35 protein-coding genes and 3 pseudogenes are annotated in these 40,552 nt (G+C 49.4%); 35 read left to right on the forward strand and 3 right to left on the reverse strand.

Going from position 1 to position 40,552, the window contains the following annotated elements; all coding sequences use genetic code 11:
- The 23 genes and pseudogenes from ETC05_RS17725 to ETC05_RS15900 all read left to right on the forward strand — a co-directional run.
- Positions 1 to 201, forward strand: a 201-nt coding sequence (locus tag ETC05_RS17725; protein ID WP_216366530.1) for a hypothetical protein, incomplete at its 5' end; no start/stop codon positions are given.
- 7 nt (positions 202 to 208) lie between these two features.
- Positions 209 to 1,513, forward strand: coding sequence for an extracellular solute-binding protein (locus ETC05_RS15800; protein WP_031409249.1), 1,305 nt, complete (start codon positions 209 to 211; stop codon positions 1,511 to 1,513).
- Between the two features lie 132 nt (positions 1,514 to 1,645).
- Positions 1,646 to 2,596 carry a carbohydrate ABC transporter permease gene (locus ETC05_RS15805; RefSeq protein ID WP_031409251.1) on the forward strand — a complete coding sequence of 317 codons (951 nt, stop codon included), beginning with the start codon at positions 1,646 to 1,648 and terminating at the stop codon, positions 2,594 to 2,596.
- Positions 2,597 to 3,424 (forward strand): carbohydrate ABC transporter permease, encoded by an 828-nt coding sequence (locus ETC05_RS15810; RefSeq protein ID WP_031409253.1) that lies wholly within the window; start codon positions 2,597 to 2,599, stop codon positions 3,422 to 3,424.
- Between the two features lie 103 nt (positions 3,425 to 3,527).
- Entirely contained in the window at positions 3,528 to 4,181 is a 654-nt protein-coding gene (locus ETC05_RS18245; RefSeq protein ID WP_202807096.1) for a glycoside hydrolase family 3 protein, read from the forward strand.
- Complete coding sequence (locus ETC05_RS17935) at positions 4,138 to 4,254, forward strand: glycoside hydrolase family 3 C-terminal domain-containing protein (protein ID WP_237746950.1); 117 nt, start codon at positions 4,138 to 4,140, stop codon at positions 4,252 to 4,254. The genes ETC05_RS18245 and ETC05_RS17935 overlap by 44 nt, the downstream gene beginning before the upstream one ends.
- A gap of 222 nt (positions 4,255 to 4,476) precedes the next feature.
- The gene (locus ETC05_RS15820; RefSeq protein WP_171661404.1) at positions 4,477 to 6,678 is read left to right on the forward strand and encodes a dihydroxy-acid dehydratase domain-containing protein; all 2,202 of its coding nucleotides are present in this window, start codon (positions 4,477 to 4,479) and stop codon (positions 6,676 to 6,678) included.
- A gap of 246 nt (positions 6,679 to 6,924) precedes the next feature.
- Positions 6,925 to 7,827: a fumarylacetoacetate hydrolase family protein gene (locus tag ETC05_RS15825; RefSeq protein ID WP_031409258.1), complete on the forward strand. Its 903-nt coding sequence runs from the start codon at positions 6,925 to 6,927 to the stop codon at positions 7,825 to 7,827.
- A gap of 22 nt (positions 7,828 to 7,849) precedes the next feature.
- A complete protein-coding gene (gene gucD / locus ETC05_RS15830; protein WP_031409260.1) occupies positions 7,850 to 9,316 on the forward strand; it encodes an alpha-ketoglutaric semialdehyde dehydrogenase GucD in 1,467 nt (488 codons plus the stop codon).
- 146 nt (positions 9,317 to 9,462) lie between these two features.
- A complete protein-coding gene (locus tag ETC05_RS15835; RefSeq protein ID WP_031409262.1) occupies positions 9,463 to 11,070 on the forward strand; it encodes a glycoside hydrolase family 43 protein in 1,608 nt (535 codons plus the stop codon).
- A 108-nt stretch (positions 11,071 to 11,178) separates the two neighbouring features.
- Positions 11,179 to 12,516: a xylose isomerase gene (gene xylA / locus ETC05_RS15840; RefSeq protein WP_031409263.1), complete on the forward strand. Its 1,338-nt coding sequence runs from the start codon at positions 11,179 to 11,181 to the stop codon at positions 12,514 to 12,516.
- A gap of 13 nt (positions 12,517 to 12,529) precedes the next feature.
- A complete protein-coding gene (gene xylB / locus ETC05_RS15845) occupies positions 12,530 to 14,029 on the forward strand; it encodes a xylulokinase (RefSeq protein ID WP_031409265.1) in 1,500 nt (499 codons plus the stop codon).
- Positions 14,030 to 14,429: 400 nt separating this feature from the next.
- A pseudogene (locus tag ETC05_RS15850) lies at positions 14,430 to 14,735 on the forward strand (nitronate monooxygenase); the annotation flags it as partial.
- An 83-nt stretch (positions 14,736 to 14,818) separates the two neighbouring features.
- Positions 14,819 to 15,437 (forward strand): annotated as a pseudogene (locus ETC05_RS15855) (IS607 family transposase).
- Positions 15,421 to 16,605, forward strand: a complete 1,185-nt coding sequence (locus tag ETC05_RS15860; protein WP_171661405.1) for an RNA-guided endonuclease InsQ/TnpB family protein — start codon at positions 15,421 to 15,423, stop codon at positions 16,603 to 16,605. The pseudogene ETC05_RS15855 and the gene ETC05_RS15860 overlap by 17 nt, the downstream one beginning before the upstream one ends.
- A 100-nt stretch (positions 16,606 to 16,705) precedes the next feature.
- The gene (locus ETC05_RS15865; protein WP_256371131.1) at positions 16,706 to 17,518 is read left to right on the forward strand and encodes an NAD(P)H-dependent flavin oxidoreductase; all 813 of its coding nucleotides are present in this window, start codon (positions 16,706 to 16,708) and stop codon (positions 17,516 to 17,518) included.
- Between the two features lie 107 nt (positions 17,519 to 17,625).
- Entirely contained in the window at positions 17,626 to 18,813 is a 1,188-nt protein-coding gene (locus tag ETC05_RS15870; protein ID WP_171661406.1) for an iron-containing alcohol dehydrogenase, read from the forward strand.
- 245 nt (positions 18,814 to 19,058) lie between these two features.
- Positions 19,059 to 19,460 carry an acyl-CoA thioesterase gene (locus ETC05_RS15875; RefSeq protein WP_031409276.1) on the forward strand — a complete coding sequence of 134 codons (402 nt, stop codon included), beginning with the start codon at positions 19,059 to 19,061 and terminating at the stop codon, positions 19,458 to 19,460.
- 443 nt (positions 19,461 to 19,903) lie between these two features.
- Positions 19,904 to 20,311 (forward strand): DnaA N-terminal domain-containing protein, encoded by a 408-nt coding sequence (locus ETC05_RS15880; protein WP_031409278.1) that lies wholly within the window; start codon positions 19,904 to 19,906, stop codon positions 20,309 to 20,311.
- 364 nt (positions 20,312 to 20,675) lie between these two features.
- Complete coding sequence (gene nirB, locus ETC05_RS15885; RefSeq protein WP_031409279.1) at positions 20,676 to 23,102, forward strand: nitrite reductase large subunit NirB; 2,427 nt, start codon at positions 20,676 to 20,678, stop codon at positions 23,100 to 23,102.
- A gap of 146 nt (positions 23,103 to 23,248) precedes the next feature.
- Entirely contained in the window at positions 23,249 to 23,569 is a 321-nt protein-coding gene (gene nirD / locus ETC05_RS15890; RefSeq protein ID WP_031409281.1) for a nitrite reductase small subunit NirD, read from the forward strand.
- Positions 23,566 to 25,713: an assimilatory nitrate reductase catalytic subunit NasC gene (nasC, locus tag ETC05_RS15895; protein WP_031409283.1), complete on the forward strand. Its 2,148-nt coding sequence runs from the start codon at positions 23,566 to 23,568 to the stop codon at positions 25,711 to 25,713. Before nirD ends, nasC begins: the two co-directional genes overlap by 4 nt.
- 258 nt (positions 25,714 to 25,971) lie before the next feature.
- Positions 25,972 to 27,183, forward strand: coding sequence for a nitrate/nitrite transporter (locus ETC05_RS15900; RefSeq protein ID WP_031409286.1), 1,212 nt, complete (start codon positions 25,972 to 25,974; stop codon positions 27,181 to 27,183).
- A 461-nt stretch (positions 27,184 to 27,644) separates the two neighbouring features.
- Here the strand turns inward: ETC05_RS15900 and ETC05_RS15905 are convergent, their stop codons facing one another.
- Positions 27,645 to 27,782: a hypothetical protein gene (locus tag ETC05_RS15905; protein ID WP_165570902.1), complete on the reverse strand. Its 138-nt coding sequence runs from the start codon at positions 27,780 to 27,782 to the stop codon at positions 27,645 to 27,647.
- Complete coding sequence (locus ETC05_RS15910; RefSeq protein ID WP_071880186.1) at positions 27,742 to 27,957, reverse strand: Fur-regulated basic protein FbpA; 216 nt, start codon at positions 27,955 to 27,957, stop codon at positions 27,742 to 27,744. Before ETC05_RS15910 ends, ETC05_RS15905 begins: the two co-directional genes overlap by 41 nt.
- A 180-nt stretch (positions 27,958 to 28,137) precedes the next feature.
- Here ETC05_RS15910 and ETC05_RS15915 point away from each other — a divergent pair, with 180 nt between their 5' ends.
- From ETC05_RS15915 to ETC05_RS15960, 10 genes are all read left to right on the forward strand, one after another.
- Positions 28,138 to 28,443 carry a MerR family transcriptional regulator gene (locus tag ETC05_RS15915; RefSeq protein WP_171661407.1) on the forward strand — a complete coding sequence of 102 codons (306 nt, stop codon included), beginning with the start codon at positions 28,138 to 28,140 and terminating at the stop codon, positions 28,441 to 28,443.
- A gap of 298 nt (positions 28,444 to 28,741) precedes the next feature.
- Complete coding sequence (locus ETC05_RS15920; RefSeq protein WP_171661408.1) at positions 28,742 to 29,053, forward strand: PTS sugar transporter subunit IIB; 312 nt, start codon at positions 28,742 to 28,744, stop codon at positions 29,051 to 29,053.
- A 3-nt stretch (positions 29,054 to 29,056) separates the two neighbouring features.
- Positions 29,057 to 29,389 (forward strand): PTS sugar transporter subunit IIA, encoded by a 333-nt coding sequence (locus ETC05_RS15925; protein WP_171661409.1) that lies wholly within the window; start codon positions 29,057 to 29,059, stop codon positions 29,387 to 29,389.
- Between the two features lie 15 nt (positions 29,390 to 29,404).
- Positions 29,405 to 30,724 carry a PTS cellobiose transporter subunit IIC gene (celB, locus tag ETC05_RS15930; protein ID WP_171661410.1) on the forward strand — a complete coding sequence of 440 codons (1,320 nt, stop codon included), beginning with the start codon at positions 29,405 to 29,407 and terminating at the stop codon, positions 30,722 to 30,724.
- Positions 30,725 to 30,750: 26 nt separating this feature from the next.
- A complete protein-coding gene (locus tag ETC05_RS15935; protein ID WP_171661411.1) occupies positions 30,751 to 32,163 on the forward strand; it encodes a glycoside hydrolase family 1 protein in 1,413 nt (470 codons plus the stop codon).
- 158 nt (positions 32,164 to 32,321) lie between these two features.
- Positions 32,322 to 33,035: a GntR family transcriptional regulator gene (locus tag ETC05_RS15940; RefSeq protein WP_011231345.1), complete on the forward strand. Its 714-nt coding sequence runs from the start codon at positions 32,322 to 32,324 to the stop codon at positions 33,033 to 33,035.
- A 717-nt stretch (positions 33,036 to 33,752) separates the two neighbouring features.
- A complete protein-coding gene (locus tag ETC05_RS15945; RefSeq protein ID WP_031409298.1) occupies positions 33,753 to 34,328 on the forward strand; it encodes a YkoP family protein in 576 nt (191 codons plus the stop codon).
- A gap of 60 nt (positions 34,329 to 34,388) precedes the next feature.
- Entirely contained in the window at positions 34,389 to 35,240 is an 852-nt protein-coding gene (locus ETC05_RS15950; RefSeq protein ID WP_031409301.1) for a metallophosphoesterase, read from the forward strand.
- A 170-nt stretch (positions 35,241 to 35,410) separates the two neighbouring features.
- Positions 35,411 to 36,916 (forward strand): Na+/H+ antiporter NhaC family protein, encoded by a 1,506-nt coding sequence (locus tag ETC05_RS15955; protein WP_171661412.1) that lies wholly within the window; start codon positions 35,411 to 35,413, stop codon positions 36,914 to 36,916.
- A gap of 67 nt (positions 36,917 to 36,983) precedes the next feature.
- Positions 36,984 to 37,931 (forward strand): endonuclease I family protein, encoded by a 948-nt coding sequence (locus ETC05_RS15960; RefSeq protein WP_171661413.1) that lies wholly within the window; start codon positions 36,984 to 36,986, stop codon positions 37,929 to 37,931.
- 115 nt (positions 37,932 to 38,046) lie between these two features.
- On the opposite strand, the gene ETC05_RS15965 is transcribed toward ETC05_RS15960, so the two are convergent.
- Positions 38,047 to 39,006 carry a bile acid:sodium symporter family protein gene (locus tag ETC05_RS15965; RefSeq protein ID WP_031409307.1) on the reverse strand — a complete coding sequence of 320 codons (960 nt, stop codon included), beginning with the start codon at positions 39,004 to 39,006 and terminating at the stop codon, positions 38,047 to 38,049.
- Between the two features lie 226 nt (positions 39,007 to 39,232).
- Between ETC05_RS15965 and ETC05_RS15970 the strand changes: the two genes are divergently transcribed.
- Complete coding sequence (locus tag ETC05_RS15970) at positions 39,233 to 39,454, forward strand: FeoA family protein (protein ID WP_031409308.1); 222 nt, start codon at positions 39,233 to 39,235, stop codon at positions 39,452 to 39,454.
- Positions 39,454 to 40,324: pseudogene (locus ETC05_RS15975) on the forward strand (FeoB small GTPase domain-containing protein); the annotation flags it as partial. The gene ETC05_RS15970 and the pseudogene ETC05_RS15975, both read left to right, overlap by 1 nt.
- Positions 40,325 to 40,552: the final 228 nt, after the last annotated feature.

Below are 40,552 nucleotides of genomic sequence, written 5' to 3' on the forward strand. Positions count from 1 at the left end.
CCCATGTCCCATTCCGAAATAATTCACAAAAAATTTAGCACATTCTTTCGGAAAGGGGGAGAGGGATATTCCGAAGGAATGTGCAAAAAAGAGTCTTTTTTGTGCGGAAATAAAGTGATAATTTACAGATGGCTTCAGGAAAATCACTTACAGGCTGACCTTAATCGAGAAATCCTTAGAAAAATTAATGAAAGGGGATGAGGGGGAAATGTTTAAGTTTTTCAAAAAGAGTATGCCGATTCTCTCAATCTTATTAGTTGTTCTTTTGGTGGCCTGCCAACCAAAAGCTCCTTCAACAAGTATAAGTGGTTCAGATAAATCAAATTCTGGAAAGAAAACATTAACTGTTTGGCATATCGAGACAGGTGCAGCAGAAACTGCCCTTAAGAATGCTGCCAAGAGGTTTGAGGAGAAACATCCCGGTGTAACTGTAAAGTTAGTAAGGTATGAAAACGACCCGTATAAGACAAAATTAAGTGTTGCCATGGGTGCCGGAAACCCTCCTGATGTTTTCCATTCTTGGGGAGGGGGATGGTTAAAAAACTTTGTTGATGCTGGTCAGGTAGTGGACATTACAAATAAAATCGACAAAGACAATTATTTAGAAGCAGCGATTACCCCCGCCACTTATGACGGTAAGATTTACGGTGTACCGGTTGGAATGGACATTGTTCCTGTTTGGTATAACAAGGAAATTTTTTCAAAATATAATCTTAAAGAACCGCAAACATATGATGAATTTTTGGAGATTGTAAAAACATTAAAATCAAAGGGGATCATTCCTTTAGCATTGGCTAATAAAACGAAGTGGACGGGTTCTTTCTACATGATGTACCTGGCAGAAAGAATCGGTGGCAAAGATTTGTTTAAAGAAGCTTTTGAACGCACCGGTAGAGGATTTGATGATGAAGCATATGTCCAAGCGGCAAAGGAAATTCAGAAGTTAGTGAAAATGGGGGCGTTCCCAGAAGGAGTAAATGGTTTGAATTATGATACAGGTCAGTCGAGACAATTGATGTACACAGGGAAAGCTGCAATGACGATCGACGGAACCTGGTTTTTGGGTACGATTAGAAGAGAGATGCCGGAGTTTGAGAAAAAATTGGGATTCTTTATGTTCCCAGTAATTGAAGGTGGAAAAGGTACTAATAAAGATATCGTAGGTGGAGTTAGCCCGGTGTATTCAGTTTCTGCAAAAAGTCCAAATAAAGACCTAGCAGTTGAACTCATAAAGGAGCTTGCAAGTAAGGAAACGGCACAAGAAATGGCAAATAATGACGGGGTTATCTCAGCTATAAAAGGCGTTAAATATGAGGATGATTATATCAAAAAAATTAATGATGTTTTGAGAAATGCAGAGTTTATGCAGACCTATTATGACCAAACTCTTCCAACGGAAGTTGCGACTGAACACTTAGATACAACCCAAGCACTTTTTGGATTATCAATAACCCCTGAGGAAGCAGTGAAAAGAGTTGAGCAAAAGGCCAAAGAGGTTATAGAGAAAAAATAAATATAAAGAGGATGGCGTATAGGATTCCGGTCTTGCAATGTATCCATTTACTATGTCAAACAAGAGTTAAAAAAGGATATTGTAAGGATCGAGCTATATGCCGTCCTCTTTTAAAAAGAGGAGGGAGAGAGTGTGAAGACGACCATTAGGCAATTGCCGACCGCATCTGTTCCGGTGTCGGTAGTTAGCAAGAAAAAAATGACTTCGAAGATTAAACAAGGCCTAGTGATCGGAGGTTTTTTGGCCCCTGCACTGCTCGTTTACGGTATTTTTGTTTTATATTCCATTGTGATGACATTTTATTATAGCCTCTTCGACTGGTCGGGGATTGATAACAGCTTTGAATTTATTGGGTTACAGAATTACATAGAGCTTTTGCATGATGAATTATTTTGGGCTTCCCTAAAAAACAATTTATTGCTGGTTTTCTCTTCCTTGTTGACCCAATTGCCACTTGGTTTAATAATGGCTCTATTATTGTTTAGTCCTATAAAAGGAATGCGTTTTTTCAGATCGGTTTACTTTATGCCCTTTTTAATGTCTACGGTGGCTATAGGTATCTTATTTACTTTCATGTACGATGGGAATTTTGGGATAGTAAACCGTATTTTGGGGTTACTTGGTTTGGAATCACTGCAAAGAGCATGGTTAGGGAATGAAGATACCGCCATTTGGGCAGTTATTGCTACTATTTGCTGGCAGTATGCTCCATTCTATATGGTTTTATTTAGGGCGGCGATTGTAGGTATTCCGGAAGAACTCTATGAGGCTGCCATGATTGATGGTGCCAACTCCAGACAGCGTTTTTTTAAGATCACATTGCCACTATTAATGCCGACAATTGTTACCTCAAGTATTTTATCAATCATTGGTTCGTTAAAGTATTTTGATTTAATTTATGTAATGACTGGCGGGGGACCTAATAATTCGACAGAACTGATGGCGACGTATATGTACGAGGAAACGTTTACGAACTTCAATATGGGTTATGGTAGCAGCATATCTTTCTCTATGTTTTTGATTGCACTCGTAATCACTGTTATCATCGTCTTTTCTGAACAAAAAAGAAAAGGGGGAAGTTAAATGGCTTTTATAAAAAAAATAAGTAACATGCCGCTTTATCTATTGGCTATTATCCTACTAATATTTACTGGTCTCCCTTATTTTCTTATGGTTAGCTCATCTTTTAAAAGTCAGCTAGAATTTATGACTTCACCTTGGTCTCTTCCTAAAGATTTCACTTTAGAGAGTTATTCCGTGGTACTTTCATCAAATTTTCTTCGCTATTTCGGCAATAGTTTGATAGTTTCAGCGGTTTCAGTAGTTATAGTAATTGTCATATCTGCGATGGCTAGTTATCCATTGGCAAGGATAAAATTTAAACTAAATAGACCTATTTTCATCCTTTTTCTGATCGGAATGATGATACCGATCCATACCACATTGATACCAATTTATTTGTTAACGATTAACATTGGGTTGTATGATACGATTTGGGGATTAATTGGTCCATATGTTGCATTTGCGATACCTGTGTCTGTTATTATTTTTACGCAATTCCTTCAGGATATCCCTGCTGAATTAGAGGAATCGGCCAAAATTGATGGCTGCGGTCAGTTTAGGTTGTTTTGGAAAATTTTGTTCCCGCTTTTAAAACCGGCTGTGGCAACGGTGGCCATTTATAACTTTATTCATATTTGGAATGAGTTTATTTTTGCATTAGTTTTAACAAATTCAAAAGAGAATGCAACTTTACCGTTAGGGCTGAGGGAATTCTATGGTGAATTTTCTGTCAATGTACCAGGAATAATGGCGGCATTGACATTAGGAAGCCTACCTTTACTATTAGTATACTTTGTGGCTCAGGAGAAAATTGTAAAAGGGATCGCGGCGGGATCTGTAAAGGGTTAAGAAGATGAGGAGAAAAGGGTTCGTTGCAACAAAACAATAAAAAGATATAGGAGGACGAAGTTGTGAAAGTGAACAAACAATATCGCCCATCAATTTGGGAGCAATGGGATCGGCACTAGTTAAAGGAGTTCAAAGGGAAAACGTAATTGCTTGCGTCAAGCATTATGCTTTCAACAGTATGGAAAATGCAAGATTTAAAGTGAATGTTAAAGCGGATAAACGGACAGAACGTGAAGTGTATCTAGCTCATTTCAAAGACTGTATTGATGCAGGTGCTGCCTGTGTCATGAGCGCTTATAACTTGTACCAGGGGGTGCATTGTGGACATAGTGATTATCTCCTGAATCACGTTTTAAAGGATAAGTGGGATTTTGATGGGTTTGTAATCAGCGACTTTATTTGGGGAGTAAAAGATACAGTTGAAGCGGCCAATGGTGGAATGGATATTGAAATGTGCCATACGAAATACTTTGGCGAAAAACTTGTGGAAGTCGTCAAAAATGGCCAAGTAAGCGAAGAGACAATTAACAAGGCTGCATTGCGCATTGTCCGAACATTGCTCGCATTTACAGAGGCAGACAATAAAGAGTACAAGGGACCTAATTGGTTGCAAGGAACATATTGCCTTGGCTTTGGAAGCGGTAGAAAAGTCAATGACTCTTTTGAAAAACGATCAAAATGTTTTACCATTTTCAAAAGAGAAAACAAAACGCATCGCTGTTATTGGAAAACTTGGAAACCAGGGAAATATAGGTGATCATGGATCAAGCAGAGTATCTCCAAAGTATGTTGTAACACCTTTAGAAGGGATAAAAAATTGTAGCAAATAGCGAAGTGATGTTTTGTGATGGACAGGATTTGCTTAAGGCAAAAGAACTGGCAAAAACAGCCGATGCCGTTGTGTTTGTTGTAGGGTACAATCACGATGATGAAAATGACGATTCACAGACAATGGTTTTCATACAAATTATGATGCTCAAATTTTTAGAGAGTCTCTTCATCGTACAGAATAAATAGGGATTCTCTATGGTTTTCGAAGGGGGGCAACTATTATGTCAACTGTTAAGTACTCCCATATTGAATGTAAGGTTAACCCATACCGCGATAATGTTCAAGGGAAGGCCAATGAGCCGATATGTGTAGCCGGGTTGCTCGACCGTTCAAAACAAATTTTAGGTTCCGAGTTAAAAGGGGTACAGCCAGACTGGACGTTGGAGGAAATCTACGATCGGCTGCACCATAACGCCCCCCGGATTGCGATTATAGGGGGATCGCCGGATCATCCTGCGCATATCATGGATTTTCAAACGATTGCCCGGGCAGCCATTCGGATTTGGCAAAATGGGGGAGTGCCGTTTCAATTTTCGACACCGGTCATGTGCGACGGAACGGCGCAGAGCAACCAAGGAATGAGCTACTCGCTGCAAAGCCGCAATGCGGTGGCGCAAATGATCGTGAACCAGCTGGAAGCTCACAGCTACCACGGCGCTTTTGTCATTCAAGGATGCGACAAGCAGCCGCTCGGTGTGGTCAGCGCCTTGGCGCATCTTGACCGTGTCCGCCGGGAACGGGGAGAGGCACCTTTCTTCGCCACCTTTGCGCCGGCGCATGTATTAAAAGGAGGGACGATTCCGCCCGAGTTGTATGCCGAACTGGAGGAAGTCGCCCATCGGGCGGAATTAGCCGGGGAAGAAGACATCGCGTACGATTTGCGGGATGCACTGGCATATATTTTGCAATGTACCTCCAATACTGCTTTCCAAGGGGTGCTCGAGCGGGCAAGAGGAAAAGGAATCATTACAAAAGAGCAGCACGAAGACTATGAAAAACGATTGGCCGTAGCGACATGCGACAGCCAAGGCGGCGTTTGCGCCTTTAACGGAACCGGCAACAGCTCTCGGCATTTGATCGCTGGATTAGGCTTGATTCATCCTGCTTTGGAACTGTTGGCGGCTCCGCCGACACAAGAACAGATTAACGCGGCCTTCGACAGCTTGGCTCATTTAATGAATGACCCGGTGTATGGAGTGGCCAATCTTATGGCGGCCAACATTAAAAACGCGATTCGCATTCATAGCGCTACCGGCGGATCAACGAACATTATGATGCATATTGTCGCGGCCATGCTTTATGGGGGATACCGGTTCGATTTGTGGGAGTACGACCGCATTCACCACGAAGTGCCCGTTCCTGATTTATTTGACTACAGCTTAACCGAAGGAAGAGATATTTTCGCGTTGGCGGTCCAATGCTGCAGCGGGAAAATAAGGGGAATGGAAACGGTATTCTACGAATTAATGAGCAATGGGGTGCCGATGGATATCGATGCCCCAACCGTCACCGGGACGACTTGGCGGGAAAGACTGGCCGTCAATCAGGCTCAGCTACCAGCCGAGAATGTTCAAACCAACCCCATCATTTTGTCCAAACCGAGACGGCCGTTCAGCGGAGTCGATGTTCTATCGGGGAATTTCTTTGAAAGTGCGGTCGTGAAAATCAGCGGCATGTCGACAAAACAAATAGATGAATTTGATAAGAAAATTGCTTTTGTCCTATATTACGAAAATGAGGACGAGGCGAATGAGGGGCTGCTTGATGTTGACTTGCTTGAAAAGTTGAAACAGAGCCGCTGTTTCCATCATCAGAGCTTGATCGCTGCATTGAAACATAACGCCCCGCACTTGTTTGAGGAATGGAAAGAGCGCGAATATGATGACTTGTTTGATGCCATGGCGAAAGAAGGGGCGTTGAAAATCGCGGTGGTCATCGCTGGCCAAGGACCGGAGGCGTTCGGCATGCCGGAAATGTTCACCCCGATGCAGCATATTAATGCGAACCGACAGTTAAAACGGATCGCGACGCTAATCAGCGATGGACGTTATTCCGGTGTCACATACGGGGCAGCTATCGGGCATATGACTCCTGAAGCCATTCGCGGCGGAGGGATTTTGTACTTAAAGACAGGAGATCTTCTATATATTGGCCTTCGCGAACGGAAAATCGAATTTGTCAATGAAGGAGCGTTCCAACATGGGAAACTAGTCTTCGAGTTTGAAAGGGTAAAACAGGAGAGAGCGGAAATCGCCAACCAACGCATGGCCAACATGCGTCAACGTCAACGGCGCATTGCGGCAAGCAACCGGCTAATCGGGCATACCGACGCTGCCCATGGGGTTGTCCCGCTCCATATTGCCGAAGAGGCGGTATATGATTACAAAAGGGATATCATTCTTCCGACAGTGAAAAAATCGTAATGGGTGGACCGAAGTGATTTATGCTTTTCAGTCTCCCATACGGTCAAGTATACTCCGGTCTTCTGCTAAAGTGAATGATACCGTGCTAAACGAGGAAATTCACCTGCTGCAAAGGGCAGCGGAACAAATCTCGAAAGAAATGGGATACGTCCAACAAGGCCATTTGTCAGTGTAATACGGCCATTTCTTTCTGACAAAACGATAAAACAGAGTTTTTTAATATAAAACAAATAAGGGGAGAGGCTTATGAGAGTGATCCGCTATGCAGAAGATTCACGTGTTGTATTGGCTGCGGTGACGGATGACAATGTCGTGCATCCACTTCCGTTTACGGATTTCATGGATGTGGTCCGCGAGGCCAAACATCACCAAATGTCGACTTTTCGCTACATCCAAACATTCATTAGCGGGAAACAAGGAATTGAAAACGAGATGGCCGAGCTGAATCTGCTCGTTCCGATTGTCGCCCCTGAGGTATGGGCTTCGGGAGTCACCTATGAAAAAAGCCGTGAGGCAAGGAACTATGAAACATCAGAAAAAATAGCGGGCCAAGAAACGTGTTACGATCGGGTATATAACGCGGAAAGGCCGGAGATCTTTTTTAAATCCACCGCGGCCCGAACGGTCGGCCCGAACGCCCCCATTTATTTGCGGAGCGATTCGAACTGGCAAATTCCTGAGCCCGAGTTAGGGCTGGTGATTACGAAGGAAGGCGAAATTGTTGGTTATACGATTGGGAACGACATGAGCTGTCGGGACATCGAGGGGGAAAACCCGCTGTATTTGCCGCAAGCGAAAATATGGAAACATTCATGCGCCATTGGACCTGCCATCCGCCTTGCGGAGACGGTGGAAGATCCATATAACCTGCCAATCATTTGCCGCATCTATCGCAATGATCAACTCGTTGTGGAAGAGAGAGCCAATACTAAACAGTTGAAACGAAGATACGATGAGTTAGTGTCTTTCCTGATGCGTGACAATGAAGTGTTCGACGGTACAGTATTGTTGACGGGAACATGTATTGTCCCACCGGATCAGTTCACTCTTGAAGACGGGGATCGAATTGAAATTGAGATCCCTAGTATTGGGGTGTTGTCCAATCCGGTTAAATCGTTAACCCAACAAGCCGTTGCTAATAAAAGTTAAAAGCAGAAGGGAAGAAGAGAAGATGACGGTACAAACGGAAATCAAAACGTATTTGAACTACATTAACGGCAAGTGGGTCAGCTCAGTGAGCAATAACGTAGAACCGAGCATCAATCCGGCGAATCGACATGACATCGTCGGATACGTTCAACGTTCGACGCTAGAGGATTTAAATGAGGCAGTGGCTGCAGCGAGAGAGGCACAAACAGCATGGTGGAAACGATCTGGAGTCGAGCGAGGGGAGTATTTGTATAAAGCGGCTCAAATTTTAGAACAACGTCTTCAGGACATTGCCGAAACGATGACAAGGGAAATGGGAAAAACTCTGGCAGAAGCAAAAGCGGAGACGATGAGAGGCGTTCATATACTGCGTTACTATGCGGGGGAAGGGGTCCGAAAAATCGGTGATGTGATCCCGTCGAGCGACAGCGAGGGGCTCCTGTTTACGACCCGCGTTCCGCTCGGAGTCATTGGGGTCATTTCACCATGGAATTTTCCTGTGGCGATTCCAATCTGGAAAATGGCGCCGGCGCTTGTGTATGGAAATACGGTTGTGCTCAAACCTGCAAGCGAAACGGCGGTGACGGCGGCGAAGGTGATCGAATGCTTCCATGAGGCAGGTTTCCCAAAAGGGGTCGTCAATATGGTTTGCGGTTCCGGATCGGTCATTGGCCAAGGGATCGCGAATCACCCGGGAATTGATGGCGTCACGTTCACCGGTTCGAACACGGTTGGAAAGCAAGTGGGAAGAGCGGCGTTTGAGCGCGGGGCCAAATATCAGCTCGAGATGGGCGGAAAAAACCCGGTCATTGTGGCTAAAGATGCTGATTTGGAACTGGCGGTCGAAGGCACGATCAGCGGCGGTTTGCGTTCGACAGGACAAAAATGTACAGCGACGAGCCGTGTCTTTATTGAGCGGGAAGTGTATGAGGCGTTTAAAGAAAAACTTCTCGAACGGGTGAAGCAGCTGAAAATTGGAAACGGACTGGACGCTGAAACATGGATGGGGCCGTGCGCGAGCGAATCGCAATTCCATACGGTTTTGTCCTATATTGAAAAAGGAAAGGCAGAAGGAGCCAAGCTCATTTACGGTGGCAACCGATGCCTCGAAGGAGAACTGGCCAACGGCTTTTATGTCGAGCCAACGATTTTTGAAGACGTCGATATCCAAATGACGATTGCCCGCGAAGAAATCTTCGGCCCTGTACTGGCGTTGATTCAAGTGGACAGCATTGAAGAGGCCATTCAGCTTGCGAATGATACGGAGTACGGATTGAGCGCCTCGATTTATACGAAGAATATTGGGAATGTTTTGGAATTTATTAAAGACATTGAGGCAGGGCTGATCAAAGTCAACGCAGAAACGGCAGGAGTCGAGTTTCAAGCGCCGTTTGGCGGAATGAAGCAATCGAGCTCCCATTCACGGGAACAAGGGCAGGCGGCCATCGAGTTTTTCACATCGATTAAAACGGTATTTATTAAAGCTTAGGTAAGTAAGGTTTCATTGATTTTCACTTAGAAGCAGGGGGAGGCGATCCATGAGCAATGATGTTCATGACTAGTTGGCAGGCAATGCCTGCTCATGGACGCCTTTCTTCGAAAAGGTTAAATTTCATCTTTTTAGGAGGATTAGAAATGGCCAAAATCAAAAACCCTATTTTAACCGGCTTTCATCCCGACCCGTCCATTTGCCGGGTGGGAGATGATTATTACATTGCCGTTTCGACGTTCGAATGGTTCCCTGGGGTGAGAATTTACCATTCGAAAGATTTAAAAAATTGGCGTTTAGTAGCGCGCCCGTTAAACCGGTTAAGTCAATTGAATATGATAGGAAATCCGGATTCTGGAGGAATTTGGGCTCCGCACTTGTCGTATAGCGACGGGAAATTTTGGCTTATTTATACGGATGTGAAAGTCGTCGAAGGACAGTGGAAAGATGGCCATAACTATCTCGTGACGTGTGATACGATCGATGGCGAATGGTCGGATCCGATTTATTTGAATAGCTCTGGGTTTGACCCGTCTCTCTTTCACGATGAGGATGGAAAAAAATACTTGGTGAACATGTATTGGGATCATCGGGTCGGCCACCACCCGTTTTATGGTATTGTGCTACAAGAATACAGTGTGAAACAGAAAAAATTGGTTGGTGAGCCGAAGATCATTTTCAAAGGAACAGACCTGCGAATTACAGAAGGACCTCATTTGTATAAAATCAATGGGTATTATTATTTATTGACGGCGGAAGGGGGGACGCGGTACAACCATGCGGCAACGATTGCCCGGTCAACCTCGCTCTATGGGCCATATGAGATGCATCCGGACAATCCGTTGCTTACGTCTTGGCCTTATCCGCGCAACCCGCTGCAAAAGGCTGGTCATGCTTCGATTGTCCATACTCATACGGATGAGTGGTTTCTCGTGCACTTAACCGGCCGGCCGCTACCAAGGGAGGGCCAGCCGCTGCTCGAACATCGCGGTTATTGTCCGCTCGGACGTGAAACGGCGATTCAGCGGCTTGAATGGAAAAATGGATGGCCTTATGTGGTCGGGGGAAACGGTCCTTCGTTAGAAATTGACGGGCCGAACGTTAAAGAAGTTCCGTGGGAAAACGATTACGATGAAAAAGATGATTTTGATGGTGATACATTAAACCACCATTTTCAAACATTACGAATTCCTTTAGGGGAAGACATCGCTACCTTAAAGGCCCGTCCGGGACATTTGCGGCTGTACGGAAGAGAATCGCTCACTTCCCGGTTTACGCAGGCGTTTGTCGCCAGACGATGGCAGCATTTTACCTTTGTTGCGGAAACGAAAGTCGCGTTTCGTCCGACGACTATCCAACAATCGGCTGGGCTCGTGAACTACTATAATACGCAAAACTGGACAACGCTGCAATTGACATGGCATGAGGAAAAAGGACGGATTCTCGAGTTAATGGCGTGCGACCATCTTGTTGTTGACCAGCCGTTGCGCGGTCAAGAAATTGTCGTCCCTGATGATGTCGAGTATGTGTATTTACGGGTGAACGTACAAACGGCCACGTACAACTATGCGTACTCTTTCGATGGGGTGAATTGGAGAGAGATTCCCGTCACCTTTGAATCGTATAAACTGTCAGACGACTATATCAAAAGCCGCGCGGCGTTTACCGGGGCGTTTGTCGGCATGCATTGCCGGGACGGTTCAGGACAAAACAACTACGCCGATTTCGACTACTTTTTGTACAAAGAATTGTAGAATACTTTGTTTATATGATAGACAAACAAATGTGAAAGCGTTATAATAAAACCGAAGCAAGCCATTTTCGCTGATTGAACTTGATTCATGATGAAGGGGGACCTAGGCATGGCTTATTTTCCGAATATCGGCAAGATTGCGTATGAAGGGCCGGAGTCGCGCAATCCGTTGGCGTTTAAGTTTTATAATCCAGAAGAAAAAGTCGGCGACAAAACAATGGAGGAGCATTTGCGCTTTTCAGTGGCCTATTGGCATACGTTTACGGGGGATGGGTCGGATCCGTTTGGCGTCGGCAATATGATTCGTCCATGGAATAAGTACAGCGGCATGGATCTGGCGAAGGCGCGCGTCGAGGCGGCGTTTGAGCTGTTTGAAAAGCTGAACGTTCCGTTTTTCTGCTTCCATGACGTCGACATCGCTCCAGAAGGGGAAACGCTCAGCGAGACGTACAAAAATTTGGATGAAATTGTCGATATGATTGAAGAATACATGAAAACAAGCAAAACGAAGCTGCTTTGGAATACGGCGAACTTGTTCAGCCATCCGCGCTTCGTTCACGGGGCGGCGACGTCGTGTAACGCTGACGTGTTCGCCTATGCGGCGGCAAAAGTGAAAAAAGGGTTGGAGATCGCGAAGCGGCTCGGGGCGGAAAACTACGTGTTCTGGGGCGGACGGGAAGGTTATGAGACGCTGCTGAACACGGATATGAAACTGGAGCTTGACAATTTGGCCCGCTTCTTGCATATGGCGGTCGACTATGCGAAAGAAATCGGTTTTGACGGTCAGTTTTTGATCGAGCCGAAGCCGAAGGAGCCGACGAAGCATCAATACGATTTTGACGTGGCCACGGCGCTGGCGTTCTTGCAAACGTACGGGCTCAAGGATTACTTCAAATTCAACATCGAAGCGAACCATGCGACGTTGGCGGGCCATACGTTTGAACATGAGCTGCGCGTCGCCCGCATCCACGGCATGCTCGGTTCGGTCGATGCGAACCAAGGTGATACGCTGCTTGGCTGGGATACGGACGAATTCCCGACCGATTTGTATACGACGACGTTGGCGATGTATGAAATTTTGCAAAACGGCGGCCTTGGGCGCGGCGGCTTGAACTTTGACGCGAAAGTGCGGAGAGGCTCGTTCGAACCGGAAGATTTGTTCTACGCACATATCGCCGGGATGGACAGCTTTGCGATCGGTTTAAAAGTCGCCCATCGCTTGCTGGAAGACCGCGTGTTTGAACAATTCATCGAAGAGCGGTACAAAAGCTATACGGAAGGCATTGGCCGCGAGATCGTCGAAGAAACGGCGGACTTCCACAAGCTGGAGCAATACGCGTTGCAGCTTGGCGACATTCGCAATACGTCCGGACGTCTTGAGCGCTTGAAAACGTTGCTGAATCAATATTTGCTCGAAGTCAGCGCGCCGAGTGGATCTCGTTCGTGAAAGAGGGATGAGCGTGGAATATGTCATTGGCGTCGATTTAGGAACAAGTGCGGTGAAAGTGTTGCTTGTCGACCGCAATGGGCAAGTCAGAGGGGAATGGACCGAGTCCTATCCCCTCTACCAGCCGCATTCCGGCTATAGTGAGCAGCGCCCGGACGATTGGGTGGAGAAGACGATTACGGCGTTGCGCTGCGTTTGGGAAACGGCGGGCATTTCTCCGGAGTCGGTCGTGGGCTTGAGTTTTTCCGGGCAAATGCACGGGCTTGTGTTGCTTGATGGCGACGGGAACGTCGTGCGCAACGCGATTTTATGGAATGACACACGAACGACAGCCGAGTGCCGGGAAATTGAAGCGAAAGTCGGTCGAGAGACGCTGCTTGCGGCGGCGAAAAATGAGGCGCTCGAAGGGTTTACGCTGCCGAAACTGTTGTGGGTGAAAAACCATGAACCCGAGCTGTATGAACGGGCGCGGACGTTTTTATTGCCCAAAGACTATGTCCGTTTCCGTTTGACCGGGCAGATCGCGATGGATGTATCCGATGCGGCGGGGACGTTGTTGCTGGATATCGAAAAGAAAACATGGAGCGAGGAGATTGCCCGGGCGGTGGATGTCGACCTTTCGCTTTGCCCGCCGCTTGTTGAGGCGACGGCATGGGTCGGGACGCTGCGTCCGGAGGTGGCGGAACAGACCGGGCTGCCGGCGTCGGTGAACGTGTTCGCCGGCGGGGCGGACAACGCTTGCGGCGCGGTGGGCGCCGGCATTTTGGCGGAAGGGAAGATGATGTCAAGCATCGGCACATCCGGCGTCGTCTTGGCGTATGAGCAAAGCGGGGAAAAAGATTTCGCTGGACGAGTGCATTACTTCAACCATGCCGAGCCGAACGCCTACTATATTATGGGGGTGACGCTGGCGGCGGGCTACAGCTTTGACTGGTGGAAGCGGACGTTTGCCGAGGACGTGCCGTTTGCCGAGATCGTCAAGCGCGCCGCTGAGTCGCCGATTGGCGCCAACGGCTTGTTGTTTACGCCATATTTGGTCGGCGAGCGGACGCCTTATGCCGACGCCGATATTCGCGGGTCGTTTGTCGGCGTGGATTCGGCGCAGACGAAATGGGATTTCGCCCGCGCGGTCATCGAAGGCATTACGTTCTCGCTCAACGAGTCGGTTGAGATCATCAAAGCGAGCGGCAAAACGATCGATTCGGTCGTCTCGATCGGCGGCGGGGCGAAAAGCGCTGAGTGGCTGCAAATCCAAGCCGATATTTTCGGCATCCCGGTGGAAAAACTGAAAAACGAACAAGGGCCGGGACTGGGCGCCGCGATGATCGCCGCCTGCGGCGTCGGCTGGTTTGATTCGCTCAAGGAATGCGCCGACGCGTTCAAACAAGTCGATTCCATCGTCGAACCGCGGCCGGATGCGGTGGCGAAATACAAAGAGCTGTTCGCCATTTACCGCGAGGTTTACCCTCAGACAAAGGAACTATCGAAAAGACTAAAGGCGTTTCGCCCGTGACGGCAAAACTTCCCCGAACCCATTGGCGGCTTGGGGAGTTTTTTTGTTTGTTCAAGCAAGATGACCCGCTAGGTTTGTCGAAAGGAGAACGGGAAAGGGGAGGGCGAAACCTGGACATTCAAAAAAGTTTAAAAATCTTCCCTGTTTCTTTGACTCGGATGACAACTAGAAGGATGGTGATTGATGTGAGGGAATGCATTTTCTCCAATCGATAAGCCGCACAAAACCTAGTCTTTGCTTCTTTCCGCAATCACGGTTTGATGGGGAAGTGAAGGTTTTTCACCGTCCTTCTAGACATATTGATTCGCTAAGAGGCAGGAATTCCCTGCGCGGAGCACGAAAGAGTAAAGGGAAGTCAACGAAGATACGGCAGTTACGGATAGGAGAGGGGAGATCAATCATGTTCTCTACACTTCCCGTCCCCATCATCCAGGCGCCGATGGCAGGCGGCGTGTCAACGCCCGAACTGGCTGCGGCGGTGTCGAACGCCGGGGGGCTTGGGTTTTTGGCTGGCGGGTACAAGACGGCGGAAGCGATGAGGACAGAAATTCACAAGTTGCGGGCGCTAACGGACCGTCCATTTGGGGTGAATGTGTTTGTGCCGGGGGATAAAGTGGTCGATGGAGAGGCGCTTGGCCGCTATCGCGCCGTATTGGCGGCTGAGGCGGAACGGCTCGGCGCAACAGTCGGCGAGCCGAAATGGGAGGTGACACACAGTTGAAATAAATTTATAAAATTTCGTAAAACTCTATATACAATTTATAAAAACTATGTATATAGGTGATAATTGTGAAGTATTACAGTATAGGACAATTTGCCAAACTAATAGGGAAAACAGAGCACACATTAAGAAATTGGGATAAATCTGGTGTATTAAAACCTGCATATGTTGCGCCATCGGGGTTTAGATATTACTCACAAGAACAGCTCAATCATTTTCTTGGTATAAAAAACATTGAACGAGAAAGAAAAATTGTAGGCTATTGCAGAGTATCAAGTAACAAACAAAAAGATGATTTAGAAAGACAAGTTCAATATGTTAAAGAATACATGATCGCAAGAGGTTATCGGTTTGAAATTATAACTGACATAGGAAGCGAAATTAATTACAACAAAAAAAGGATTAAATCAATTAATTGATATGATAACGAATTCAGAAGTTGAGAAAGTAGTTATTCTATACAAAGACAGATTGGTTAGGTTTGGGTATGAGTTAATAGAAAATATTTGCCAAAAGTATGGAACTACTATTGAAGTAATAGACAACACAGAAAAAACAGAAAAGCGAGAGTTAGTTGAAGATTTAATTCAAATAATCACAATGTTTCGTTGTAAATTGCAGGGGAAAAGAGCGAATAAAGCCAAGAAAATGATTCAGGAGTTGGTAAAAGATGATCAAGACTTATAAAGTCATGCTTTTACCAAACAATAAGCAAAGAACAAAGTTATTTGAGTGTGCAGGCGTATCCCGATGGGCATATAATTGGACGTTGGCTACACAACAAGAAAACTACAAAAATGGCGGAACGTTTTTAAACGATCGTGAATTGAGAAAAATATTGACACAATTAAAAAAGCAAAAAGAATACGCTTGGCTTAACCATTACTCAAATAATATAACAAAACAAGCGATTAAAGATGCTTGTCAAGCGTACAAAAACTTCTTTGAAGGCAGGACAAAGTTTCCAAAATTTAAGTCAAAAAAGAGAAGTAAACCAAGTTTTTATCAGGACACAGCAAAAATAAAAATCACAAAAACGCATGTAAAACTGGAAAAGTTGACTACTTCGAAGAAAAAGAACAAGCAAACATTGAATAATGTTAAGTTGGCTGAAAAAGGCAGAATACCAACAGGGAGTAATATAAAATATTTCAACCCAAGAATCATATTTGACGGAATAAACTGGTGGCTCACTGTAGGAGTAGAACAAGTCGAAAACAAGAGTCCAAATTATACTGATGGCATAGGCATCGATTTAGGGGTGAAACATTTAGCTGTCGTTAGCAACGGGCAGAGGTTTCGCAATATAAACAAATCAAACAAAGTGAAGAAGTTGGAGAAAAGGCTGAAACGGTTGCAACGCAAACGGTCAAGGAAATATGAGAAAAATAAAATAAAAACAGAAGGAGGTGAATACCGTTACAGAAAAACAAACAATATAAAGAAGTTGGAATTCCTTGTTCGAAAGACCTACCGAAGGCTGAAACACATCAGGCACAATTATATTCATCAAATCACTGCATCTTTGGTGAAAACCAAGCCAGAGTATGTAGTCATGGAGAGCTTAAATACTCATGGAATGCTAAAGAACAGAAAGCTATCGAAAGCCATCCAAGAGCAAACATTCCACGAGTTTAAAAGGCAAATGGAATATAAGTGTGTTTGGAATGGGGTCAAGTTGATACTTGCCGATCGATTCTTTCCTTCGTCTAAAACTTGTAGCCATTGTGGGGCTGTAAAAGATAAACTTTCTTTATCAGAAAGAACGTTTGTATGCGATGAATGTGGAAATAAAATAGATAGGGATGTAAACGCAAGTATAAACTTAAAAAAATATGGTAAGTCAATAGCCTAGCACGAAAAGCGGTTATTGACATGTACCCATTCGTTAGTGGGGAGTTTAAGCCTTCGGAGCACCACATCAAACGAGAGTAGCTTTGGCGAAATCGGGTGCGATGAACAAGGAAAGAAACATAGGTCTTTATAAGATTTTTAACTATCTTATAAAGCCTTATAAGTTTTCTGTAACGGACGATGATTGGGAGGCGAAACTGGATGTGCTGCTTCAGGAGCGGGTGCCGGTCGCGAGCTTCACGTTTGGCTGCCCGGACAAAGCGGTGATCGCCGCCTTGCAGAAAGCTGGGGAGTTTGTGATCGTGACGGTGACATCGGTGGAAGAGGCCCACATTGCATCTGAAGCCGGCGCGGACGCCCTTTGTGTGCAAGGGGCGGAAGCGGGCGGGCATCGCGCATCGTTTCGCAACGATCCAAAGCAGGATGAGGCGATCGCGTTGTTCCCGCTGTTGGCCGACGTGCGCGCTTCGGTTCGGCTCCCGCTTGTGGCGGCGGGCGGGATCATGGACGGGTGCGGCATTGCGGCGGCGCTCAAAGCAGGGGCGAGCGCGGTGCAGCTTGGGACGGCGTTTTTGCGCTGCCCGGAAAGCGGGGCGCATCCGCTCCATAAGCAAGCGCTTGCCGATCCGCGGTTTACCGAAACGGCTGTGACACGGGCGTTTACCGGCCGGCCGGCGCGCGGGCTGGCGAACCGCTTTATGGCCGAATATCGCGATCTAGCGCCGGCGGCGTATCCGCACGTGCACCATATGACGAAGCCGCTGCGCGCTGCCGCCGCCAAGGCGGGCGATCCGGAACGGATGTCGCTTTGGGCTGGAGAAGGATACCGGCTGGCGCGGGAACTTCCGGCGGCGGAGCTTGTCGAGGAACTGAAGCGGGAGCTGGAGGAGGCTTGGCAAGATCGTGCATTTTAGCTTGTGTTGCGTTGCCGCGAGCAGGTGAACCAGGAAGTCGTTTGTTCCAATACGGTACGGTGTCCATTATTCCTATAAAAAATGTTGAATAAGGGGGAGAGTGAACCATGACCGTAGCCCGCATTGTGTTTCCGCCGCTCAGCCATGTCGGCTGGGGGGCGCTTAAGCATTTGGTTCCGGAAGTGAAGCGGTTGGGAGCGAAACAAATTTTAGTGATTACTGACCCAATGCTTGAGAAAATCGGCCTTGTCGAGCAAGTGACGTCTCCGCTCCGGCAAGCAGGGTACAGTGTGCACGTCTATACAGACGTTGTGCCCGAGCCGCCGCTTGCGACAGGGGAAAAGGCGGTGGCGTTTGCCCGCGATGGGGAATTCGATCTTGTCATCGGCGTCGGCGGCGGCAGCGCGCTGGATTTGGCGAAATTGGCGGCCGTTTTGGCGGTGCATGACGGTTCGGTCGCCGACTACCTAAACTTGACGGGAACGCGGGCGCTCGAGAAAAAAGGGCTGCCGAAAATTTTGATTCCGACGACATCAGGCACCGGGTCGGAAGTGACGAACATCTCTGTCTTGTCCTTAGAAACGACAAAAGATGTCGTGACGCACGATTACTTGTTGGCCGATGTGGCCATCGTCGATCCGCAGCTGACCGTTTCCGTTCCGCCGCGGGTGACGGCTGCAACCGGGATTGATGCGCTCACCCATGCGGTTGAAGCGTACGTATCGGTCAACGCGAGCCCGACATCGGATGGGTTGGCGATCGCGGCCATGCGCCTCATTTCCCGCTCATTGCGCAAAGCGGTGGAAAACGGAACGGACAAACAGGCGCGCACGGATATGGCGAACGGTAGTTACCTAGCGGGTTTGGCGTTTTTCAACGCCGGGGTGGCCGGCGTGCATGCGCTCGCGTATCCGCTCGGCGGACAGTTTCATATCGCCCATGGCGAATCGAACGCCGTGCTTTTGCCGTATGTGATGGGCTACATCCGTCAAAGTTGCACGAAACGAATGGCTGATATTTTAAACGCGCTCGGCGGCAACTCGAGCTTTTTGTCCGAAGTGGAAGCGTCGTATCGGTGCGTCGAGGAGCTCGAGCGCATCATCGCCGACGTCGGCATTCCGAAGACGCTGGGCGGATTCGGCATCCCGGAAAGCGCGTTAGAAAGCTTGACGAAGGATGCCGTTCAACAGAAACGGCTGCTCGCCCGCAGTCCGATGCCGCTGTTGGAAGCCGACATCCGCGCGATTTACGAAGCCGCGTTTGCCGGGACGATCGTCGAGCCGAACCAAGAATGAGGAAGAAATACAGGGGCTGTTGGTTGGCTCCTGTATTTTTTTGTTTGGAAAGCGAAAGTGGTTTTCCATGTTTGGGTTTACGGCTTTTTTCGCTCAAAAGGCAACATTTTCCGCATTTTCTTGACGGTGAAGAAGGAATTTTCGCCTCTTGAAGCGAACGAATATACATCAATCGTCTCGATTCGACAAAAAGAGAACGACAACGAGCTGGAATACATTTGAGGTGTTTTTAGGGAGGAAAGAGGATGTTTACGACGGTCATCACGCCGCGCGTGTCGGAAACGGACGGTGTCGGTCATATTAACAACACGACGGTGCCTGTTTGGTTTGAAGCCGGTCGGCATGAAATTTTCAAACTGTTTACGCCGGATTTGTCGTTTCGGCGCTGGCGGATGGTAATCATCCGCATGGAAGTCGACTATGTCAATCAAATGTATTACGGACAAGATGTGACAGTGTACACCGGTATTGAGCGTATTGGCAACACAAGCCTGACGATTTATGAGGAAATCCATCAAAATGGGGCGGTTTGCGCCAAAGGACGGGCGGTGTATGTCAATTTCAATTTTGAGACGGGACGTCCTGAACGGATTCCGGATGACATTCGCAGCGCGTTGCGTGAGCATCTTTGGCAGCCGAACGAATAGGGAAGAAGGCGGCTGCCAAAGAGGTTTTGATCAGCCTTCTAGAAGGCTAATGAACCGATGGTTACCGGACGCCAAGCAGCGGCATGTTGTCCAAAAAAAACGGATTCGATAAGGTTTCTTTCGGTGAAAAATAGTGAAGTCTGGCCGTATGTTGCCCAACATCCCCCGCTTTCTAGAAGGCTGGTGATTTCATCGTGGATACGGCTTTACAATGTCATTTCTCAACTAGAAAAACCTTGTTGCATCGTTTCTGCTTTTCACTCATTCTCGATTAATGAAGGGAATCCGCGGTTTTTCACCAGCCTTCTAGGGGAGCGAATGGTGAACTTCGCCCATAGCGCGACGCAAACGTCATGTTTTCTTATTACGAATTCTTCGTTTTGCATCGTTTCGTCCCATCACTGTTGAGTTTTGCTCATTTTCTAGCGGAAGGAGGAAGAGAAGTGAAGGAACATACGCTGTTGTGGGAACAGGTCAAAGCCAAGCTCGCGCAAAAATTGTCTGGCGCCTCTTTTGATGCTTGGTTCGCATCGACGTCTGCGACGGTGGATGAAGACTGGCTGATTATCGAATGTGTGAACGAGATTCAATGTGAATGGCTGCAAATCAGATACGGCGAACTGATCGGCGAGACGGTGCGCGAGGTGTTTGGCCGCGAGATGCGCATTTTCGTGTCCGTCTGCGGCGAGCGGCAGCAAATCGAGAAGCGGCTTGAACAGCGGCACGGCGTTCCCATGACCTTTCGCCAATATATGACCCGGCTTGAGCAGCAAGTGGATGAGCTTGAGCGGCGCATTGACCACTATGCGCGAATCATTGATGAGCTGTTCGCGTCCCGCCCGATCCACTGATGATCCCCTATGAGCAACCTCCAACGAGAAGCGGCCTTCGCATGATCGAGCGGAAGCCGCTTTTTTGTGCGCATTTTCATGTAATAAAAAGTCACTTTATTATGATACATCCGTATATTGATCTGATTTTTTATGCCATTATTCATTTTTAATGTTAAAAATATGTTATATAAGTTTACAAATAAAATGCATACTTCGTTTTTTACGTGATATGATGTGCACAACCAAGGCAAAGGAGGAACATGATGATGCCGCAAACAAGAGCGATCGGGCTGTGGGAGTTGATGGTGATGGTGATCCGGCTATGGCTGCACCGTTGACAGCGAAATTGCGTAACATCGAACGAAGGCGGAGGGATGACGACATGAAACGAAAATTAGTGTTAGTCGGCAACGGCATGGCGGGAGTTCGTTGCATCGAGGAGATTTTAAAACTCAATCGTGAGGCGTTTGAGATTACGATTTTTGGCAGCGAGCCGCATCCGAACTATAACCGGATTTTGTTGTCCAAGGTGTTGCAAGGGGATACGTCCATTGATGAGATTACCTTGAACAGTTGGGAATGGTACGAACAAAACGGCATTCGACTGTTTGCTGGCGAAACGGTGACGGACATTGATCACGAAGAGCAGCTCGTCCGGACCGACCGCGGGCGGGTAGTCGAATACGATGAATTGATTTTAGCTACGGGCTCGAACCCGTTTATCTTGCCGGTGCCGGGGGCGGATTTGCCTGGGGTGACGGCGTTTCGCGATATCCAAGATTGCGAGCGGATGATCGAATATGCGAAGACGTACAAAAAAGCGGCGGTCATCGGCGGGGGGTTGCTTGGTTTAGAGGCCGCGCGCGGCCTGCTTAACTTAGGGATGGACGTCGATGTCATCCATATCTTCGATTATTTAATGGAGCGTCAGCTTGATCCGACCGCTTCGAAGCTGTTGCAGCGGGAACTCGAGAAACAAGGGATGAACTTTTTGCTTCGCAAAGAGACGGCCGAATTGTTCGGCAACGGCCGCGTGGAAGGAGTGCGATTTAAGGACGGTACGTCCATTGCCGCTGACTTGGTGGTGATGGCGGTCGGCATTCGTCCGAATGTTGATTTAGCGCGGAGAAGCGGAATCGCGGTGAATCGAGGGATTATCGTCAACGATTATTTAGAAACGAATGTGCCGCACATTTACGCGGTCGGTGAATGCGCGGAACATCGCGGTGTTGTTTATGGGCTCGTCGCTCCGCTTTATGAGCAGGGGAAAGTGCTGGCACAAGTGATTTGCGGCCGAAAAGGAAAGTCGTACGAAGGGTCGGTTGTCTCGACTCAACTGAAAGTGTCAGGCGTCGATGTGTTCTCAGCCGGCGAGTTTATGGACGGTGAGGGCACGGAATCGATCAAGTTGTATGATGAAGCGCGCTCGGTGTACAAGAAAGTCGTCGTTCGCGAAGGGAAAATCGTTGGCGCCGTGCTGTTTGGCGATACGAGCGAAGGAAGAAAACTATTGGATATGATCCAGCGCGGTGATTCGCTTGAGGCGCTTTCTCTTTCGTTATTGGCGCCAGCTTCATCGGGAGGAAAAGAAAGCCTTGTGGCGACGATGGCGGATACCGATGTCGTCTGTGGCTGCAACGGGGTGACAAAAGGTGCGATTTGTCAGGCGATTGCCGAACACGGGCTCAAGACGGTCGCTGAGGTGCGCGACTATACGAACGCGTCCCGCTCATGCGGCGGGTGTAAAGGGCTTGTCGCCGAACTGCTTGAGCATATGCTCGGTGAAGAAGTGAATCGGTATACGGTGAAAGAAACGATCTGCGGCTGCACGAACTTAAGCCGTGAGGAAGTGATTGCAGCGATCAAAGAAAAACGGCTGATGACGGTCAAAGAAGTCATGAGCGTATTGGGATGGAAAAAAGAAGAAGGTTGTTCCAAATGCCGTCCGGCGCTCAATTATTACTTAGGCATGTTGTATCCGGGTGAGTACGACGAAGAAGTGGAATCGTTGTTTGTCAATGAGCGGCTGCATGCCAACATCCAGGCGGATGGCACGTACTCCGTTGTGCCGCGCATGTACGGCGGGGTGACGACAGCCGAGCAGCTGCGGAAAATTGCCGATGTCGCAGAAAAATACAACGTACCGATGATTAAGCTCACAGGAGGGCAGCGCATTGACTTGCTTGGAGTGAAAAAAGAAGATTTGCCGCGCATTTGGGCCGATCTCGGCATGCCGTCCGGCTACGCCTACGCCAAGGCGCTGCGGACGGTGAAAACGTGCGTCGGCAAGCAGTTTTGCCGCTTTGGCACGCAAGATTCGACCGGGCTTGGCATCCGGATGGAACAAACATTTGAACGGCTGAAAACGCCGCATAAAGTGAAAATGGCGGTGTCCGCCTGCCCGCGCAACTGCGCCGAATCGGGCATTAAAGACGTTGGCGTTGTCGGTGTGGAGGGGGGCTGGGAAATTTATGTCGGCGGCAACGGCGGCACCCATTTGCGTGCGGCTGACTTGCTTTGCACGGTCAAGACGGAAGAAGAAGTGATGGAGATGACCGGCGCGTTTTTGCAATATTACCGGGAGTCCGCGCATTATTTGGAGCGGACGTCCAAATGGGTCGAGCGCGTCGGACTTGAGCATATCCGCGAAGTGCTGTTCGATGTGGAAATGCGCCGCGCGCTGCTTGAACGGCTTCACAAAGCCCTTTCGGCGACAAAAGATCCGTGGCGGGAAATCGTCGAAAACGAGAGACTGCAACAAACGTTGTTCTGCGATCTCGGCGACAAAGAGCCGGTGCCGGTCGAATGAAAGGGAATGGCGGCGGACGGAAAGACGGGCGGGCAAAAAAGCCGGTTGCTTCCGCCGTCCGGCGTTATCCAGCATTTTAGCGGAGAGAAAAAAGGCTGCCCGACAGGTTGGCGCTTGACTATGCATCCATGCGAGGAGATGAAGTGATGATGAGAGTAAAAGTGGGAACAATCGAACAGTTGCCGAAACGGCTTGGAAAATGCGTGCACATCGGGGTGCTGGAGCTTGCTTTATTCCGTACCCAAGATGATCGAGTATACGCCGTCGAAAACCGTTGTCCGCATAAAGGAGGGGATCTGTCGCAAGGCATTGTCAGCGGCGAGTATGTGTTTTGCCCGCTTCATGATTGGAAAATTTGCTTAAGAGACGGTCAGGCGCAGGCGCCGGATGAAGGGTGCGTCAAAACGTACCGCGCGACGGTGGAAGACGGCTGTGTATATGTCGAGTTGCAGGAAACGGGTGAATGACGATGACGAATGAATTGCTGCGCTACTTTCGCGCCAAGGAAAAAGAACGGGCGTCGGAAACGGCCGCCGCGACCCAATGTCCGTTTTGCAGCGTCCAGTGCACACTTCAGCTGGTGGAGGAGCGGATTGTAGAACGGCGCCGCTACAAGGCGGTCCCGATCGACAACCCGACGTCCAACGGCCGCCTTTGTTTAAAGGGGATCAACGCTCACCAGCACGCTTTGCATCCCGAGCGGCTGTTGTTTCCGCTTGCCAAAGTGGACGGCCGGTTTGTGCGCGTCAGTTGGGAGGAGGCGCTTTCGCTAATCGTGGAACGAATCATCTCGATTCAAAAGAAAGATGGAGTCGATGCGTTTGCTGTTTACGGCGGCGGATCCTTGACGAACGAGGAGGCGTATTTGCTTGGGAAATTTGCCCGCGTGGCGCTCAAGACACGGCATATTGACTACAACGGCCGCTTTTGCATGTCGGCGGCTGCGGCTGCGATGAACGACGCATTCGGCCTTGACCGCGGGTTGACGAATCCGTTGTCCGATATTCCGCTGGCTCAGACGATCATTTTGGTTGGGACCAATATCGGCGAATGCCAGCCGACGTTGATGCCGTATGTTTACGAAGCGAAGAAAAACGGAGCGTTTCTCATCGTGGTGGATCCGCGGGAAACGAAAACGGCGGCGTTGGCCGATTTGCATCTGCCGCTCAAGCCGGGAACGGATGCGGCATTGGCCGTCGGTGTAGGAAAAGTGTTGATCGAAGAAGGATATATCGATGAAGCGTTCGTGCGCGAGCGGACGGTTGGGTTTGCCGAATGGAAACGGCACGTGGAAGCGATGGATATGGACGAGATCGTCCGGATGACCGACGTGCCGGCTGAGAAGATCCGTTTGGCGGCACGGAAGTACGGGGAGGCACCGGAAGCGATCGTGCTCACCGCGCGCGGCCTGGAGCAGCAAGCGGACGGCTATGCAGCGGTCAGACAATGGATTAACGCCGTATTGGCGACAGGCAAAATCGGTCGGCCCGGTTCAGGATTTGGTTCGATCACCGGGCAAGGGAACGGACAAGGCGGCCGCGAGCATGGACAAAAAGCCGACCAGCTCCCGGGTTATCGAAGCATTGAGCATCCGGAACACCGACGGTATATTGCGAGCGTATGGGGCGTTGCGCCGGATGAACTGCCGAGAAAGGGGGTGTCAGCGTATGAAATGATGCAAAAAATCGATGCGGGCGAGATTACCGGACTGTTTGTCATGGGATCGAATCCCGTCGTCTCCAGCCCGAATGCCGCGTTTGTCGCTAGAGCGCTCAAGAAGCTTAAGTTTCTTGTCGTTGCCGATATGTTTTTGTCGGAAACAGCCGAGCTGGCGGATCTCGTGTTGCCTGTTTCGTCGTATTTGGAAGATGAAGGGACGGTGACGAACGTCGAAGGGCGGATATGCTTGCGGCCGGCGGCTCGGAAGCGTCCTGGGGAGGTGAAACATGATTGGGAAATTTTATGCGCGATTGCTCACAAGCTTGGCAAGGGCCGCTACTTTTCCTTTGCGTCAGCTGAAGAGATTTTCAACGAACTGCGGCTGGCGAGCCGCGGCGGCAAAGCGGACTATTATGGTGTGACATATGAGCGGCTGCGCCGTGAACGCATCTACTGGCCGTGTCCGGAGGTCTCGCATCTCGGCACCCCAAGGTTATTCACGGATCGATTTGCTCACCCAGATGGCAAGGCGAGGTTTGCGGTTTTGTCGTTTCGGACAGACAAAGAGGAGACGGATGAATGGTATCCGCTTTACTTAACGACAGGTCGGGTGCTCGTTCATTATTTGAGCGGAACGCAGACGCGACGCAGTCCAGCGCTGGCGGCGCGGCAGCCGGAGGCGACCGTCGAGATCCACCCGAGGACGGCGAAGCGATACGGAATCGGTCCAGGGATGCTTGTACGCATTGAAACGCGGCGCGGTGCGGCGGTCGCCCGCAGCCGTTACAATGATCAAATTCGCGAGGATACCATCTTTGTCCCATTCCACTGGAGCGGCCTGCAACAAATTAACAACGTCACGTCCGATGAACTGGATCCGCATTGCCGGATGCCGGCGTTTAAGCGGTGCGCAGCTCGGGTGCGGCCGGTTGTTGATTTAGGGAGAAATTAACTGCCAAGGGCCGCCGGATGATTCATGTAGAGAAAACAGCCTTCTGTCCTCCATCGACAGTTTAGGGAACCGCACTCATCAAGGTTCGCGAGCGGGGAACGCTATGGTGATGGATCTGCTAAATCGCCGACTTTTTCAATGAATAACGAATGCAGAAAAAAACTTCCCGGCAATACGGCGGGAAGCAGGTGGAGAAATCGCTTTCATTCCCATTATAGCATAAGGGAACTTCCATGCCAAGGGGGAGGTCGAGAGAAGATGGTGAAGAAATCGTTTTGGCGTGTGGGGCATGCGCGGACGCTTTTGTCGTCGTTTTTGTACTTTGATATTAGTTTCATGATTTGGAACTTGCTTGGCGCGCTTGGTGTATTTGTCGCCGAGTCGTTTGCGCTCACGCCGGCGGAAAAAGGGATGATGGTCGCCATTCCCGTGTTGGGAGGGGCGCTGCTTCGCATTCCGATGGGGCTGCTCGCCGACCGCTGGGGCGGAAAGCGGGCTGGTCTGCTCGGCATGGCGGTGACGGCTGTGCCGCTTGTGTGGGGGTGGCTGTTTGCTGACCATATGTCGGATGTGTATGCTCTTGGATTTTTGCTTGGAGTAGGTGGAGCTAGTTTCGCTGTTGCTTTGCCCCTTGCAAGCCGCTGGTATCCGAAAGAATATCAAGGGCTGGCCATGGGGATTGCTGGGGCCGGAAACAGCGGGACGGTGCTGGCAACGCTGTTTGGTCCGCGGCTGGCGGAGGCGTATGGTTGGAATGCGGTGTTTGGATTGGCGCTCGTACCGCTTGTTGTTGTCTTTCTTCTATTCGCCTGGCTGGCGCGTGAATGTCCAACAGCGGTGAAGCCCGTTTCATTGCGTGAATACGGAGCCGTCCTCCGTCGAAAAGAAGCATGGCTGTTTTGTTTCTTCTACAGCTTGTCATTCGGTGGATTTGTCGGATTGACGGGTTACTTGGGCATTTTCTTCTTTGATGAGTATGGTGTCAGCAAAATCGCGGCCGGCGATTTCGTCACCGCCGTCGTGTTTGCTGGCAGTTTGATCCGCCCGATTGGCGGTTATATCGCTGACCGGATCGGCGGAATGCGGCTTCTTTCCTTGTTGTTTGCCGTTGGAGCGGTTTTGCTTGCGTTCATCGGCACATTGCCGCCCCTTTTCATCGTGTTCGGATTGATGGTCGCTCTCTTCCTTTGTTTTGGCGCCGCGAACGGCGCGTTGTTCCAAGTTGTTCCCACATGGTTTCCGAAAGAGGTCGGCTTGTTGACGGGCATCATCGGGGCGGCCGGCGGGTTGGGAGGGTTTTTGTTGCCGAACGTGCTCGGGGCAATGAAGCAGTGGATCGGTTCTTCGGCGTATGGATTTTGGCTGTTTGCCATTGTTCTGGGGGGTGCTATGTTGACGGCGCGCCGCTTACAAACGCGGGCGGCAGAGGCTGTTCCTCTTGGAAAAGATACGGTTGAGCGCTCTGGATAATAGGAGCGGTTGCTAGAGAGGAGGAAAGAGGAAGTGTGTGTGCTAGGTGTTGATCGCACAACGGCTGAGTAGCTGGTGCATGCTGCCCATCAAATCTACCCGTATTCGAAAACGGTCCGCGGCAATATTGAAGGTAACGCTTTCCGTCAAAGAATAACGAGCATCAGAGAAGGTGTCCCCTAACGATGTGGTGTTGGGGCACCTTCTGCTTGTGGGGCGCTCGTTCGTTTGCCAGCGGCTTAATCAGCAGAATCGTTTCTCCTGTGACATCATCCGTTATCTGTTGGCGTAAGCGTGCAGATGAAGGAGTGGGCGCTTCGTTGCAAACAGTAAACGATCTTTTGGGCGGGTGGCCGAGGAGTCGGGCAATTGTCTTCTTTGTTGCTTGGTGAGGGCAACGGACGTGAACTACTCACCATTTAGCTAATGCTTGAGGTGGGAGACTTCTTTCCGAAATTACGTTAAAGTCGGTTTTGGAAAAAACGGAGCAGCTCCTCAGCCCGGTTTCCAACAAGTTGGATCAGCTGTTCAAACATGGCATCGCGTTGCAGATCGAGCTCAATGATGCGTTTCGCCAGCTCGAGCGCTTTTTCGTTCATGGAACTGGCCTCCTTTCATGGTCCAGATTGGTCTGAATCGTTCGTATTCGCGGCGCAATTCCGCTATCGTCCAGTGTTCCAGCTGTGCTGGATCATCGGTCAAACCCACTCGCAGCAGTTGGTTAATATAAAACTGTTTTTGTTGTTTTACTGCCTGTTGCATCCATTTCCCCATGTCGCTCCCTCCCTGTTTTTACCTTTACGATACCACCTTTTTCTTTAGTGTACAGCGAATGTGTTAAGCTCATTTACAGGAAATTTAAAAAATATGTTAATTTTATTTACAAAAGTTAACGAGGTGCCATGATTTTTTGTATAATTGTGTTAGAAAATGTAACGTATAGAGGTGAGGAAAATGACTGCTCATCCACAAGAGGATCATTACAAATATAAAAAAGTTATTTCGATCGGTGTCGTCAGCGAACTGACCGGGCTGTCGCAGCGGCAAATTCGTTATTACGAGGAACGGAAGCTGGTGTTCCCTGACCGTTCCAAAGGAACTCGCAAATATTCATTCGCCGATGTGGAGCAGTTGATGAAAATTGCCAATCAACGCGAGGAAGGTGTATCGACTTGGGAAATCCGTCAAGAGATGACGAAAGAGCTGCGCGAGCGGATGTTAAAAGGGCAAATGAACGCGCATTTTCGGATGCGTTCCTAGGGGTGCGGACAGATTCGAATTTTGGACGCATCCCCTGCTTGGAAGCAGAGCATGCGGAAAACCGCCTGGCCGTGTGCCAACAGGATGTAAACACAGCGGCGTTTGTCCAATAATAAGAGCATAGTTGCTTGGCGCGCACAGAGATTCGTGCGCGCTTTTTTTGTTGCAGGATCAAAAGGTTGGTTTAAAAATATTAATCTTTTTTATTAAATGACTAGACAAATAAAATCAAATGTATATAATTTAAATTGAAAACGATATCATTTGTTTTACTCAATGCAAAGAGGAGGAATGAACCATGAAACGGATTTTATTGGCGTGCAGTTCTGGAATGTCGACAAGCTTGCTAGTGACGAAAATGCAGGAGTATGCCAAATCCGTCGGTGAGGAGGCAGAGATTTGGGCGGTCGGTCAAGATCAGGCGAAAAAAGAGATGGCCAAAGCCGATGTCGTCCTTATTGGTCCACAAATGAGCTTTTTGAAAGGGGAATTGCAAAAAGAAGCGCAAAAATACGGCATTCCAGTCGATGTCATTGACATGGTGGCTTATGGGATGGCGGATGGCAAAAAAGTGTATGAGCAGGCATTAAAATTGATGGGGGATCAGTAACGGATGGAGAAAATCGATATCAATCAACTTACCAATGAACAAGTTGCTTTCCAGTTAATTTTGCATAGTGGCAACGCCCGCAGCAAAATCATCCAAGCCATCCGTGAATACCGGACTGGACAGATCGGAGAAGCGGAGCGGCTGATTCAAGAAGCAGAGCAGGACTTAAGCATCGCCCATGATGTCCATTTCCAACTTATTCAAAAAGAGGCCAGCGGCGAGCAAACAAATATTACGTTGCTTCTCATGCATGCCGAAGATCACGTCATGTCAACGCTGGCGATGAAAGAAATTGTAAAAGAAATGCTCGCACTGTTGAAGGAACGAAACGTATAAAAGGAGGATGGCAGCATGAACCAAGCATTATTCGAAAAATTAAGCAAAGTGCTTGTTCCGATCGCTGGAAAGTTGAACAATAGCCGTTATTTGCAAGTGTTGCGCGATGCGTTTATGTTGGCGTTTCCGTTGACGATTTTTGGTTCGATCGCAGTCGTCATCGCCAACTTGCCGTTTTTGGACAAGGTGATGAGTGAAAACAGCCTTAATGCGCTTAAAGAGATGCTCGGTGTTGCCCCAAATGCAACAATGGGTGTAATGACGATTTTCGTCGTGTTTGGTATTGGCTATTATTTGTCGAAAAGTTATGAAGTTGAGGGGATTTTCGGCGGTGCGATCGCGTTAGCTTCTTTTCTCTTGTTGACGCCATTCGTTTTGCAGGTTGAGGGGAAAGAAGCTGTGCAAGGAGTCATCCCGCTCGACCGCCTAGGAGCGAAAGGGATGTTTCTTGGCATGGTTACCGCATTTACTGCTGGTGAAATTTACCGGAAGGTTGTGCAAAAAAATATTACAATCAAAATGCCAGCCGGGGTGCCGCCGGCGGTTGCGAAGTCGTTTGCCGCGTTGATTCCAGCCGTGGTCACCCTGACCTTCTTCCTCGTCGTCAATATCATTGTAACACAAATTTTTAAGACAAACATGCATGATGTCATTTACAATGCAGTGCAAGCACCGCTTGTCGGGCTGGGAAGCGGCATTATTCCAACGCTGATCGCGATTTTTGTCACGCAAATTTTGTGGTTTTTCGGGCTACACGGGCAAATCATCATTAACTCGGTGATGGATCCGATTTGGAACACACTGTCGCTCGAAAACTTAAATGCGTATACAAAAGCGGGGGAAGTTCCGCATGTCGTCAGCAAACAGTTTATTGAAATTTACACGGTCGGCATGGGCGGAACGGGAATGACGCTTGCTGTCATTTTCGCCATCTTGCTCTTTATGAAGAGCAAGCAAATGAAGCAGGTGGCTAAGCTCGGGCTCGGACCCGGAATCTTTAACGTCAATGAACCGATTATTTTCGGTTTGCCGGTCGTGATGAATCCGCTCGTCATCGTCCCGTGGATTTTGGCGCCGATGGTCGTCACGTTGGTGACCTATTTGGCAATGTCCTCAGGCCTTGTACCGCCGCCTAACGGCGTAGCGGTGCCATGGACGGTGCCGATTTTCATCAACGGCATTATGGCGACGAACTCGCTGGCCGGCGGATTGCTGCAAGTGGTCAATTTCCTGATTGTGCTTGTCATTTGGTTTCCATTCTTAAAGTTCATTGACCGGATGAACTTGCAAAAAGAGCGGGAAGAGGGGCAAGACGCTGCGAAAAGTGCATCATAACGATACAGCAAATGAGGTGAATCGCGATGGAACAACGATCAAAGCAACCAATCACCTATCGCTTTCCTGCCGGATTTTGGTGGGGAAGTGCGACATCCGCGACGCAAATCGAAGGAGCGGCAAACGAAGGGGGGAAAGGGAAGAACATTTGGGATCATTGGTATGAACAAGAGCCTCACCGCTTTTTTCAAGGCGTCGGCCCGGAGGTGGCATCTGATTTTTATCATCGCTACAAAGAGGACATTGCGTTAATGAAGGAGATCGGCCATAATTCATTCCGGTTTTCAATTTCATGGTCGCGTTTGATTCCAGATGGGGTTGGTGAGGTCAACCCGGAGGCGGTGCGGTTTTACAATGCGGTCATCGATGAATTGCTGGCGAACGGGATTGAACCGTTTGTGAATTTATACCATTTTGATATGCCGCTGGTGATGCAAACCATTGGAGGATGGGAAAATCGTGAAGTGGTCGATGCTTATGCCCGCTATGCTAGCCTTTGTTTTCAACTGTTTGGCGATCGGGTGAAAACATGGTTTACGCACAATGAGCCGATTGTTCCTGTAGAAGGCGGGTATTTGTACGATTTCCACTATCCGAATGTGGTTGACTTCCGCCGTGCCGTGCAGGTGGCTTACCATACGATGATTGCCCATGCCAAAGCGGTTGCCGCCTTCCGCAGGGCGGCGATAACGGATGGAAAGATCGGCATCATTTTGAATTTAACGCCATCTTATCCGCGCAGCCAACATCCGGCTGATGTGAAAGCGGCGCATATCGCTGATTTGTTGTTTAACCGCAGTTTCTTGGATCCTGCGGTAAAAGGAGAATACCCGCAAGATTTAATCGAGCTGTTGGCTGAATACGGCTTTTTGCCCGTGACGAAAGCTAACGATCGCGAACTTATCAAAGAAAATACGATCGATTTGCTTGGCATCAACTACTATCAACCGCGCCGCGTCAAGGCGAAAGAAAATATGCCAAATCCGGACGCCCCGTTTTTGCCTGAACGGTTTTTCGATTACTATGCCATGCCGGGGCGGAAAATGAACCCGTATCGTGGTTGGGAAATTTATGAAAAAGGCATTTATGATATTTTAATCAATATCAAGGAAAACTATGGAAACATTGAGTGCTTTATTTCCGAAAACGGCATGGGCGTTGAAGGAGAAGAACGGTTCCGTGATGAAAGCGGCATGATTCATGACGACTACCGGATTGAATTCATTCGCGAGCATTTAAAATGGGTGCATCGCGCGATTGAAGAAGGAGTCAATGTGAAAGGCTACCATCTTTGGACGTTTATGGACAATTGGTCGTGGACCAATGCCTATAAAAATCGGTATGGGCTCGTGGCAGTCGACTTGGAGAACGGTTTGAAACGAACGATTAAAAAAAGCGGTTATTGGTTTAAATCGTTGGCAGAAAACAACGGATTTTAAACGGAAAGCAAGGCGTCCTGGGCAGCGGGGCGCTTTTTGTCGGTTGGGAGAACGGAGCGGCAAAGCAAAAGCGGTGAAGGAGAAAGCCGCATTGGCTATTGTGCAAACAGATGATTGTTCGTACAATGAAAATAGGACAATGACGAGGGATGAAAACGATGCCAAAATATGAGCAAATTTCTAACGAAATACGCAGACGAATTAAAGAGGGAGTGTATTCCCTAGACGAGCCGATTCCTGATGAAATCTCGCTCGCTGAGGAGTTTGGCTGCAGCCGGATGACCGTGAAACGGGCGCTTGATCTGCTTGTGTCCGAAGGGCTGTTGTATCGAAAGCGCGGCCATGGCACGTTTATTGTGAAATCCGCGATGCTTGACGGACTCGTTAACGTCGTCAGCAACGAGACACTCGGTTTGACAGGTGTACTGAAAGGACGCGAGGTAACAAGCAAAATCATTGCGTTCGAAGTGTTGTTTCCGTCCGATGAAGTGGCGGCCCATTTATGCATCGACACGAACACGCCGGTGTACCACTTAATCCGCCTGCGCAATGTGGATGGCGAACCGTACGTCATTGAGCGGACGTATATGCCCGTCCATTTGATCCCGGGGCTCAATGAAACGGTGCTTCATGGCTCGATTTATCGTTACATCACTCACGAACTCGGCTTAACGATTGCAGGGTCGCACCGAAAGATCCGCGCAGATAAACCGAATGAGCTCGATCAGCAGTACTTGCAGTGCGCACCCGACGATCCGGTATTGGAATTGGAACAGGTTGGTTTTTTGAACAATGGAGAGCCCTTTGAATACTCCTTTTCCCGTCATCGGTACGACAAATTTGTCTTCGTCACCGTCAGCACCCGCCGCTAAACGGCGCCTGCCTTTGCGATCACATGAGGCAGGCGCGTTTTGTTTGCTGTTCAGGGCTGTTCTTTCCGTCTTTCTTCTAGGAGGCTGGTGATTTAATCGTGAATACGGCTTTACCATTTCATTTCTCAATTAGAAAAACCTTGTTGCATCGATCCTGCTTTTCGCCCATTCCCCCCATTGAGTAAGGGAATCAGCCGTTTTTCACCGCCCTCCTAGAAGGCCGGTGATTTAAGGGGAAATACTGCTCTCCAACAGTGTTTCTCAAATTGAAAAACCTTGTAACGTCATCATTTCATTCCTTGTAATTTCCCACAAATCGAGCGAATCTGTTGTTTTTCACCAGCCTTCTAGAGAGTTGGTGGTTTATTGAACGCTCTCCCACCTACGCTAACGCTTAGAGGTGGGAGATTCTTGGGAACACCCGCCCCACGGCAGGCTATGAACCAAGCCATCCCCGTGCGTCCCACGGTTCGACTGCCTTACAACGACAGCAAACGAAGCCCTTCCTGCAAAAACCCGATCGTTTGGTTGATCAGCTCCGCTTGTGTTCGGGTGGGATACAGCCTGGGGCAGGGGGCGAAATGGAACTGGACCTCAGTATGCGCGTCTCCCGACTGGTCATGCAGCGATTTTTTCTCCTTTTTTCTCCATTTATAATGGCGCTCGATCGATTCCATAATGTAAATGGATAGAACGAGCAGGGGAAGGATGCCGCCAATGAGAAGCAAAGCGACGCAGTGGCTGTTGTCTGTATGGGGACTGATGGATCCGCTCTATTATGCATGTTCCCGCCTCGAATATGCTGGTGGGAAAGAGAACGGCTGCCGTTCCATTTTCCGCGTCCGTTTGCTTCGATACAAGGGTGAAACAATTTACCTTTCAGACGGAACGACGATCGCGGCCAATGACTGGCTGTTGAAAATTCACCTTCATAATGTTCGTCTGCTTCGCGAACTGATGCAGTATCGAAGCGATATTCAAAAAGGACGTTATATTTTCGAACAAGTGAAAGCCGGTTTGCCGCATGTCGCCCATCATCTTTACCATCACGAACAGTCCTCCCGCATAAAAGGGATCATCGGCGTGACCATGTTAAACAAAGGATGTGAGAGGCTCGGATTTGATACCGTGGACATTGGGAATTCATTTTACCGTTGGTTTAAAATGGCATCCCATTGGCCGATGATGACATTGGCTCAACACCGTCTAGTGCCGCTTGTCCGCCCGCCGAAGTATTTGTTGATGTCAAAAGAAAAGCTGTTTTCGCTATACGGCTGCCATCTCATCCACTAACTCCCTCTTTCTTCTCTCCTCCATTTCACTATAATGGGTATCGAGGGAGGAGAGAAGACGATGACATTCTTTTTTGTCGTTCTTGCCATTTTGTTATTGCTTGCTTTGGCCATTCGTAAAGCCCACCGCAACACGTATGAAGCGGTTTTGCATAAAGTCCAAGTTGGCGGCTGTTCAGAGGATGGGGACGGAGCCCTTCGGATTTTGCAGCTATCGGATTTGCATCTTGAAAAACTGTCGATCCCCCCGGACGATTTATACAACAAGCTGAAAGACGAAGCGATCGATTTGATCGCGTTGACGGGCGATTTTTTGGACCGTGAGGAAAGCATCGTCAAGCTCGGTCCGTATTTGGCCGCGCTGAATGCATTGAAACCGACGTACGGCATGTATGCGGTGTTTGGCAACCACGATTACGTGCTTCAAGGCGAACCGTTCGAGCGCTTGAAAACGACGCTTGAGGCGCACGGCTGCGTCGTCTTGCAAAACGAGACGAAAACGATCACGGTCAACGGTCAAACCGTCAATATCATCGGCATCGATGATTTTTACACGGGGCGCAGCGACATCAAAAAGGCGTACGCTGGCGTGAAAGACGGCATCAACCTCGTGTTGACGCACGACCCAGACATCGTGCCGCATATGAAAGATTATCATTTTGACTATCTGTTGTCGGGTCATTTCCACGGCGGGCAAATTCATTGGCCGAAGCCGTACCATTTGGCGAAAATGAGCAAAACGCTCACCGAGCGGAACATGATCAAAGGTTATCATGAATGGGAAGGAAAACCGTTTTATATCAACGAAGGGCTTGGGCAAACGGGAGTGAACATCCGGATCGGCTCGAAGCCGGAAGTGACGCTCCACTTGTTGGCGCTGCCGTCCCGAAGAGAAGCGGTGAAAGCTGTCTAATGGGCAGCTTTTTATTTTTTAGGGTAGGAAAGCGGTTTCTTTTGCGCGTGCCACCATGCGGCGCGCTTTTTGTGTGGACTCGTCTCCCTGTTGTTGGGGAAAATCAATGACCGTTTGCATAGACAAGGGAAACAGTCGCCATACTTTTTAAAGAAAGGAGTGAATGGTCAATGGAACCGTCGTGGAAAGCTCTCTTGCCATTTTTAGTTGTTATCCCGATTTCGATTTGGACGAAGCAAGTGATTCCCGGTCTGTTTGTCGGGCTGTTGGTCGGAAGCTATTTGTTGACGCCGTCGCTGCTGGGCGGATTGCGAACGATGCTTCATTATGTCGTCGATAACTTGATGCAGACGAACAACATTCGCATCATCATGTTCTTATACGTGTTCGCCGGTCTTGTCAGCATGATCAAATATACCGGTGGAATCAAAGGATTCGTCCATCTCGTCAGCAAAAAAGTGAAATCGGCCAAAGCGGCCATGCTGCTGACATGGATCTCGACGATGGTGACGTTTAGCGACCCCGATTTTCGCATCGTCACCGTCGCGCCGATCATGAAGGCACTGCGCAAACGGCTTGGGCTGTCGTCCCAGCAAATCGGCTTTGCCATTGAGGTGACATCCAACCCGGTTGTCGCGCTGATCCCAATTGCCACCGCGTTCGTCGGCTATATGGTGTCGGTCATCGACAAGGCGCTCGATACGGCCGGCATCGGAGCGGAGCCGTACATCGTGTACGTCCGAAGCATTCCGTTTAACTTTTTCTCGTATGCCATGATTGCCGTCGGGCTGTACTACAGCTTTTTTGTCTACTCGCGCAAAAAACAGGCGGAGGTCAGCAAAGAGCGGGGGATGAAGCCGATCCAGCGCTGGAATGAGCGTTTGGCACTCGAAATGGCGGAAGAACAGCGGCCGGCTGACCATCCGCCCAACGAAGCGCAAGGGGAAGAAGGAGACGCGATGCAGACATGCCCGCGCGCTTATCAAAAAGAAACGCCGGCCAGGCCTTGGAATTTGATCGTTCCCCTTTCGATCGTGCTTGTTTTGACGTTGTTTTTAAGCTGGTGGGACGGTCACCGCGGGGCGAGAACGTTTTGGGAGGCGTTTTTGCAAAGCGATGCGCTCGGGGCGATGTTGGAGGCGCTGCTGTTTACGGTCATGATCACCGTTGCGTTCTTCCTTTGGCAGCGATTTCGATTGACGGATTTGTTGACTCATTTTGTCAAGGGCGGCAATGAACTCATGTCCGTCATTTTGATGCTGGCGCTCATTTGGGCGCTGTCAGCTGTGGCGGAGGATTTAGGGTTTTCGCAATACATTACGGGCCATGTTAAAGAATGGATTCCACCGTTTTTTGTCGCCCCGATTTTGTTTTTGCTTGGCGCCGTCATTTCCTATTTCATCGGCTCGTCGTGGGGGACGTGGGGGATGTTGATGCCGCTTGGCGTGACGCTCGCGAGCCAAGCGGGAACGAACATTTTGCCGGTCATCGGCGCGGTGTTTGCGAGCGGGACGTTCGGGGCGTTCGCGTCGCCGCTCAGCGACAATACAGTGACGCTGTGCACCATTTTGGATTTGCCGGTGATGGAATACGCGCGCACAAAGTTGATTCCATCGTTGATCGCCGCCGGCATCGCCGCCGTTTTGTTCGGCGCTACGTCATTTCTTTTGCATTAGCGCTGCTGTCGTCCTCCCCTCCTTCCATGATACACTAAAAGAAAAAAAGGAAGAGAGGGGAACGGCGATGGGGGAGGCGGAACGGCAGCTTGACGAGCTCAGCCAATGGCAAACGGAAGATGTTGCCGCGCAGCTGGAGCAGTTGAACGAGCGGCTCGCTCTGGAGGACGCGTATTACCAGGCCGCAGAAGATGAGAGGGCGCGCGATCGGTATTATCGTCATCTGCCGCTTGACGGGGACGGATTGATGTTGTTTGTCCGCTATCACGAACTGGTGGCGCGCACCCATAAGCGGCGGCTGCCGTATTTTTTCAGCAAGGACGAATATTTGTACACATGGGTCGACTTGCAGCCGGACGGAACGGTGCGAAGCTTGTACTCCGGCGAGCGAAAAGACCCGAAGATGTTGATCGTCCAAGATGTCCAAACGATGAAACGGCGCTACGATGAATTTCGCCAGTTGTTGAAAAAAATGAAGCATGGGCTCGGCGATGTGCACGAGCGGGTGAAAACGATCGAGCAGCAATGGAAATTCAATGCCGAACATGTCGTGCCGCAGTCTTGGTTTGGCGCCCGCGAACCGATGAAAGGTGATTTGCATCATTTGTTCGTCTGCCAGCCGGAGTGCAACACGATGCGGTCGAATTTTCCGTATGCGGATTTTCCGTTTTACAATCCGGAAGACCCCGACGAGCAAGTCCAAAACCGTTGCGGCGTTGTCTATAACGGCTATTTCGAGCCGGAGTACGGCAAAGGGACGGCGGCAAGGGCCATGCTGTACTTTCTGCTTCGCTATCCGAAGGCGATCGCAAAGTCGTTTCGGCGCAAAATCGATATTCCGCTCCTTGTCCGTTGGCACGAGCAATTTCCGCCGACGGTGTATGAACATCATCGCAACAGCGCGATTTTTTTCATCCAAGGCAACCGCAACCCGTTCATTGATTTTCCTGAACTGGCGGGGCGGATGGTGTTTCCGTTTGAAGGGACGATGCCAAACGGAGCGTTTTCTGAATAGCACTTGGCCGCTTGAGCATGGCGGTGAGCAAAAAAGCTGTCCCCGGAAGACAAGCGTTTCTGTCGGGAGACAGCTTTTTTGTTTCCTGCCGTTGGACAAGGCACAAGAGGTAAGGTTAAGCGGAAACCGTCTTGCCATCCGGTGGTTGGCGATCCGCTTGTTTGCGGAAGTATGTGGCGACCATCGGACCGGAAATATTGTGCCAGACGCTGAAAATGGCGCTCGGAACGGCGGCGAGCGGCGAAAAATGGGCGGTCGCCAAGGCCGCGCCAAGCCCGGAGTTTTGCATGCCGACTTCGATGGAAATCGCCTTTTGTTTGGGCGGTGACAGGCGAAACAGTTTGGCAAACCAATACCCAAGCAACAAGCCCAACCCGTTATGAGCAACGACAATAAGAAAAATAAGCAGTCCGCTTTTGGCAATGGCCGCTTGGTTTTGCCCGACGACGGCGGCGACGATGGCCACGATGGCGATGACCGAAACGAGCGGCAGCGCCGGGATGCATGCTTTGACTTGCTTTTGGAACAGCGCCTGGGCGATGAGGCCCAAAACAATCGGAATGAGCACGACTTTGACGATCGACCAAAACAAGGCAGCGGCCGATACGGACAGCCATTTCCCGGCTAAAAGCAAAATGAGCGAAGGCGTCAAAATCGGCGCTAAAATCGTCGAAACAGAAGTGACGGCGACCGACAGAGCCGTATCTCCTTTTGCCAAATACGTCATGACGTTGGACGCCGTTCCGCCCGGGCAGCAGCCGACTAAAATAATGCCGAGCGCCACTTCACGCGAAACCGGCAGAAAGTAAGCGAGCAAAAACGCGACAAGCGGCATGATCAGAAACTGGGCAACGACGCCGATCAACACATCAAGCGGACGCTTGAATACTTCTTTGAAATCATCTGCTGAAAGCGTCAATCCCATGCCAAACATCACGATGCCTAACAGCGGCACAATATACGGGGCGATCCACGTAAACGCGCCGGGAACGAAAAAAGCCAGCGCGCCGAACAGAAGCACCCAGATCGCAAACGTATTGCCGACAAAGTTGCTGATTCTTCCTAGCGTGTTCATTCGAATTTCCTCCTCGAACAAAGATGGGAAAGATATACAAGGAATTATATACATTTTTTTGAAAAGTTCAACTAATAAATCATCAATTTTTGAAGAAATGTTGACAATCTACCATGGTTGCGAAAAAAGTCACTCCCTTTTTCTTCAGTTGTGCTATGATAGGAATTGAGAAAAAGAATCATTATTGGCATCAATAAGCGTAGACAGGGAAATAGGAGGAAAGACGATGGTGCTGACCGATTTGCATAAAGGAGAGACAGCCTTCATCGTCCGTTTGGCTGTTGACAATGAGGCACTGAAACAGCGTCTTCTTCATCTAGGGGTCAAAGAAGGGAAAAGAGTGCGGTTGAAAGCCGCGATGCCGTTTGGCGGGCCGGTGATGGTCGAAGTCGATGGACAGGCCATCGGCTTGCGGCGCAAAGAAGCGTCGGCGATTGAGGTGAAATGATGGCGTACGTAGCACTGGTTGGCAACCCGAACACTGGCAAAACGTCATTGTTTAACCGGCTCTTATGAATATGTTGGCAACTGGAGCGGGGTAACGGTCGAGAAGAAAGTAGGAGTGCTTCGCCAGCACGGCGTGCCGGTCGTTGATTTGCCTGGCATTTACTCGCTCCAGCCGCTGTCCCGCGATGAAGGAGTGGCGACTGATTTCTTATTGATCGAGCCGTGTTCAGTGATCGTCAATATCGTTGACGCGTCGCAGCTTAAGCGCAACTTGCATTTGACGGTTCAGCTATTGGAATTTGGCCGCCCGCTCATCATCGCTTTGAACATGGTCGATGTCGCGGAAAAGCGCGGCGTCAAAATCGATGCCGCCAAGCTGTCGCGCCATCTCGGCGTCCCAGTTGTTCCGGTCATCGCCCGAACAGGACAGGGGACAACAGAGTTAACGCGCGCCATTTTGTCGGCAACAGACGGACACCATTCCGGCTTTTTGATTGATTACGGCATCGAGGTGGAACGCGCGATCCGCCGCATTGCCGAGCAGCTGCCGGATGACATGTCGGGAAATAAGCGTTGGATGGCTCTGCAATTTCTGGAAGGAAACGAGCGCATTGCCGCCTATTTGCGTGACCGCTTCGATTTGTCGCCGCTCTTGGCGATCCGCGAGGAGACGGAACAGGCGCTTGGCTGCCGGGCCGCCCAGCTGATTTATGAAGCGCGCGACCGCTGGATCAGTGAAACGATCGCGGCGGCGGCCATCGAGTTTGCGCCAAAACCGCTGACGCTAACGGAAAAAATCGACGCAGTGGTGACAAACCGCTATGTTGGGCTGCCGATTTTTTTGGCGCTGATGTATATCGTGTTTATCTTAATTAGGCGAGAAGACTCCCACTTCAACGAAGCGAAGCGGAGTAAGTGGGAGATGAATCGCCTTAACTATATTTTACTGAAAATAGTATATATTCAGTAAAATATAGTATCATATAGTTAGATGGGAGGTGAAAAAATGTATTTTTGTATCAAGCAACAGCTAAATGGTTTGACCAAAGAAGAATACTTGACTCTTAGAGAACTGTGCCATATTGCCAAGAACATGTAC

This window comes from Geobacillus sp. BMUD (assembly GCF_013096845.1).
GTDB classification, from domain to species: Bacteria; Bacillota; Bacilli; order Bacillales; family Anoxybacillaceae; genus Geobacillus; species Geobacillus vulcani.

Excerpts from the sequence above, each read along its gene's own strand:
- ETC05_RS15800 (WP_031409249.1), top strand. The coding sequence starts at position 209 with ATGTTTAAGTTTTTCAAAAAGAGTATGCCGATTCTCTCAATCTTATTA.
- ETC05_RS15810 (WP_031409253.1), top strand. The coding sequence starts at position 2,597 with ATGGCTTTTATAAAAAAAATAAGTAACATGCCGCTTTATCTATTGGCT.
- ETC05_RS18245 (WP_202807096.1), top strand. The coding sequence starts at position 3,528 with ATGGGATCGGCACTAGTTAAAGGAGTTCAAAGGGAAAACGTAATTGCT.
- ETC05_RS15820 (WP_171661404.1), top strand. The coding sequence starts at position 4,477 with ATGTCAACTGTTAAGTACTCCCATATTGAATGTAAGGTTAACCCATAC.
- ETC05_RS15825 (WP_031409258.1), top strand. The coding sequence starts at position 6,925 with ATGAGAGTGATCCGCTATGCAGAAGATTCACGTGTTGTATTGGCTGCG.
- gucD (WP_031409260.1), top strand. The coding sequence starts at position 7,850 with ATGACGGTACAAACGGAAATCAAAACGTATTTGAACTACATTAACGGC.
- ETC05_RS15835 (WP_031409262.1), top strand. The coding sequence starts at position 9,463 with ATGGCCAAAATCAAAAACCCTATTTTAACCGGCTTTCATCCCGACCCG.
- xylA (WP_031409263.1), top strand. The coding sequence starts at position 11,179 with ATGGCTTATTTTCCGAATATCGGCAAGATTGCGTATGAAGGGCCGGAG.
- ETC05_RS15860 (WP_171661405.1), top strand. The coding sequence starts at position 15,421 with ATGATCAAGACTTATAAAGTCATGCTTTTACCAAACAATAAGCAAAGA.
- ETC05_RS15865 (WP_256371131.1), top strand. The coding sequence starts at position 16,706 with ATGAACAAGGAAAGAAACATAGGTCTTTATAAGATTTTTAACTATCTT.
- ETC05_RS15870 (WP_171661406.1), top strand. The coding sequence starts at position 17,626 with ATGACCGTAGCCCGCATTGTGTTTCCGCCGCTCAGCCATGTCGGCTGG.
- ETC05_RS15875 (WP_031409276.1), top strand. The coding sequence starts at position 19,059 with ATGTTTACGACGGTCATCACGCCGCGCGTGTCGGAAACGGACGGTGTC.
- nirB (WP_031409279.1), top strand. The coding sequence starts at position 20,676 with ATGAAACGAAAATTAGTGTTAGTCGGCAACGGCATGGCGGGAGTTCGT.
- nirD (WP_031409281.1), top strand. The coding sequence starts at position 23,249 with ATGATGAGAGTAAAAGTGGGAACAATCGAACAGTTGCCGAAACGGCTT.
- nasC (WP_031409283.1), top strand. The coding sequence starts at position 23,566 with ATGACGATGACGAATGAATTGCTGCGCTACTTTCGCGCCAAGGAAAAA.
- ETC05_RS15900 (WP_031409286.1), top strand. The coding sequence starts at position 25,972 with ATGGTGAAGAAATCGTTTTGGCGTGTGGGGCATGCGCGGACGCTTTTG.
- ETC05_RS15905 (WP_165570902.1), bottom strand. The coding sequence starts at position 27,782 with ATGAACGAAAAAGCGCTCGAGCTGGCGAAACGCATCATTGAGCTCGAT.
- ETC05_RS15910 (WP_071880186.1), bottom strand. The coding sequence starts at position 27,957 with ATGGGGAAATGGATGCAACAGGCAGTAAAACAACAAAAACAGTTTTAT.
- ETC05_RS15915 (WP_171661407.1), top strand. The coding sequence starts at position 28,138 with ATGACTGCTCATCCACAAGAGGATCATTACAAATATAAAAAAGTTATT.
- ETC05_RS15920 (WP_171661408.1), top strand. The coding sequence starts at position 28,742 with ATGAAACGGATTTTATTGGCGTGCAGTTCTGGAATGTCGACAAGCTTG.
- ETC05_RS15925 (WP_171661409.1), top strand. The coding sequence starts at position 29,057 with ATGGAGAAAATCGATATCAATCAACTTACCAATGAACAAGTTGCTTTC.
- celB (WP_171661410.1), top strand. The coding sequence starts at position 29,405 with ATGAACCAAGCATTATTCGAAAAATTAAGCAAAGTGCTTGTTCCGATC.
- ETC05_RS15935 (WP_171661411.1), top strand. The coding sequence starts at position 30,751 with ATGGAACAACGATCAAAGCAACCAATCACCTATCGCTTTCCTGCCGGA.
- ETC05_RS15940 (WP_011231345.1), top strand. The coding sequence starts at position 32,322 with ATGCCAAAATATGAGCAAATTTCTAACGAAATACGCAGACGAATTAAA.
- ETC05_RS15945 (WP_031409298.1), top strand. The coding sequence starts at position 33,753 with ATGAGAAGCAAAGCGACGCAGTGGCTGTTGTCTGTATGGGGACTGATG.
- ETC05_RS15950 (WP_031409301.1), top strand. The coding sequence starts at position 34,389 with ATGACATTCTTTTTTGTCGTTCTTGCCATTTTGTTATTGCTTGCTTTG.
- ETC05_RS15955 (WP_171661412.1), top strand. The coding sequence starts at position 35,411 with ATGGAACCGTCGTGGAAAGCTCTCTTGCCATTTTTAGTTGTTATCCCG.
- ETC05_RS15960 (WP_171661413.1), top strand. The coding sequence starts at position 36,984 with ATGGGGGAGGCGGAACGGCAGCTTGACGAGCTCAGCCAATGGCAAACG.
- ETC05_RS15965 (WP_031409307.1), bottom strand. The coding sequence starts at position 39,006 with ATGAACACGCTAGGAAGAATCAGCAACTTTGTCGGCAATACGTTTGCG.
- ETC05_RS15970 (WP_031409308.1), top strand. The coding sequence starts at position 39,233 with ATGGTGCTGACCGATTTGCATAAAGGAGAGACAGCCTTCATCGTCCGT.